55 protein-coding genes and 1 tRNA gene (1 of these 56 running past the window's edge) are annotated in these 56672 nt (G+C 65.7%); 26 read left to right on the forward strand and 30 right to left on the reverse strand.

Annotation, left to right across the window (positions count from 1 at the left end):
- Positions 1-216 precede the first annotated feature (216 nt).
- Entirely contained in the window at positions 217-2031 is a 1815-nt protein-coding gene (locus VHO04_RS07695) for an ABC transporter ATP-binding protein/permease (protein ID WP_329627773.1), read from the forward strand.
- Here the strand turns inward: VHO04_RS07695 and VHO04_RS07700 are convergent.
- The 4 genes from VHO04_RS07700 to VHO04_RS07715 form a co-directional block, all read right to left on the reverse strand.
- Entirely contained in the window at positions 2028-2726 is a 699-nt protein-coding gene (locus VHO04_RS07700) for a hypothetical protein (RefSeq protein WP_329627774.1), read from the reverse strand. The two genes, VHO04_RS07695 and VHO04_RS07700, sit on opposite strands and share 4 nt — an antisense overlap.
- A gap of 102 nt (positions 2727-2828) precedes the next feature.
- Entirely contained in the window at positions 2829-3446 is a 618-nt protein-coding gene (locus tag VHO04_RS07705; protein WP_329627775.1) for a cytochrome b, read from the reverse strand.
- A gap of 1 nt (position 3447) precedes the next feature.
- Positions 3448-4518, reverse strand: coding sequence for a catalase family peroxidase (locus VHO04_RS07710; RefSeq protein WP_329627776.1), 1071 nt, complete (start codon positions 4516-4518; stop codon positions 3448-3450).
- 120 nt (positions 4519-4638) lie between these two features.
- Complete coding sequence (locus VHO04_RS07715; protein WP_329627777.1) at positions 4639-5541, reverse strand: LysR family transcriptional regulator; 903 nt, start codon at positions 5539-5541, stop codon at positions 4639-4641.
- A gap of 117 nt (positions 5542-5658) precedes the next feature.
- Here VHO04_RS07715 and VHO04_RS07720 point away from each other — a divergent pair, with 117 nt between their 5' ends.
- The 7 genes from VHO04_RS07720 (at position 5659) to VHO04_RS07750 (ending at position 13917) form a co-directional block, all read left to right on the forward strand.
- Positions 5659-6423 carry an SDR family oxidoreductase gene (locus tag VHO04_RS07720; RefSeq protein ID WP_329627778.1) on the forward strand — a complete coding sequence of 255 codons (765 nt, stop codon included), beginning with the start codon at positions 5659-5661 and terminating at the stop codon, positions 6421-6423.
- A 102-nt stretch (positions 6424-6525) separates the two neighbouring features.
- Positions 6526-8163, forward strand: coding sequence for a YbaL family putative K(+) efflux transporter (ybaL, locus tag VHO04_RS07725; protein WP_329627779.1), 1638 nt, complete (start codon positions 6526-6528; stop codon positions 8161-8163).
- Positions 8164-8318: 155 nt separating this feature from the next.
- Complete coding sequence (recQ, locus tag VHO04_RS07730) at positions 8319-10109, forward strand: DNA helicase RecQ (protein WP_329627780.1); 1791 nt, start codon at positions 8319-8321, stop codon at positions 10107-10109.
- Between the two features lie 312 nt (positions 10110-10421).
- Positions 10422-10856 carry a TIGR01244 family sulfur transferase gene (locus tag VHO04_RS07735; RefSeq protein WP_329627781.1) on the forward strand — a complete coding sequence of 145 codons (435 nt, stop codon included), beginning with the start codon at positions 10422-10424 and terminating at the stop codon, positions 10854-10856.
- Positions 10853-11260 (forward strand): hypothetical protein, encoded by a 408-nt coding sequence (locus VHO04_RS07740; RefSeq protein WP_329627782.1) that lies wholly within the window; start codon positions 10853-10855, stop codon positions 11258-11260. Before VHO04_RS07735 ends, VHO04_RS07740 begins: the two co-directional genes overlap by 4 nt.
- Positions 11253-12167 (forward strand): sterol desaturase family protein, encoded by a 915-nt coding sequence (locus VHO04_RS07745; RefSeq protein WP_329627783.1) that lies wholly within the window; start codon positions 11253-11255, stop codon positions 12165-12167. Before VHO04_RS07740 ends, VHO04_RS07745 begins: the two co-directional genes overlap by 8 nt.
- A gap of 163 nt (positions 12168-12330) precedes the next feature.
- On the forward strand, positions 12331-13917 hold the full coding sequence (locus tag VHO04_RS07750) for a GMC family oxidoreductase (RefSeq protein WP_329627784.1): 1587 nt from the start codon (positions 12331-12333) through the stop codon (positions 13915-13917).
- A 600-nt stretch (positions 13918-14517) separates the two neighbouring features.
- Here VHO04_RS07750 and VHO04_RS07755 read toward each other — a convergent pair.
- The 12 genes from VHO04_RS07755 to VHO04_RS07810 form a co-directional block, all read right to left on the reverse strand.
- Complete coding sequence (locus VHO04_RS07755) at positions 14518-15879, reverse strand: ammonium transporter (protein WP_329627785.1); 1362 nt, start codon at positions 15877-15879, stop codon at positions 14518-14520.
- Between the two features lie 14 nt (positions 15880-15893).
- On the reverse strand, positions 15894-16232 hold the full coding sequence (locus VHO04_RS07760) for a P-II family nitrogen regulator (protein ID WP_257545498.1): 339 nt from the start codon (positions 16230-16232) through the stop codon (positions 15894-15896).
- A 278-nt stretch (positions 16233-16510) separates the two neighbouring features.
- Complete coding sequence (locus VHO04_RS07765; RefSeq protein ID WP_329627786.1) at positions 16511-17224, reverse strand: endonuclease/exonuclease/phosphatase family protein; 714 nt, start codon at positions 17222-17224, stop codon at positions 16511-16513.
- A 164-nt stretch (positions 17225-17388) separates the two neighbouring features.
- Positions 17389-17601, reverse strand: a complete 213-nt coding sequence (locus tag VHO04_RS07770) for a DUF2007 domain-containing protein (protein WP_257545494.1) — start codon at positions 17599-17601, stop codon at positions 17389-17391.
- Positions 17601-18161 (reverse strand): pyridoxamine 5'-phosphate oxidase family protein, encoded by a 561-nt coding sequence (locus tag VHO04_RS07775; RefSeq protein ID WP_329627787.1) that lies wholly within the window; start codon positions 18159-18161, stop codon positions 17601-17603. Before VHO04_RS07775 ends, VHO04_RS07770 begins: the two co-directional genes overlap by 1 nt.
- Positions 18162-18195: 34 nt before the next feature.
- Entirely contained in the window at positions 18196-18771 is a 576-nt protein-coding gene (locus VHO04_RS07780) for a DUF924 family protein (RefSeq protein WP_329627788.1), read from the reverse strand.
- Positions 18772-18776: 5 nt separating this feature from the next.
- Positions 18777-19184, reverse strand: a complete 408-nt coding sequence (locus VHO04_RS07785) for a hypothetical protein (RefSeq protein ID WP_329627789.1) — start codon at positions 19182-19184, stop codon at positions 18777-18779.
- Between the two features lie 115 nt (positions 19185-19299).
- Positions 19300-20505, reverse strand: coding sequence for a hypothetical protein (locus VHO04_RS07790; protein WP_329627790.1), 1206 nt, complete (start codon positions 20503-20505; stop codon positions 19300-19302).
- A gap of 235 nt (positions 20506-20740) precedes the next feature.
- Positions 20741-22183, reverse strand: a complete 1443-nt coding sequence (gene tldD / locus VHO04_RS07795; RefSeq protein WP_329627791.1) for a metalloprotease TldD — start codon at positions 22181-22183, stop codon at positions 20741-20743.
- A gap of 144 nt (positions 22184-22327) precedes the next feature.
- On the reverse strand, positions 22328-22882 hold the full coding sequence (locus VHO04_RS07800; protein WP_329627792.1) for a DUF4402 domain-containing protein: 555 nt from the start codon (positions 22880-22882) through the stop codon (positions 22328-22330).
- 103 nt (positions 22883-22985) lie between these two features.
- Entirely contained in the window at positions 22986-23183 is a 198-nt protein-coding gene (locus VHO04_RS07805) for a zinc-finger domain-containing protein (protein WP_329627793.1), read from the reverse strand.
- Between the two features lie 157 nt (positions 23184-23340).
- Positions 23341-23901, reverse strand: a complete 561-nt coding sequence (locus VHO04_RS07810) for a DUF4402 domain-containing protein (RefSeq protein ID WP_329627794.1) — start codon at positions 23899-23901, stop codon at positions 23341-23343.
- A 101-nt stretch (positions 23902-24002) separates the two neighbouring features.
- On the opposite strand from VHO04_RS07810, the gene VHO04_RS07815 reads away from it, so the two are divergent.
- The 3 genes from VHO04_RS07815 to VHO04_RS07825 all read left to right on the forward strand — a co-directional run bounded on the left by VHO04_RS07815 (position 24003) and on the right by VHO04_RS07825 (position 27043).
- On the forward strand, positions 24003-24926 hold the full coding sequence (locus VHO04_RS07815) for an ABC transporter ATP-binding protein (RefSeq protein WP_329627795.1): 924 nt from the start codon (positions 24003-24005) through the stop codon (positions 24924-24926).
- Positions 24927-25030: 104 nt separating this feature from the next.
- A complete protein-coding gene (gene nadB / locus VHO04_RS07820) occupies positions 25031-26617 on the forward strand; it encodes an L-aspartate oxidase (protein ID WP_329627796.1) in 1587 nt (528 codons plus the stop codon).
- Between the two features lie 33 nt (positions 26618-26650).
- Entirely contained in the window at positions 26651-27043 is a 393-nt protein-coding gene (locus VHO04_RS07825; RefSeq protein WP_329627797.1) for a GxxExxY protein, read from the forward strand.
- Positions 27044-27079: 36 nt separating this feature from the next.
- On the opposite strand, the gene VHO04_RS07830 is transcribed toward VHO04_RS07825, so the two are convergent.
- On the reverse strand, positions 27080-28300 hold the full coding sequence (locus tag VHO04_RS07830; RefSeq protein WP_414713093.1) for a M20 metallopeptidase family protein: 1221 nt from the start codon (positions 28298-28300) through the stop codon (positions 27080-27082).
- Between the two features lie 87 nt (positions 28301-28387).
- On the opposite strand from VHO04_RS07830, the gene VHO04_RS07835 reads away from it, so the two are divergent.
- Entirely contained in the window at positions 28388-29200 is an 813-nt protein-coding gene (locus tag VHO04_RS07835; protein WP_329627798.1) for a hypothetical protein, read from the forward strand.
- 3 nt (positions 29201-29203) lie between these two features.
- Here the strand turns inward: VHO04_RS07835 and VHO04_RS07840 are convergent, their stop codons facing one another.
- A complete protein-coding gene (locus tag VHO04_RS07840) occupies positions 29204-30379 on the reverse strand; it encodes an acyl-CoA dehydrogenase family protein (RefSeq protein WP_329627799.1) in 1176 nt (391 codons plus the stop codon).
- A gap of 214 nt (positions 30380-30593) precedes the next feature.
- On the opposite strand from VHO04_RS07840, the gene VHO04_RS07845 reads away from it, so the two are divergent.
- Complete coding sequence (locus tag VHO04_RS07845; RefSeq protein ID WP_329627800.1) at positions 30594-31865, forward strand: dipeptidase; 1272 nt, start codon at positions 30594-30596, stop codon at positions 31863-31865.
- 101 nt (positions 31866-31966) lie between these two features.
- Here the strand turns inward: VHO04_RS07845 and VHO04_RS07850 are convergent, their stop codons facing one another.
- Entirely contained in the window at positions 31967-32386 is a 420-nt protein-coding gene (locus tag VHO04_RS07850; RefSeq protein WP_329627801.1) for a DoxX family protein, read from the reverse strand.
- A complete protein-coding gene (locus tag VHO04_RS07855) occupies positions 32383-33687 on the reverse strand; it encodes an FAD-dependent oxidoreductase (RefSeq protein ID WP_329627802.1) in 1305 nt (434 codons plus the stop codon). Before VHO04_RS07855 ends, VHO04_RS07850 begins: the two co-directional genes overlap by 4 nt.
- A gap of 156 nt (positions 33688-33843) precedes the next feature.
- Between VHO04_RS07855 and VHO04_RS07860 the strand changes: the two genes are divergently transcribed.
- From VHO04_RS07860 to VHO04_RS07915, 12 genes are all read left to right on the forward strand, one after another.
- Positions 33844-33917 (forward strand) — tRNA-Gln (locus VHO04_RS07860).
- Positions 33918-34078: 161 nt separating this feature from the next.
- A complete protein-coding gene (locus VHO04_RS07865; protein ID WP_329627803.1) occupies positions 34079-35269 on the forward strand; it encodes a tyrosine-type recombinase/integrase in 1191 nt (396 codons plus the stop codon).
- Positions 35270-35826: 557 nt separating this feature from the next.
- Positions 35827-36741 (forward strand): MBL fold metallo-hydrolase, encoded by a 915-nt coding sequence (locus VHO04_RS07870; RefSeq protein ID WP_329627804.1) that lies wholly within the window; start codon positions 35827-35829, stop codon positions 36739-36741.
- A gap of 84 nt (positions 36742-36825) precedes the next feature.
- On the forward strand, positions 36826-37575 hold the full coding sequence (locus VHO04_RS07875) for an SDR family NAD(P)-dependent oxidoreductase (protein WP_329627805.1): 750 nt from the start codon (positions 36826-36828) through the stop codon (positions 37573-37575).
- Between the two features lie 29 nt (positions 37576-37604).
- Positions 37605-38030, forward strand: coding sequence for a hypothetical protein (locus VHO04_RS07880; RefSeq protein WP_329627806.1), 426 nt, complete (start codon positions 37605-37607; stop codon positions 38028-38030).
- A 76-nt stretch (positions 38031-38106) separates the two neighbouring features.
- Positions 38107-38718, forward strand: coding sequence for a porin family protein (locus VHO04_RS07885; RefSeq protein ID WP_329627807.1), 612 nt, complete (start codon positions 38107-38109; stop codon positions 38716-38718).
- A gap of 103 nt (positions 38719-38821) precedes the next feature.
- On the forward strand, positions 38822-39358 hold the full coding sequence (locus VHO04_RS07890) for an Rrf2 family transcriptional regulator (protein ID WP_329627808.1): 537 nt from the start codon (positions 38822-38824) through the stop codon (positions 39356-39358).
- Entirely contained in the window at positions 39355-40008 is a 654-nt protein-coding gene (locus VHO04_RS07895; RefSeq protein WP_414713094.1) for a response regulator transcription factor, read from the forward strand. Before VHO04_RS07890 ends, VHO04_RS07895 begins: the two co-directional genes overlap by 4 nt.
- Before the next feature lie 108 nt (positions 40009-40116).
- The gene (locus VHO04_RS07900; protein ID WP_329627809.1) at positions 40117-40497 is read left to right on the forward strand and encodes a response regulator transcription factor; all 381 of its coding nucleotides are present in this window, start codon (positions 40117-40119) and stop codon (positions 40495-40497) included.
- The gene (locus VHO04_RS07905; RefSeq protein WP_329627810.1) at positions 40494-42527 is read left to right on the forward strand and encodes an ATP-binding protein; all 2034 of its coding nucleotides are present in this window, start codon (positions 40494-40496) and stop codon (positions 42525-42527) included. The genes VHO04_RS07900 and VHO04_RS07905 overlap by 4 nt, the downstream gene beginning before the upstream one ends.
- The gene (locus tag VHO04_RS07910) at positions 42524-44404 is read left to right on the forward strand and encodes a PAS domain-containing sensor histidine kinase (protein WP_329627811.1); all 1881 of its coding nucleotides are present in this window, start codon (positions 42524-42526) and stop codon (positions 44402-44404) included. Before VHO04_RS07905 ends, VHO04_RS07910 begins: the two co-directional genes overlap by 4 nt.
- A gap of 222 nt (positions 44405-44626) precedes the next feature.
- Positions 44627-45457, forward strand: a complete 831-nt coding sequence (locus VHO04_RS07915; RefSeq protein WP_329627812.1) for an alpha/beta hydrolase — start codon at positions 44627-44629, stop codon at positions 45455-45457.
- Positions 45458-45528: 71 nt separating this feature from the next.
- Here the strand turns inward: VHO04_RS07915 and VHO04_RS07920 are convergent, their stop codons facing one another.
- The 5 genes from VHO04_RS07920 to VHO04_RS07940 all read right to left on the reverse strand — a co-directional run bounded on the left by VHO04_RS07920 (position 45529) and on the right by VHO04_RS07940 (position 49618).
- Complete coding sequence (locus VHO04_RS07920; protein WP_414713096.1) at positions 45529-46110, reverse strand: TIGR00730 family Rossman fold protein; 582 nt, start codon at positions 46108-46110, stop codon at positions 45529-45531.
- Between the two features lie 20 nt (positions 46111-46130).
- The gene (locus VHO04_RS07925; RefSeq protein ID WP_329627814.1) at positions 46131-47111 is read right to left on the reverse strand and encodes an SDR family NAD(P)-dependent oxidoreductase; all 981 of its coding nucleotides are present in this window, start codon (positions 47109-47111) and stop codon (positions 46131-46133) included.
- 113 nt (positions 47112-47224) lie between these two features.
- Positions 47225-48439, reverse strand: coding sequence for an NAD(P)/FAD-dependent oxidoreductase (locus VHO04_RS07930; RefSeq protein WP_329627815.1), 1215 nt, complete (start codon positions 48437-48439; stop codon positions 47225-47227).
- A 136-nt stretch (positions 48440-48575) separates the two neighbouring features.
- A complete protein-coding gene (locus VHO04_RS07935) occupies positions 48576-48872 on the reverse strand; it encodes a hypothetical protein (protein ID WP_329627816.1) in 297 nt (98 codons plus the stop codon).
- Between the two features lie 449 nt (positions 48873-49321).
- Complete coding sequence (locus VHO04_RS07940) at positions 49322-49618, reverse strand: DUF2285 domain-containing protein (RefSeq protein WP_329627817.1); 297 nt, start codon at positions 49616-49618, stop codon at positions 49322-49324.
- An 88-nt stretch (positions 49619-49706) separates the two neighbouring features.
- Between VHO04_RS07940 and VHO04_RS07945 the strand changes: the two genes are divergently transcribed.
- Positions 49707-49949, forward strand: a complete 243-nt coding sequence (locus VHO04_RS07945) for a helix-turn-helix transcriptional regulator (RefSeq protein WP_329627818.1) — start codon at positions 49707-49709, stop codon at positions 49947-49949.
- A 91-nt stretch (positions 49950-50040) separates the two neighbouring features.
- Here VHO04_RS07945 and VHO04_RS07950 read toward each other — a convergent pair whose 3' ends face one another.
- From VHO04_RS07950 to VHO04_RS07970, 5 genes are all read right to left on the reverse strand, one after another.
- A complete protein-coding gene (locus VHO04_RS07950; RefSeq protein WP_329627819.1) occupies positions 50041-50847 on the reverse strand; it encodes a LuxR family transcriptional regulator in 807 nt (268 codons plus the stop codon).
- Complete coding sequence (locus tag VHO04_RS07955) at positions 50796-51221, reverse strand: DUF2147 domain-containing protein (RefSeq protein ID WP_329627820.1); 426 nt, start codon at positions 51219-51221, stop codon at positions 50796-50798. The genes VHO04_RS07950 and VHO04_RS07955 overlap by 52 nt, the downstream gene beginning before the upstream one ends.
- Before the next feature lie 19 nt (positions 51222-51240).
- On the reverse strand, positions 51241-52095 hold the full coding sequence (locus VHO04_RS07960; RefSeq protein ID WP_329627821.1) for a metal-dependent hydrolase: 855 nt from the start codon (positions 52093-52095) through the stop codon (positions 51241-51243).
- A gap of 190 nt (positions 52096-52285) precedes the next feature.
- Positions 52286-55681 (reverse strand): TonB-dependent receptor, encoded by a 3396-nt coding sequence (locus tag VHO04_RS07965; protein ID WP_329627822.1) that lies wholly within the window; start codon positions 55679-55681, stop codon positions 52286-52288.
- Between the two features lie 78 nt (positions 55682-55759).
- A protein-coding gene (locus VHO04_RS07970; protein ID WP_329627823.1) for a FecR family protein crosses the window boundary here: on the reverse strand, positions 55760-56672 show its 3' portion. Its footprint extends 92 nt past the window's final position; only the last 913 of its 1005 coding nucleotides appear in the window; its start codon lies off the right edge, out of view — the gene reads right to left on this strand; it ends in the stop codon at positions 55760-55762.

Here is a 56672-nt window from a genome sequence, read left to right on the forward strand (position 1 = left end):
TTCGACTGCCTTGCAGGCGCTCAGGATAAACTGCGCCTTTGGCGCAGCGCTGACGGAGGGGCCCTTGGCGCAACCGTCGCGGCCCCTCCACCACCGCTTCGCGGCGGTCCCCCTCCCCACGGCTGCGCCGCAGGGAGGATCGGCATGGCCGCAATCGGTCGCTGGCAGACAAGGACCGCTTGGCCTCCGCACGCGCGCACCCTACATGGGCTCCTCATGCCGCCCGATACCGCCCTCTCCACCGACAAGCGCAGCGAACCGCCGATCCTGGCGACGCTGCGGCGTTTTCTGCCCTATTTGTGGCCCGCGGGACAGACGGGGCACAAGGCGCGGATCGTCCTCGCCGCGCTGATCGTACTCGCGTCGAAAGGCGTGCAGATCTCGATGGGCTTTCTCTATGGCGCCGCGATCGACCGGATGGCGCCGGGGATGGAGGCGGGGGTCGCGCTCGCGATCGGGCTGGTCGTCGCTTATGCCGGGGCGCGCTTTGCCGGGGTGTTGTTCGACAATCTCCGCAATGTGGTGTTCGAGCGGGTCGGGCAGGATGCGACGCGCGAACTCGCGATCGCGACTTTCGCGCACCTCCATGCGCTGAGCCTGCGTTTCCACCTCGCGCGGCGCACCGGCGAGGTCACCAAGGTGATCGAGCGCGGGACCAAGAGCATCGACACGATGCTCTATTTCCTGCTGTTCAACATCGCACCGACGCTGATCGAGCTGGTCGCGGTGCTCGCGATCTTCTGGACCAAATTCAGTTTCGGGCTGGCAGGCGCGACTGCGCTGATGGTCGTCGTCTATATCGGTTTCACGCGGCGAGTGACCGACTGGCGCACCGCGCTGCGCACCCGCATGAACGACCTCGACACGCTGACCGTCGGGCGCAGCGTCGACAGCCTGCTCAATTACGAGACGGTCAAATATTTCGGCGCCGAGGAGCGCGAGACGGCGCGTTACCGCGACGTCGCCGACCAATATGCGCGCGCCGCGGTGACGAGCGAGAACAGCCTCGCCTGGCTCAATGTCGGGCAGAGCCTGATCACCAACAGCGCGATGGCGGGGGCGATGGCCTATACGGTGTGGGGCTGGTCGAAGGGGCAGTTCGCGGTCGGCGACGTGGTGCTGGTGAACACGCTGCTTGCGCAGCTTTTCCGCCCGCTCGACCTGCTCGGCATGGTCTATCGCACCATCCGCCAGGGACTGATCGACATGGAGGCGATGTTCCGCCTGATCGACACGCCGCCGGAGATACGCGATGCGCCGGATGCCGGGCCGCTGATCGTGACCGGCGGCGCGGTGACGTTCGAGAATGTCGTCTTCGGTTACGAATCCGACCGGACGATCCTGAACGGCGTCAGCTTCGCGGTCGGCGCGGGCGAGACGCTGGCGATCGTCGGGCCGTCGGGCGCGGGCAAGTCGACGATCGCGCGGTTGCTCTATCGTTTCTATGACCCGCAGGGTGGGCGCGTGACGATCGACGGGCAGGACATCAAGGCGGTGACCCAGAAGAGCCTGCGCGCCGCGATCGGCATCGTTCCGCAGGACACGGTGCTTTTCAACGATTCGATCGGCTATAACATCGCCTATGGCCGCGCCGATGCGAGCGCCGCCGAAATCGCGGCGGCGGCGGAGGGCGCGGCGATCGACGGCTTCATCGCGATGCTGCCGCAAGGTTATGAGACCGAGGTCGGCGAGCGCGGACTGAAGCTGTCGGGCGGCGAGAAGCAGCGGGTGGCGATCGCGCGCACCTTGCTCAAGAATCCGCCGATCCTGATCCTCGACGAAGCGACGAGCGCGCTCGACAGCCGCACCGAGGCGGCGATCCAGGACACGCTCGACGGCATCGCGCGCCGCCGCACGACGCTGGTCATCGCGCACCGGCTGTCGACGGTGACGGGCGCCGACCGCATCGTCGTGCTTGATCGCGGGCGGGTGGCCGAGACGGGAACGCACGACCAGCTTCTGGCGATGCGCGGGCTCTACGCCGACATGTGGGCGCGGCAGCAGGCGGAGAAGGAAGAGGGGACGGTTTAGGGGGGACAGCTTTCGTCAGGCGTCGCGACGTGCCCGTTCGCATCCTCAGGGAGGCCGTGGAGATGCGGTCGCAGCAACGTCAATAGCCGAGCGGCGAGTTTGCCGTAATGGCTCGGGATGTTGCCGGCGCCGGACGTGGTTCGTGTTGCTTTGCGTCGCTCGAATGCGAGCACAGTTCCATCGAGCCAGCGTTCTTCGCTGCCGGCATAGGCATCGGTGGTCGCGTCGAACCAGTTGGCGAAGGAGCGATAGTCGGATTCGGGAAGAGTGAAGTTCTGCCGGTCTATCCGAAGCGGTGTGCGAACGTCGCAGGGATTTTCGGTTGCCATCACGAAATCGATGCCGACATGACCATCGGCAGCGGGCGTCATCGATATGGCATAGCTTCGGGTGGAAAGCGAAGGGAGGATAGCGATGCGAAGCGATTCGGGTGCGCTGGAGTCGTCCGGTGGAAGCGTTGCGAGCAACCCGGTTACCCACGGGGAAACTCGATCCGGCGGCTGTTCGGCCAGCGCGCCGATGCGGGTTCGCGTATTTTCACGCTGGGCGGCATCGATCTGGTGCTGCCGCCACCATTCCGAGCCGACCATATAGGCGATGAAGAGAAGCTGCGCCGCGACGATTGCGGTCGTGACGTAGCCGAGGCGGTGGAGATGGCGCAGCCAGCGATCAGAGGCGAGTTTTGTCTCTGTCATCTGTCCGCTCCGCTCCCCGATCCCAGCGCTCTTCCAGACTAGCGCATCGGGTTCGGTTAGGCAAAGGAGGGCGCCGCAGGCGAAGAAGGACGAAGGGACGGTTTAGGAGGGGGCTATTTCGGCCGGTTCCTCGCCGGAATCGGCGGGGAGAGCCTGTCCGGCTTCTTCCTCTGCATCCGGGAGCGCCGCGGGTGTCCGCGCGAAGAGCATCGTCTCCAACACCCCGTCGCGGCGGATGAAGCCGTGAACGAGCGCTATGGTCAGATGGCCGAGGATCAGGGCGAGGAAGGCGAAGGCGACGAGCGTGTGTGCGCGGCGAAGCAGGCCATAAGCAAACAGATTCTGCGGAACGATCGGCGGCAGGACAAGGCTCGCCGAAAGGCGCACCGGATAGCCGCCCGCCGAGAGCATCGCCCAGCCGATCAGCGGCATCCCGATCATCGCGAGATAGAGGAGGATATGCGCGCCGCGCGCGGTTCGTTGCTGCAGGCGCGGCAGATCGGCGGGGAGCGGCGGCGCGCCGGTGTGGAGTCGAATCGCGAGGCGGATGAGGGCGAGAAGCAGGATCGCAATCCCGATCGGACGATGAAGCGCGACGAGCGAGGCGTAAGCAGGTCCGGCGGTCGACACCATCGCGACGCCGATGAACAGCATCGCGAGGATCAGCAGCGCCATTGTCCAGTGAAGAGCGCGGATCGCGACATGAAAGCGGTCGGGCATGTCAGCGCCCCTTGCCCGCGAGAGCCTTGCCGGCGGCGCTGGGGCCGGGCGTCTCGAGCGCGCGGCGCTGGAAGGACGACGAATAGGCGGCCGAGCGGGCGGGCAGCAGCGGATCGTCGGAGAGAGCGACCCCGTCGGGCAACAGGGTAGGATCAAAGGTGATGTCGCGGCAGGCGCCCGTTTCCTCGGGCTCGGCGGCGGTCAGGGTGAGCGTTCCGGCCTCGACCTTCTGCCGGTCCGTGGGCCAAATCCGGGTCGCATCCCCGGTAACGTCGCCGGGCGCCGCGACCGTCACGGTCATGTGCCAGCGCAGCGGCCCCTTCGCGAGGCGCGCGCGCAGTTCGGCGAAGAGATAGTCGGTGGGGAGGCTGGCGAGCTTCGTCTTGTCGAGCGCGCCGAAGGCCGCGTCGGGCTCGAACGCCCAGCGAACCGCGTGCGCCGCCCCCGCGCGATCGATGAAACGAAAGGCGTTGATGCTGTAATAGGTGCCGCCCGCGAAGCTGTCGGGCAACGGAGCGGCGGCGATATAATCCTGATAGGCTTTCGTTTCCGGATGCCGCGCAAGATAGGCCTTCATTGCGGTCGGATCGGGCTTTCCCGTGGCGGGGTCGGGGCGCGAGGCGCGCTGGAGCGCGACAAAGGCGTCCGGCGTTGCGACGGGAAATATCGGAGTGTGATCCATCGCCATCCGCCAGATCTGGCCGCCGGGTCCGGTCAGTTGCAGCGCCAGCGCGTGAAAGACGTTGCGTCCGTCGGTCGCAAAGGGATTGCTGCCGCCGGTCGAAAAGCGGCCGAGCACCGGATAGCGGCCGGGAGCGAACAAACGCGCCCGCGACAGACCCGCCGCGCCGCCGCTCGCATCGAAGTATCCGGTGACGCAAATCCCCTTCGCGTGGGCGCGGCGGTAGCCGTCATGCTTGCCGGCGTTATGTTCGATCGCGTCCACGATCGTCCCGCCGCCGATGCGCGAGGGGCCAACCCAGCCGCTCGCCCAGGCGAAGCCCGAGAGGAGCAGGGCAGGGGCGGCGGCGATCGCCGTCAGTGTGGCAAGGGACGGGTGGGGCGTCGGCATGGGCAGTGCTATCCTGATCGATGGGGATGTTGTCGAAGGGCGTTCGGACGGCACGCGCCGAAGGTTACATCGAGCCGGATGGTAGGACCCGGATAGCGGCGGGGGGCAGCTCTCGCGGCGCTACACCGCATCCCAATAAGGCGGGTCGCCGAACGCCTCCTTGAGGCAATCCCTCAGCGCGCGTAGTTTCGCCGACGGGTCGCGGCCCTGGGCGTGCGCCATGTAGAGATATTCCTCGTCGGGCGCGACGTCGAGGGGGACGGCGGTGAGATCGCCGGCCTTGATCGCGGGGGCGGCGATGAAGGCGGGGAGCATGGCGAGGCCCAGGCCGGCGATCGCGGCGTCGCGCATCATGTCGCCATTGTTGACGCCGAACATCGAGCGCGCCTGCACCGATACCGGCCCCGCGGCAGTGCGGAAGCGCCAGTCGGCGGCGCCGCGGTTGGTGTAGAAGATGCCGCGGTGGCGACGCAGGTCGTCCAGCGTCCGCGGCGTGCCGTGCTCGGCCAGATAGGCCGCCGAGGCGGTGAGCAGGCGGCGGCTCTTCGCGAGTTTCCACGCGACGAGACGCGTGTCGTCGATCACCCCGTGCCGGATGATCGCGTCGTGCCCGCTCGACGCGACGTCGATCCGCCGGTCGTCGAGGTCGAGGGTCAGCGCGAGGTCGGGATGGGCTTTCAGAAAGGGGTAGAGCGCGGGGCCGAGGTGCAGGCGGCCGAACGTAACCGGCGCGGCGAGGCGCAGTGGGCCCGACAGCGTGCCGCGCCGCTCGGCGATCGCGGCCGCGGCCTCGGCGACGTCGCGGGTGATCCGCTGCGCGCGCGGCAGAAAGGCGGCGCCGTCCTCGGTCAGGCCGAGCTTGCGCGTGCTGCGATGGAGGAGCGCGCCGCCGAGCGAGCGTTCGAGTTCGGCGAGGCGCTCGCTCACCACCGACTTCGACAGGCGAAGCTGGCGCGCGGCGCCGCTGATCGAGCCGTTCTCGACCGTCGCGACGAATGCGGCTATCCCTTCGATACGGATCATCGTTCGGTTATTCCGAATTATAGAACCAATATATGCCGTCTATTCCGAACGGGCGGTTGCGTCCATCTCTTCGTCATCGCCGCGGGCAGCAGGCTCGCGACAGACAGGAGATGAACCATGAACCGTTTGCAGAACAAGGTCGCGATCGTCACCGGCGCCAGCGCGGGCATCGGCCGCGAAACCGCGAAACTCTTTGCCGCCGAAGGCGCGCAGGTCGTCGTCGGCGCCCGCCGTCAGGCCGAACTCGACTCGCTCGTGGCCGAGATCGCCGCCGCGGGCGGGAAGGCCGTTGCCGTTGCCGGCGACGTCCGGGACGAGGCCTTTCACGAAGCGCTCGTCCGCGCCGCGGTCGATCATTTCGGCCGGCTCGACGTCGCCTTCAACAATGCCGGGGTCTTCGGCGAGGCCGGGCCGAGCACCGACGTCTCCAAGGCGGGCTTCGAGGATGCGCTCGCGGTCAACCTCACCGCCTCGTTCCTCGCCGCCAAGCACCAGATCGCCGAAATGGTGAAGCACGGCGGTGGGTCGGTGATCTTCACCTCGACCTTTATCGGCTACAGCTTCGCCTTCCCCGGCAGCGCCGCTTACTCGGCGAGCAAGTCGGGGCTGATCGGACTGACGCAGGCGCTCGCCGCCGAATATGGGCCGCAGGCGGTGCGCGTCAACGCCGTGCTCCCCGGCGCGGTCGCGACCGACATGTTCGAGGCGGTCAACGACAGCGCCGAGAAGCAGGATTTCGTGACCAACCTGCACGCGCTGAAGCGCGTCGCGCAGCCGATCGAGATTGCGAAGTCGGTGCTCTATCTCGCCTCGGACGACGCGAGCTTCGTCACCGGCACCGCGTCGCTGCTCGACGGCGGGGCGTCGATCACGCGGAGCTGAAGGGACCATTTCTGCCGGGATGCGGGGCGCTCGTGCGGGCGCCCTGCATTTTTTTGCGCCGCACAACTTGACCCCGCGGCGCGCCGCCCTTTACGCTGCCCTATGCCGCACGACACCACCCTGATCGGCACCCTGGTTGCCGGGCTTGGCGTTGCCTTTCTGATGGGGGCGCTCGCGCATAAGCTGCGCATTTCGCCGATCGCGGGCTATCTGCTCGCGGGGGTGATGGTCGGGCCGTTCACGCCGGGGATCGTCGCCGATACCGGGCTCGCGCTCCAGCTCGCCGAGATCGGCGTGATCCTGCTGATGTTCGGGGTCGGGCTGCATTTTTCCTTGAAGGACCTCTTGTCGGTGCGGCGGATCGCGGTGCCGGGGGCGATCGTGCAGATCGCGGTGGCGAGTGCGCTTGGCGTCATGCTGGGGCTTTGGCTCGGCTGGCCCTTCGCGGGCAGCCTGATCTTCGGGCTCGCGCTGTCGGTCGCGAGCACGGTGGTGCTGCTGCGCGCGTTGCAGGCGCGCGACATGGTCGAGACCGAGAAGGGGCGCATCGCGGTCGGTTGGCTGATCGTCGAGGATCTGGCGATGGTGCTCGCGCTCGTGCTGCTGCCCGCGATGTTCGGGGCGCGCGGCGATGAGAGCGGTGGCGCCGGACTGCTCCAGTCGGCGGGGATCGTGCTGGTCAAGGTCGTCGGCTTCGTCGCCTTCATGCTCGTCGTCGCGCGGCGGATCTTGCCCGCGGTGCTGCACTGGGTCGCGCATTCGGGGTCGCGCGAGCTGTTCCGCCTCGCGGTGCTGGCGATCGCATTGGGGGTCGCGTTCGGCGCCGCGGTGGTGTTCGACGTGAGCTTCGCGCTCGGCGCCTTCTTCGCCGGGATGATCCTGGGAGAGACGCAACTCAGCCGCCGCGCGGCGGAGGAGACGCTGCCGCTGCGCGACGCCTTCGCGGTGCTGTTCTTCGTCTCGGTGGGGATGTTGTTCGATCCGAAAGTGCTGGTCGAGCAACCGCTGCCGCTGATCGCGACGGTGGCGATCATCGTCTTCGGCAAATCCTTCGCCGCTTATGCGATCGTCCGTGCCTTCGGCCATCCGAACCAGACCGCGATGACGATCGCGGTCAGCCTGGCGCAGATCGGCGAATTCTCGTTCATCCTCGCGGGGCTCGGCGTCGGGTTGAAGGTGATGCCGCCCGAGGCGCGCGACCTGATCCTGGCGGGATCGATCCTGTCGATCCTGTTCAACCCGATCCTCTTCACGCTGATGGTCCGGCGCATCCGGGCAGAGGAAGACGCGCCCGAGGCCGAAGCTGAGCCCGTGAGCGAAGCGCCGACGGGTGCCGGGATGGTGCTGATCGGATATGGCCGCGTCGGCAGTCATATCGGCAGTCTGATCTGCGGGCGCGGCGCGGGGCTGGTGGTGATCGAGGACCAGAAGGACATGGCCGCGGCCGCCGAGGCGGCCGGAGCGACGGTGATCGTCGGCGACGCGACCAAGGAAAGCGTGCTGCGCAAGGCGGGGCTCGACACGGCGCGGACCTTGCTCGTCGCGATTCCCGAGGGCGCCGAAGCGGGCGCGATCGTGCGGCGGGCGCGGGCGATCAACCCGAAGCTCGTCATCGTCGCGCGCGCGCATTCGGACGAGGAGGTCGACGATCTGGTGCGGCGCGGCGCCGACCATGTCGTGATGGCCGAGCGCGAGACCGCGGCGCGGATGGCGGAAAGGGCGATGCTGGCGGGGGTTTAACGCTGTCATTGCGAGGAGCGAAGCGACGAAGCAATCTCCAGCTATCGGCGCGGAGCAAGATCGAGAGCTGGAGATTGCTTCGCTGCGCTCGCAATGACGAAATTGGAGGCGTAGGGCTTCCCTCTCCTGGCCATCCGCCCTATCGCCACCGCACAATGTCCGCCGACGCGCTCCTCCCGCTGCTCAAGTCCACTTTCGGTTTCGACGCCTTCCGCGGCCGCCAGGCCGAGGTCGTCGCGCGGGTGATGGCGGGCGAGCGGACGCTGGCGGTGATGCCGACCGGGGCGGGCAAGTCGCTGACCTATCAGCTTCCCGCCGTGGCATTGGACGGCTGCGTCGTCGTCGTGTCGCCGCTGATCGCGCTGATGCACGACCAGCTTCGCGGCGCGCGCGCGGCGGGGATACGCGCCGCCAGCCTGACCAGTGTCGATGCCGATTTCGCCGACACGCGGCAGGCCTATCGCGACGGCGCGCTCGACCTGCTCTATATCGCGCCTGAACGCGCGACGGGCGAGGGGTTCCGGTCGCTGGTGGAGGCGCGCGCGCCGGCGCTGTTCGCGATCGACGAGGCGCATTGCGTCAGCGAATGGGGGCATGATTTTCGCCCCGATTACCGCCTGCTGCGGCCGCTGCTCGATGCCTTTCCAGAGGTGCCGCGGCTCGCGCTGACGGCGACCGCCGACAAGCATACGCGCGAAGACATATTGCTCCAGCTCGGCATTCCGGCCGAGGGGCTGGTGCTCGCGGGGTTCGACCGGCCGAACATCCGCTATCGCGTGAGCCCGCGCGTCAGCCCGGCGAAGCAGCTCACCGATTTCATTACCGCCAATCCGGGGCCGGGGATCGTCTATTGCCCGACGCGCGACGGGACCGAGCGGATGGCGGCGAAGCTGGCGGCGGCGACGGGGCGGCCGGTCGCGGCCTATCACGCCGGGCTAGACCCCGAACGGCGCGCGCGGGTGCAGCATGACTTCGTCGCGTCGGAGGACGGGATCGTCACCGCGACGGTCGCCTTCGGCATGGGGATCGACAAGCCCGACGTGCGCTTCGTCGCCCACGCCGGGCTGCCGAAATCGATCGAGAGCTATTATCAGGAGACGGGGCGCGCGGGGCGCGACGGCGATCCCGCCGAGGCGCTGATGCTGTGGGGCGCCGATGATTTCGCGCGCGCGCGGATGCGGCTCGGCGAACTGCCGGAGGCGCGTATTTCGGGCGAGCGGGCGCGGCTCAATGCGCTGGCGGCGCTGGTCGAGACGGTCGAATGCCGCCGCGCGCTGCTGCTGCGCCATTTCGGCGAGACTCCGCCCGAGCGCTGCGGCAATTGCGACACCTGCCTCGATCCGCCGCGCCAGATCGACGCGACGGTGCTCGCGCAGAAATTGCTGAGCGCGGTCTATCGCACCGGGCAGAGCTATGGCGCCGGGCATGTCGAGGCGGTGCTGACGGGGAAAAGCGACGAGCGCATCGTGGGGCGCGGGCACGACAAATTATCGGTGTTCGGGATCGTCGCGGGCGAGGAGGCGCGGCTGATCAAGCCGCTCGTCCGCACCCTCGTCGCGCGCGAGGCGCTGGAGACGACCGAGCATGGCGGGTTGATGTTCGGCCCCGCCGGGCGCGCGATGATGAAGGGTGAGACGCCGGTGCTGATGGCCGAGCCGCCGGTGAAGCGGACGCAGCGCGATGGCGGGCGTTCGGCGCGGCGCGGCGACGGCGCGGCGGCGAACCCGGTCGGCGATCCGCTGTTCGAGGCGCTGCGCGCGATGCGGCGCGAGCTTGCCGCCGAGGCGCAGGTGCCGCCCTATGTGATCTTCCACGACGCGGCACTGCGCGCGATGGCGAGCGAACGGCCGGCGACGCGCGCCGACCTCGCGACGATTCCGGGTGTCGGGGCCAAGAAGCTGGAGGCGTGGGGCGATGCGTTTCTGGACGTGATCCGGCAGTTTTAGGGAAAGAAATCTCACGCAAAGGCGCGAAGGCGTGAAGAAGAAGGAAAAAAGAGGACCTCACACAAAGACACAAAGAGGGCGGCGCGCGCCATGGGCGCTGCGAAGAACCGCGCGAAGCGCATTCGATATAGTCGCCTGCGGCGACGGGCCGACGCCGCAGGCCGGGCGCGCCCTCTTTGTGTCTTTGTGTGAGATATTCTTTCTTCTTCGCGCCTTCGCGCCTTTGCGTGAGACAAATCGAAAACCGCGCCATCGTAATATTGGCGGCTTTCACGCTTGTCAGCACGCGGGCGGCGGGAGTAGATCGCTGGCATGAGCGATTTTCGAGCCCTGTCCGCCCAGTTCAGCGTCGCGCCGCAGATCGGCATCGAGGATGTCGCCGAGGCCAAGGCGCAAGGCTTTGCCATGGTCGTCAACAACCGCCCCGACGGCGAGGAGCCCGCGGCGCCGCAGGGCGAGCATATCTCCATCGCCTGCGCGGCCGAGGGGCTGGCCTATGCGGCGATCCCGATCGGCCATGCGGGGTTCAGCCATGCGCAGATCGACGCGCTCGACAAATTGCTCGCCGCGGCGACGGGGCCGATCCTCGCCTATTGCCGCTCGGGGACGCGCTCGACGCACCTCTGGGCCTTGGCGCGCGCGCGGGCGGGCGATGATGTCGAGGGCATCGTCGAAGCGGCGGCGAAGGCGGGCTATGACCTGACCGGCCTCCGGCCGATGCTGGACGCGCTCGCGGGGGAAAAATGAATCAGGCGGCGTTGATCCAGCTCGGCGTATCGCTGATCGCGGTGCTGTTCGTCGCCTGGCTGGTCAAGCGGATCGGGCTCGGCGCCGACCCGCGTATCGCGGATGCGGACCATGCGATCCGGCTGGCTGAAGAGGCCGAGGCGGGGTTCAAGGGAATCGAGGTCGCGCGCGACCGCGCGGGCTTTGCGGCGATCGTGCGCAATGCCGAGGGGCGGATGATGCTGGTGCGCGCGCACGGCAATCATTTCGCAGCGCGGCCGGTCGATGCGGCGACGGTGGGGCGGCTCGACAAGGAGTTTCTGACGCTGACCAGCCCCGAGCGCACCTTCGGCGCGGTGACGTTGCAATTGGGGAAGGAAGCGGGGATGTGGGCGAGCCGGATGCGGGATCTCAACTGTGGATAAGCTGCCCGATCCCGTTGTTTACGCCGTTCCCGGCTTCATCTTGCTGCTGATCATCGAGATGTTGATCGCGCTGCGCCGCGACCGGAGCCGCTACGAAGCGCGCGACACGCTGACCTCGCTGATGCTCGGCACGATCAGTCAGGTCGCGGGCGCGGCGGTCGGCGCGGCGGTGATCGGCATGGCGGTGTGGGTCTATCAATTCCACCTGTTCGACATCGGGCTCGACTTTCGCAGCTGGTGGTGGGCGTGGATCCTCTGCTTCTTCCTCGACGACCTGGCCTATTATGCCTTTCACCGGAGCGCGCACCGCGTGCGCTGGTTCTGGGCGAGCCATGTCATCCATCATTCGAGCCAGCATTATAATCTGTCGACCGCCCTCAGGCAGACGTGGACGGGCTTTTTCAGCCTGACCTTCCTGTTCCGCCTGCCCTTATTCCTGATCGGCTTTCCGCCCGCGATGGTCTTTTTCTGCGCCGGGCTGAACCTCATCTATCAATTCTGGATCCATACCGAGGCGATCGGGCGGATGCCGAAATGGTTCGAGGCGGTGATGAACACGCCGTCGCACCACCGCGTCCATCACGGCGTCAATCCGCGCTATCTCGACGCCAATTATGCGGGGGTGTTCATCATCTGGGACCGGATGTTCGGCAGCTTCGTCGCCGAGCGCGACGACGAGCCGGTGCGCTACGGCATCGTCAAGCAGCTCGGCAGCTTCAATATCCTCTGGGCCGCGTTTCACGAATGGGTCGGGATCGCGAAGGATGTCTGGCACGCGCCGTGGCGGCACAAGCTTTCCTATATGTGGCGCGAGCCCGGCTGGAGCCACGACGGCAGCCGTGCGACGAGCGCGACGATCAAGGAGCGCTGGGCGGCGGGGCGAACGGCGGAAGAGGCGGCGGAGTAAACACCTCGTCACCCCGGACTTGATCCGGGGTCCCGCTCGATACTGTCTGAAAGCGGGACCCCGGATCAAGTCCGGGGTGACGGGAATGGGTCTTGCCTCGCTCCCTAATGACATTCATGTAAGTCTCGAATGACCACCGGACGGGTGGCGAGGGGAGCGGTATATGGATCAGTTCGACATCATCGTCATCGGCGGCGGCAGCGCGGGGAGCGCGGCGGCGGGGCGGCTCGCCGAGGATGGGACGCGCACGGTCTGCCTGGTCGAGGCGGGCGGGCGCAACGATACGGTCCGGGTCAAGACGCCGGGCTTCATGCCCTTCATCCCCAAGACCTCGAACTATCAATATGAGACGGTGCCGCAAAAGGGGCTGAACGGCCGCGCCGGCTACCAGCCGCGCGGGCGCGGGCTCGGCGGGTCGAGCGCGATCAACGCGATGGTCTATATCCGGGGTCACGCCTTCGACTACGACCAATGGGCGGCGCTCGGTGCGACGGGGTGGAGCTATGCCGACGTGCTGCCCTACTTCAAGCGCAGCGAGGGCAATGAGCGCGGCGCGGATGCGTTTCACGGCGGCGACGGGCCGCTGAACGTCATGGACCAGCGCTGGCCCAATGTGACGAGCCGGCGCTTCGTCGAGAGCGCGGCGGCGCTGCAACTGCCGCGCACGGCCGATTTCAACGGCGCGCAGCAGGAGGGTTTCGGCCTCTATCAGGTGACGCAGAAGGCGGGCGAGCGCTGGTCGGCGGCGCGTGCCTATGTCGAGCCGCTGCGCGAGCGCGCGAACTTCGACATTCGCACCGGCGCGCTGGTCGAGAAGATCGTCGTCGAGGACGGGCGCGCGACCGGCGTCGTGATCCGGCGCGGGTCGAGGCGCGAGACGTTGCGCGCGCGCGGCGGGGTGATCCTGTCGGCGGGGGCGTTCGGCAGCCCGCAGATATTGATGCTGTCGGGCATCGGCCCTGCGGCGCATCTGAAGGACAAGGGCATCGATGTCGCCGCCGACCGCGCGGGCGTCGGCGCGAATCTGCAGGACCATATCGACTATGTGTCGAGCTGGGAGACGCGATCGGTCGATCCGTTCGGCGACAGCCTGGGCGGCACGTGGCGGATGGTGAAGGCGATCCTCGAGCATCGCACCCGCCGCACCGGGATCATGACGACCTGTTTCGCCGAGGCGGGGGGCTTCTGGAAATCGCGGCCCGACCTGCCCGCGCCCGACGTGCAATATCATTTCGTACCCGCGATGCTCGAGGATCATGGGCGGACCAAGGTGAAGGGGCATGGCTTTTCGTGCCACGCCTGCGTGCTCAGGCCCGAGAGCCGGGGGAGCGTGACGCTGGCGTCGGGCGATGCGGCGGCGGCGCCGCTGATCGATCCGGGCTTCCTCACCGACGATCGCGACATGGCGACCCTGCGCGCGGGGGTGCGGATGATGCACCGCATCGTCGCCGCGCCGCCTTTGTCGGATTATGCCGGCGCCGACCGGCATCCGGTCGACTTGGGCGACGATGCGGCGCTCGACGCGCTGATCCGCAGCCGCGCCGACACCGTCTATCACCCCGTGGGCTCGTGCCGGATGGGCAGCGACGCCGACGCGGTGGTCGATCCGGCGCTGAAGCTGAACGGGATCGATGCGCTGTGGGTCGCCGACGCGAGCGTCATGCCGCGCCTCGTCAGCGGCAATACCAATGCGCCGAGCATCATGATCGGCGAGCGTGCCGCTGATTTCGTGAAGGCGGCGCTGGGGTGATTCGGCGCGCGCCTCCTCCGGAGGAAGGGCAGCGAGACCCAAGCATATTGCATTGAGGCCGTAATTCGCGCGAAAGCGGGAATCCCGCTGTCTTGAACCTCTATCTTCTTCGTGCCTTTGTGCGAGATTTTTTGGGACTCGCACAAAGCCACGAAGCCACAAAGAGGAGCGGGATTCCCGCTTTCGCGGGAATGACGAAAGAAGGAAGAGCCGATCAGGATTTTACAGGGTTCGACCCCAAGCCGATTTGCTGAAAAATCGCGGATTTCCAGGGCCGATGCGCTCAAGGCAAAAAAAGAGGGCCGGGACTTTCGTCCCGGCCCAGCCTTTCAGGCTCTCCCCTCCTGAAACTCATGGCAGACTGAATGCCATATTAATGTCATGTTGCAAAGACTAAATTTGCGGCACCCAAGCTGAAATTTTGTGCAGTCATTCGCGGGGCTTGGAAAGGCCCGGCAAAGCGCGCTCCAACACCTATGCTGCGCACAAAAAAGTGGCCGGGAGCCAAAGCGCCCGGCCAGTGGTTCGCAGGAGGAACCTGGGTAGGACCCCGCCGCCCTTTGAAAGAGGAGAGAGTGCGGCGGCGGGTATCCTGTCTCGTCAATTATTGTAGGCGCGCTCCCCATGCTCGCCGAGGTCGAGGCCTTCGCGTTCGACCTCTTCGCTGACACGGAGGCCGGTGAGCGCCTTGGCGATGGTGGTGGCGATGGTGGTGCCGATGACGGCCCAGACGATCGCGACGAGCACTGCGACGACCTGCGTCGCGACCTGCGGGCCGATGGCGAAATCCGCGCCGCCGGGGCCGCCGAGGCTCGGCGCATAGACGATGCCGGTGCCGATCGCGCCGACGATGCCGCCGATGCCGTGGATGCCGAAGGCGTCGAGCGCGTCGTCATAGCCGAGCTTCGGCTTGAGGACGGTCACGGCGTAGAAGCAGATCACCGAGGCGACGGCGCCGAGGATGATCGCGCCGAACGGGCCCGAATTGCCCGCCGCCGGGGTCACGGCGACGAGCCCCGCGATGACGCCCGAGCAGAAGCCCAGCGCCGAGGGCTTGTGGCCCGCGACCTTTTCGGCGAGCATCCAGAACAGCGCGGCGGAGGCGGTGGCGACGAAGGTGTTGATCATCGCGAGCGCCGCCGAACCATTGGCCTCGAGCGCCGAGCCGGCGTTGAAGCCGAACCAGCCCACCCAGAGCAGGCCGGTGCCGACCATCGTCAGGGTCAGCGAGTGCGGCGCCATGATTTCCTTCTGATAGCCGATCCGCTTGCCGAGGATCAGCGAAGCGACGAGCGCCGATACGCCGGCGTTGATGTGGACCACGGTGCCGCCCGCGAAGTCGAGCGCGGCGGGGAGCGAAGTGCCGAACATGCCGCCCTCGAACAGGAAGCCGCCGGCCGCCCACACCATGTGCGCGATCGGGAAATAGACGATCGTCAGCCAGATGATGCCGAAGACGAGCGCCGCCGAGAATTTCATGCGCTCGACCGTCGCGCCGAGGACCAGCGCCAGCGTGATCGCGGCGAAGGTCATCTGGAAGCTGATGAACACATATTCGGGCAGCTTGAAGCCGTCCGAGAAGGTGTCGGCGAGGCTGTCGGGGGTCACGCCGGCGAGGAAGAACTTACCCCAGGAGATGAAGGCGTTGCCTTCAGGCCCGAAGGCGAGGCCATAGCCGTAGCAGACCCAGACGATCATCGCGAGGCAGGCGAGCGCGCCGATCTGCGTCATCGTCGAGAGCATGTTCTTGGTGCGGGTGAGGCCGCCGTAGAAGAGCGCGAGGCCCGGCAGGATCATCGCGAGCACGAGCACGGTCGAGGTCATCATCCAGGCGGTGTCGCCCTTGTCGACGACCGGTGCGGGCGCCGCGGCGGCGGCGTCCTGCGCCCAGGCGGGCAGCGCCGCGAACAGCGCGAGGCCCGCGGCCCCGGCGCTCGCCGCGATCTTGTTTGCGAAATTCATAGGTTCCCCCTTCATTAGAGCGCCGCCTCGCCGGTCTCGCCGGTGCGGATGCGCACCGCCTGACCCACGTCGAGGACGAAAATCTTGCCGTCGCCGATCGAGCCGGTGCCGGCGCTTTGCTGGAGCGTCTCGACGACCCGCGGTGCGAGCGCGTCGTCGCAGACGAGCTCGATCTTCACCTTCGGGACCATGTTCGTGGCATATTCGGCGCCGCGGTAGATTTCGGTCTGCCCCTTCTGGCGGCCGAAACCCTTGACCTCGGTCACGGTCATGCCGGCAATGCCGAGCGCGGTGAGCGCTTCGCGCACCTCGTCGAGCTTGAACGGTTTGATGATAGCCAGGATCAGCTTCATGATGCCCCCTTCTGCTTGTGGCATCATGTTGCGGTGCAACAGCCGTGCCAAATTGCGCGGGTGCGGTGGAAGGCGACATTTTGTGGCGGTCTTTGAGTCGAGGACAGGCTCAATCGTTCGTTAGGTGGGCAGGCGAGGCAGGGGCTTGCCTATATTTTGGGCAGAGTCGGATGGACGATGCTTCGTCACCCCGGACTTGATCCGGGGTCCCGCTCAGCAACGGTGACAAGCGGGACCCCGGATCAAGTCCGGAGTGACGAGTGGAAGCAAGCCGATGTCTATTCGCTTCGGACTGACTCCGCCGCTTTGAACCGCGCCCAGATCGGCAGATGATCCGAGGCGCGCGCGGCGAGGGGGCTGCGGTGGACGCCGGCGTCGACGGGTTCGAGGTCGGGCGAGGCGAAGATGCGGTCGAGCTTGGCGACCGGACGGCGGCTGTGGAAGCTGTGGCCGGTGTCGACGGGCCGGTGATGCTCGCCGAAATCGGCGAGGCAACCGCCCGCGGCGCGCCATTCGTTGCAGTCGCCCATCAGGATCGTCGGCAAGTCCTCCCCCTCGGCGACATGGTGGAGGATCGCGCGCGCCTGCTGGCGGCGGCGCAGCCCCGAAATGTCGAGGTGCATGCCGACGACACGCAGCCGGTCGTCGCCGATGCGCAGGGTCGCGGCGACCGCGCCGCGCGGTTCGAGCGTCGGCAGGTGAAGCGCATGGCTTTCCTCGACCGCGATCCCCTTGCGGACGAGCAGCGCATTGCCGTGCCAGCCGATCGCATAGGGGCGGCCATCGAGCAGATCGACCGGCACATAGTCGCTATGCTCCTCGAACATGTGCGGCGGGATGGCGCTGGCGCGGGTGCCGAAGCGGCGGTCGGCCTCCTGCAGCGCGACGACGTCGGCGTCGAGCTCGCGCAGCACCGAGAGCACCCGACCCGGATCGCGGCGCCGGTCGAGCCCGATGCCCTTGCGCATATTATAGCTGGCGACCTTGATCATGGGCGGGATGGGCCGTTGTCTTTCATTGCTCATTATATGACGAATGGAGAGCGATCGGGTTGCCCGCCATATCATCGTCATCGCGAGCGGAGCGAAGCAATCCAGAGCGGTTTACGCAACCCTGGATTGCTTCGTCGCTACGCTCCTCGAATGACGACTGATTTTCAGCCGACGCCGAACTCTTGCATCAGCGCGCGGGCTTCCTCCAGATCCTCGTCGAGCACCATGACGCGCACCGGGATGAGCAGCCCGACGCTTTCGGCGATGTTCATGCCCGCGTCGAAGCAGACGGCGTGGACGCCGGCGCTTTCGAGGCGGCCGCGCAGCAATTCGGCCTCGACGCCGTTCGGCAGGCGGATCAGTTCGACGAGCGCCATCAGGCGTCGCCCGCGATATAGCGGTCGGTGGGGCGGGTCGGCAGTCCGTCGATGCTTTGCGTGCGGCCCTGGACCTTTTCGACCCAGGCGACGGGGTCGGCCTGACGGTGATATTTTCGCAGCGTCTCGCGCTCCTGACTCAATTCCATCATCGGCACGCCCCAGCCGCAGCTCGTCTGGACGCTTTCGATGTCGATCACGAAAATCTGGCGCGTGCCGGGGAGCAAAGTGAAATGCGCGGCAAGCGCGTCCCAATCGGCATCCTGCGGCAGCACCGCGCGGCCGCGGCCATAGATGCGCAGGATCCAGGCGGTGCGGTCGAAGGCGCAGAACATCAGCGTGATCCGTCCGTCGGCCGCGAGATGCGCGTGCGTCTCGTTCCCCGAGCCGCCGAGATCGAGCCACGCGACCCGGCTTTCGGACAATATGCGGAAACAGTCATAGCCCTTGGGCGACAGGTTGATGCGGCCCTCCGCGGCCGCGGTGGCGGTGAAGAAGAGCGGCTGCCGTTCGATGAAGGCGATATGCCTGTCGGTCAGCGTGTCGGTGAATTCGGCCATGGGTCCTGTCCGCGCTGCGAAGGCCTGCGCCCTATCACCAATTGCCGCCTTCTTCTATCGCCGCCTCCTCGCCCGGGCGATTGGCGCGGCCGAGCGCCATGTTGCGGTGCGGGAAGCGGCCGAAGCGGTCGATCATGTCGAAATGCTTCTTCGCATAATCGTGGAAGACCGGATCGGCTAGCTCGTTCATCAGCCGCAGCGATTCGCGCTGGTCGGCGATCTCCTCGCTATGCTCGAAGGGCAGATAGGCGAATTGGCGCCGCTCGTCGGGCCAGCTTTGGTCCCAACCCTTTGCGACGATGCCGCGCGCGACCGCGCGGGCGAGGTCGTCGGTCGCGAAAGCCTCGGCCTGGCGGCGGTGGATGTTGCGCGGCACCTGGTCGAACAGGATCACCGCGGCGAGCGCGGTGTCGGGGTCGGTCAGAAAAGCCTCGGCCGGCTGCGCGCGCAGCACCTCGCGCCAGTCGCCCGCCAGCGCGCGCACCTCCGCGTCGAAGCCGGGCCCGCCGCCGTACCAGTCGTCCATGCCGTGGCCGTCGAACCAGAAGGCGAGGAGCCGTGCGGCCCAGTCGGGGGGCGGTGCGGCCCGCGGGGTCTCGTCGTCCTGCACGCCGGTTATTGCGCCGCCGCCTTGACCTTCCGATACGGCACAAACTCGCCGAGCGAGACGAAGCCGCTGTACATGTGGCTCGTGCGGTCGTGCAGTTCGACGGTGTCGATGCTGCACAGCCGCGACGATGTCGTCTTGGTGACGAGAATATCGTCCTCGCCGAGCTGATCGGCGCCGCCGCGCGGGCGGTTGACCCACAGCGTATTGCCGACGCGATAGACGATCGCGGTCTTGTCGATCACCTGACTGCTGTTGGTCGCGGCGAGGTTGATGCAATCCTGCGGCGTGCCGGCGACGCGGCCTTCGAGCAGCTTTTCGAGCTGCTGTTCGGGCGTGCGCGTGTCCTTCGCGAAGGCGGCGGGCGCGGCGAGCATCGCGGCGGCGGCGAGGATGGCGGGGATCAGCGTACGCATGATATGACTCCTGTCTTCAACATACCCTACCCGTCGGGCATCCTACGCCGCCGCGCGTTAACCGGGGATGACTCGCCGCGCCCCCGGCACGCTTCGCCGGATCAGCAGGGCCGGATCAGCAGGTCGGCAGCGGAATGCCGAGCGGCCCCTTGCACTTCTTCTTTTTCGCGGGCTCGGCGGGCGTGCTCCCGCTGCCGCCGCTTGCTCCGCCCATGCCGCCGAAATCGGCGCCGACGAGCAGCATCGTCTGCGAGCGGAAACGCACCTTCGCGGTCCAGTCGATGTTCCAGACCGCATTGCCCGCGGGTTTGGGCGGATAGGAGAAGTTGGCCTCCGGGCCGAAAGCGTTGAGGTTGCCGACCATCATTTCGCCCGACGCCTTCTTGACCTCGGCGGGAATCTGGCAGCTCGTCTGCGACGGCGGCATGACGATCTTCTTCGTGATCAGGTTCGCGACCACCGACGGCGGCAGCCAGTCCCACAGGCCGCCGCCGAACTCCTTCGTCGCGCTGCTCGTCCACCAGACGACGTCGCCGCCGCTGCCCGCACGATCCATCCCACCGAACGCCCAGGCGGCATAGCCGGTCGCGGGCTGAAGCGAGCCCCAGCGGATCATCACCGACCCGTCGGGCTGGATCGCGGTCGAGGCCTGGAGCCCCGGCATATAATCCTGCGCGAGGGTGAAGTTGATTTCAGGCCCGAAATTGCTCGTCACCTTGTGCGCGCCGAGTAGCGACGAGCCCGACGGGGGCTGCTTGCCGCCCTTGCCGTTGGGCCAATGGGCATAGGAGCGGCTGTTCGCCGCCGACACCTCGCGGATGATCGGCACCGCGCTCGACATCAGGCCCGGCGGCATCTGGCCCGCGGCGACCTTCGCGAAATCGATGACAACGGGCTGGCCCGGACCGGCTTTCGCACCGCACCCCCAATAGAGGAGCAGACGCCCCTTCGGCCGCTCGAACGTCTGCGGCACCTCTTCCTTGCCGCGTTCGGGCGCGATCAGCGGCAGCGATTTGCCGACCTTTGCCTGTGGTAGGAAGAAATGGTCGCCCTTCGGCGGCGGCGCGCTGGCGTCCTGATTCGAGCCGAGGCGGAGGTCGAGCAGATAGGCGACCTTGGTCGACGGATCGCCGCCAAACATCATCCCCATCGCGCCGCCGATGCCGCCGCGCCCGCCCGCCATCGCGGCGAAGCCCGACATCGTCGCAACGTCCATTTCATAGCGTTCCTTGGGACCGCTGGTCTTTTGCGCCGACCCCGGAACGGCGGCAAGCATCGCCGCGATCGCGGCGACGGAGATGAAACGCAGACTCGAACGCATGAAATCCTCCCTTTTCCGGGAGAGCAACTCTCCCGCGGATAACGATGCGGCCCAAGACTTTTTATGTTTGAAGCGCTTATAGGCGCGGGAAGGGCGTCCGCCAAGTGAGCGGAGTCACACTATGCTGTCATTGCGAGGAGCGTAGCGACGAAGCAATCTCCAGCCATCGGGTCTCGTTCAAGGACGATGGCTGGAGATTGCTTCGCTTCGCTCGCAATGACGTCGGATATTGTGGCTACGCCGTGCCGCCCACCGTCAGCCCGCTGACCAGCAGGGTCGGCTGACCCACCCCGGCGGGCACGCTCTGGCCGCCCTTGCCGCAGATGCCGATGCCTTCGTCGAGCGCCATGTCGTTGCCGATGCCGGTGACCTTGGTCAGCACGCTCGGGCCGTCGCCGATCAGCGTCGCGCCCTTGATCGAGTCGCCGAGCTTGCCGTTTTCGATCTTGTACGCCTCGGTGCAGGAGAAGACGAACTTGCCCGACACGATATCGACCTGTCCGCCGCCGAAGCTCTTGGCGAAGATGCCGGTCTTGACGCGGCTCAGCAGTTCGGCGGGATCGTCGTTGCCGCCACGCATGAAGGTGTTGGTCATCCGCGGCATCGGCGCGTGGGCGAAACTCTCGCGGCGGCCGTTGCCGGTCGGCTCGACCCCCATCAGCCGCGCGTTGAGGCGGTCCTGCATATAGCCTTTAAGGATGCCGTCCTCGATCAGCACGGTCTCGCCGGTGGGGGTGCCCTCGTCGTCGATGCTGAGCGAGCCGCGGCGGCCGCCGCCGACCGGGCTCTCCATCGCGCCGTCGTCGATCACGGTGACGCCCGGCGCCGCGACGCGTTCGCCGATGCGGCCCGAAAAGGCGCTGGTGCCCTTGCGGTTGAAATCGCCCTCGAGCCCGTGGCCGACCGCCTCATGCAGCAGCACGCCGGGCCAGCCGGGGCCGAGCAGCACGGTGAACTCGCCCGCGGGGGCGTCGACCGCGCGCAGATTGACGAGCGCCTGATCGAGCGCCGCGTCGATTGCGCGGTTCCACTGCGCCTCCTCGAACAGATGATCGTACATATAGCGGCCGCCGAGGCCGAAATAGCCGCTCTCGCGCCGCCCATTCTCCTCGACGACGATCGAGACGTTGAGGCGGACGAGCGGGCGGATGTCGGTGGCGAGGAAACCGTCGGCGCGGACGATCTCGACCACCGACCAGCTTCCCGCGAGCGCGACCGACACCTGCACGACGCGCGGATCGCGTGCGCGCGCGGCGGCGTCGACCTTCTGGCAGAGCTCGACCTTCTTCGCGAAGGGGACGAGGTCGAGCGGGTTCGCCTCGTCATAAAGGTGGCGGTTGGTGCGCGGCGGCGGGCCGGCGGGGGCTTGGCTAGCCGGGTCGAGCAGCGCAAGCGTTTCGGCGGCGCGGCGGATCGCCCCGGCGCTGACGTCGCTGGCGTGGGCGAACCCCGTCATCTCGCCCGAAACGGCGCGCAGGCCGAACCCGGCATCGGTCGAATAGTCGGCGGTCTTGAGGCGCCCGTCGTCGAAGCCGAAGCTCTCGGTCGCGCGATATTGCAGGTAGAGCTCGCCGTCGTCGGCCTTTGCCAAGGCTTCGCGCGCGAGTTTCTGCGCGAGATCGGGGTCGAGCGCGTCGGCGCGATAGAGGAAGCGGCGGGGGTCGGTCGGGCTTGTCATTCCCGTGATATAGGGACAGCTACGGCCCAGCGCAAAGGGGGCTTCGTCATTGCGAGGAGCATCGCGACGAAGCAATCTCCAGCCATCGAATTTGCGCGACGCCGATGGCTGGAGATTGCTTCGCTTCGCTCGCAATGACGGCTATCAGAAATAATTGACGGTGAGCGTGAAGGTGCCGCTGTAGTCGCCCGGCGTCTGGTTCGCCGGGACGGTCAGCGTGCCGCCGACATAATAGGTTTGCACCCCGCTAGGCAGCAGCGTCGTCGAGGAACCGAGAAGCGTGACACCGCCGCCGCTCGTCGTGATCGCGCGCGCCAGGCTGGCGGTCATGGTGCCGCCGCCGGCACGGGTCAGGGTGACGCTGTCGTCGCCGGTAACCGTGATCAGCAGGAAGCCGCCGGTGCCCTGAAACACCGCGCGCTCGGCCGTCGCGCCGACCGCGGTCACGCCGCCGGTGGTGGTGCGTGCGCCGGTGGTCGGGCTGATCGTCGCGGTGCCCGCGGTGGGACCGCTGATCAGCGTGCCGAAATCGAGATCGTTGCTTTTGACGAGCGTATTCGGGCGCACGACGACACTGGTCGCGGTACCCGTCTGGTTGGCGGCATAGGCCGGATGGCCCGCGAACGCGCTGGCCGCCGCGGCGGCGAAAGCGAGGCGGCGGAGCGCCGCTCGCTTGTAGTTGGTCCCTCGAATCCCCACGATTCTGCTCCTGTCTGGAACAGACTTATAGAATCAGGGCATGAATCGATGATGCGCGGGGATGGTGAAGCCGGGTTTAACCTTTGGCGGTGGTCGGCCGCGCTTAACCGTGGTCGGCTACGCCGCCGGTCAGGACGAAGCGCCGGTCGCAATAGCCGCAGTCGACGAAGCCTTCGTCGGGGTCGATCTCCAGCCACACGCGCGGATGGCCGAGCGCGGCATTGGCGAGCCCGTCGCCGGTGCCGTCACAGGCGATGCGGGTCTTGGGCGTGCGGATCGTCTCGGGTGCGGGCTGGGTCATCGCTGCGCCTTTAGCAAGGGTCGCGAGGCTGGGCAATCGGTCTCCCGCTTCGTCATGCTGAACGTGATTCAGCATCCATTCCTCCCCCGCCTGCGAGAAAACGCCGAATGGACCCCGGATCAAGTCCGGGGTGACGAAGGAAAAGGGCAATCGCCTGTCAGAGATAGTTCAGCGTGATCGTGAAGGTGCCGGCATAATCGCCCGGGGCCTGATTCGCGCCGACCTCGAGCGTCGCGCCGACGGGGAAATTATAATTGCCGAGCGCGCTCGCGATGACGAAGCGCGTCGGGGCGGTCGAGAGGATCGCGGTCGGGGTCGAGCCAATCTCGAAATCGCGCACGCGCATCCGCTGTCCGGGGCCGGTGATCCAGATCGTGTTCGATCCGAGCGAGATATTGACCTGGCGATTCGGGGTGCCGAGCCCGGCGAAGCGCGCGGGTTCGCCGTCATTGCCGACGAGCGTTGCGCCGCCGGTGCGCGTGCGCGTCCCGTCGGGGGCGAGCCGTACCGTGCCCGCACTTCCCGAGGCGATGATGCTGCCGAAATCGAGATCGCCCACCCGAAAGAAGGAAAGCGGCCGCAGCACGATGGCGTCGGCCTGGCCCTGCGCGCCGGTCTGCGCCAGCGCCGGCGATGCGGCGGCGGGCGCGAGCAGAAGCGCAAAAGCGGCGAAGCCGCGCTGCACGGGCAGCGGGCGAAAGATGTGGCTGGTCCTCACGCCCTTGCTGTTAGCGGCGACTTTCCAATTTAGCGTTAACGCGGCGCTCACCCATCAATCGCGCCTTTCGCCCGTCGAGCCGCGCGGCTATGGAAGCCGCCATGAGTGAAGCCGCCATCCGCATCGACGCCGTTTCCAAACTTTATGCCGGGGGCAAGCAGGCGCTCGACAAGGTCAGCTTCGAGGTGCCGCGAGGGACAATCTTCGGGCTGCTCGGGCCGAACGGCGCGGGCAAGTCGACGCTGATCAACATCCTCGCGGGACTCGTCAACAAGACGAGCGGATCGGCGAGCATCTGGGGCTTCGACATCGACGCCGACCCGCGCAACGCCAAATATTCGATCGGCATCGTGCCGCAGGAAATCGTCTTCGATCCCTTTTTCACGCCCTTCGAGACGCTGGAGAATCAGGCCGGGCTTTATGGCGTGCCCAAGGACCGGCGCATTTCGGACGACCTGCTCGCCGCGGTGCATCTTGCCGACAAGCGCGATGCCTATGCCCGCACCTTGTCGGGGGGGATGAAGCGCCGCCTGCTCGTCGCCAAGGCGATGGTGCATTCGCCGCCGATCATCGTCCTCGACGAGCCGACAGCGGGCGTCGACATCGAGCTTCGCCAGCAGCTTTGGGAATATGTGCAGTCGCTCAACGATCGCGGCGTTACCGTGGTGCTGACGACGCATTATCTGGAAGAGGCCGAGGAGCTGTGCGACCGCATCGCGATCATCAACCACGGCCGGCTGATCGCGAACAAGCCGACGCGCGAACTGGTCGACATGGCGCGCGAGAAGGTGGTGCTGGTGACGCTCGACGCCGACGTGACGGTGCTGCCCTCGCACCCCGCCTTCGACAAGGTCGAGCGCGAGGGCGAGCGCGGCCTTGCGATCAGCTATAACAAGGACCGGGTGAACGCGGGTGAAGTGCTCGCGGCAGTGAACGCGATGGGGCACGGCATCGTCGACGTCTCGACGCGCGAAGCCGATCTGGAGGATGTGTTCCTGAATTTGACGCGGGCGGCGAATGGATAGCCTCCATTTTCCGTTCGTGTCGAGCGAAGTCGAGACACCTTTCGGGACAGGTCGGGGGGTGTCTCGACTTCGCTCGACACGAACGGACATAGAGGTTTGATCTGATGGCAGCAGAAGTTTCCCACGACGTCATCATCGTCGGTTCCGGCGCCGCGGGGCTGACCGCCGCCATCGCGCTCGCCGATCATTGCCGCGTGCTCGTGCTCGCGAAGGGCGAACTGACCGGCGGGTCGACCGCGTGGGCGCAGGGCGGGATCGCGGCGGTGCTCGACGCGGGCGACACGTTCGAGAATCATATCGAGGACACGATGGTCGCGGGCGCGGGGCTCAACCGGCGCGAGACCGTCGAGTTCGTGGTCGAGAATGCCCCGCACGCGATCGAGCGGCTGATCGAGATGGGGGTCGCCTTCAACAAGGAGGAAGGCGCGCTCCACCTGACGCGCGAAGGCGGGCATTCGCACCGCCGCATCGTCCATGTCGACGATGCGACCGGCTGGGCGGTGCAGGCGGCGCTGCTGCGGACCGCAGAGGCGCATCCGAACATCACCTTGCTGCCGGGGCAGGCGTGCATCGACCTAATCACCGGGCGGCACGAGGAACGCTATTCGGGCTCGGGGCGCGTCTGGGGCGTCTATGCGCTCGATGAAAAGAGCGGCGAGGTTCACGCGCATGTCGGGCGCGCGACGATTCTCGCGAGCGGCGGGGCGGGGCGCGTCTATCAATTCTCGACCGCCCCCAGGGGCGCGACCGGCGACGGCATTGCGATGGCGTGGCGCGCGGGCTGCCGCGTCTCCAACATGGAGATGATGCAGTTCCACCCGACCTGCCTCTACAATCTGGAGGTCAAGAATTTCCTGATCACCGAGGCGGTGCGCGGCGAGGGCGGCATCTTGAAGCATCCGGTTACCGGGCATCGCTACATGCCCGACTACGACCCGCGCGCGGAGCTCGCGCCGCGCGATATCGTCGCGCGCGCCAACGACGATCAGATCAAGCGCTTCGGGCTCGATTACGTCCACCTCGACATCAGCGACAAGGACCCCGATTTCGTCGCCGGGCATTTCCCAAACATCTATGAAAAGCTGCTGACGCTCGGCATCGACATGACGAAGCAGCCGATCCCGGTGGTGCCCGCGCAGCATTATACCTGCGGCGGCGTGCTGATCGACCTCGACGGGCGCACCGACCTTCCGGGGCTCTATGCGGCGGGCGAAGTGACCGAGAGCGGGCTGCACGGCGCGAACCGCCTCGCGTCGAACAGCCTGCTCGAATGCTTCGTCTTTGGCGAGGCGGCGGCGAAGCATATCGCCCGCCACTGGGACGAACTGGGCGCCCCGCCCGCGATCCGGCCGTGGGACGAAAGCCGCGTCACCGATTCGGACGAAGAGGTCGTCATCAAGCAGAACTGGACCGAAATCCGCCGCTTCATGTGGAACTATGTCGGCATCGTGCGCACGACCAAGCGGCTCGAACGCGCGCAGCACCGCATCAACATGCTGTCGGGCGAAGTCGGCGAATATTACGGCCATTTCCGCGTCACGACCGACCTGATCGAGCTGCGCAACCTGCTCCAGTGCGCCGAACTGATCGTGCGGAGCGCGCTTCATCGCAAGGAAAGCCGGGGGCTGCACTATACGCTCGACTATCCCGACCTCGCGGCGGAAGCGGTCGATACGGTGCTGGTGCCGTAATAATCTCACACAAAGACACAAAGAGGGCTGCTCATGCGATCGAATGTCGAGGAGATAGCCCGCATCGTGGTCGACTGCGGATATCGCCTTCATCAAAATCTGGGGCCGGGGTTGCTGGAATCGGCCTATGAAGCGATTCTGGCAGATCAGCTGGCGCGCCGCGGCATCCATGTCGAACGACAGAAGCCCATTCCCATTCGATACGACGGCCTCGAACTGGCCGAAGGTTTTCGGGCCGATCTGATGCTCGAAGGCAGGCTGCTGATCGAATTGAAATCGGTGGAGCGGCTATCGCCGCTCCACAGCAAACAGGTTCTGACCTATTTGCGCCTGCTCGACCTGCCGCTCGGCTTATTGATCAATTTTGGCGGAGCCACGTTCAAGGAAGGGGTTCGTCGGATCGCAAATGGGGACCTTACGCGATAAAGCCGTCCTCTTTGTGTCTTTGTGTGAGATTTTCTTTTAACCGAATCCCTCGTTCAAGAACCGTTCCGCCAGCGCTGCGTGCAGGGCGGCGCCGCGGGCCATGGCGCTTTCGTCGAGGACCATGCGATTGCTGTGCAGGCCGCAGCATTGGCGCCAGTCGCTGCCTTGCTCGCTGGCGCCGAGCCAGAACATCGCGCCGGGGACTTTTTCGAGGACGTAGGAGAAATCCTCGGCGCCCATCACGGGGTTGTCCATGGTCAGCCATGCCTCCTCGCCGAACGTCTCCTCGACCACCGACTGGCCGAAGGCGACGGCGCGGCTGTCGCAGATGGTGACGGGGAAGCCTTCCTCGATATGCACCTCGGCGGTGCAGCCATGCGCTTCGGCGATCGCGGGGGCGAGGCGCTTCAGTTCCGCTGCGACCATCGCGCGGCGGTGCGGCGACAGGGTGCGGATCGTGCCGAGCATCTCGGCGGTTTCGGGGATGATGTTGTTCGTCGTGCCCGCCGCGATCTTTGCGATCGTGATCACCGCGGGGTCGAAGACCGAGATGCGCCGCGTGACCATCGTCTGGATCGCCGAGACGATCTCGCAGGCGACGGGAATCGGGTCGATGCCGTCTTGCGGCATCGAGGCGTGGCCGCCCGCGCCCTTGACTATGATCGACAGCACGTCGGACGAGGCGAGCAGCGGCCCGGCGCGCCCCGCGAAGACGCCGTGCGGCGCATTGGGCATGATGTGGAGCGCGAAGGCGGCGTCGGGGAGCGGGTCGATCAGCCCGTCGTCGAGCATGAAGCGCGCGCCGTGATGCCCCTCCTCGCCCGGCTGGAACATGAACATCACCGTGCCCGCGAGCCGCTCGCGCGCCGCGCAGAGCAGCTTCGCGGCGCCGACGAGCATCGCGACATGGGTGTCATGCCCGCAGGCATGCATCGCGCCGCTGGTTTCGGAGGTGAAGTCGAGCCCCGTATCCTCGACCAGCGGCAACGCGTCCATGTCGCCGCGCAGCAGCACGGTGCGCCCGTTCGCGGGCCCGCGCAGGATCGCGATCAGCCCCGTGGTCGACGACCCTTCGCGAAATTCGAGCGGCAGCCCGGCGAGCGCCTCCTTGATCTTTGCGAGCGTCCTGGGATTCTGGAGGCCCAGTTCGGGTTCGCGGTGAATCGCGCGGCGAAGATCGATCATCGCATCGAGTTCGCCGGCTGCCGCATCGGCCCAGCCGCCCTGACCATCCCCCACCGTGTCGAATATTTCCATCGTCTGTTTCCTGATTACCTGCCGCGCGTCACGTCGCACCGAACATCGCCCATGCCATCCCCTTTTGGCAAGCGGGAGGATCAAAGGATGCTGTTTGTGCCAAAACACCGACGGTTGGTCGCCTGTTGCTTTCGCAAGATCAATGGATTGACTATCGCTTTCGGCATGTACCAGACCTTGCAATCATCATCCCCGGACCGCGGCTCCGGACGCTTTATGCTTTGGGTAGGCCTCTTCGGAAGCTTCACCTATCTCGTGCTTTCGGCGTGGGCGCAGACCGTGTTCGGCGAGCGCTATTTATGGATGAGCGATGTTCGCCTGGTGTCGATCGCGGGGGGCACGCTGCTGTACGCGCAAGTGCTGCGGGCGGCGATGCGGTCGCGGGCCGAGGCCGGTGGTCCGGCGATGCTGGCGCTCTATGTCGCCGGGGCCTCGCTGATCATGCTGGTGCTACGTTATGTTACCAATCGGGCCTTGTCCGATACGCCATTGCCAATCGGCGAACATATCGTGTGGGTGCTCGTCTGGGGGGGCTATTTCGGGCTCTGGGTCAGCGCGTTTTTGCAGATGGAATGGCGAAAGACCTGTGCAGTGCCCGTCATATGGACCCCTGTCGCAGCAGCCGGGGAGGCCGCAAGCGCCGAAACACCGGCGCATCCGCATCGGCTGGACGACAGCGAAGCCGAGGCCTGGTCATGGATCATCGACGCGCTGGCCGACGAGATGTCGCGCCACCCGCCGGAAGCGCGGGCGGAGTTGCTGAGCCATCTGCAGCGCCGCGCCGGCTATGAACTTGCCGACGAGCTGGATGGTGCGGCTGCTGCGCATAATCGGCGCGTGGCGCTTGTGGAACGCCTGGCACGGACAGGCGGCGAACGGAGTTTGCGTTCCTCGCGCTGAGGTTCAGCGTCCGCCCCCGAACAATTGCCGGCCCGCGAGGTCGAGCATGATTTCCTCGCTGCCGCCGCCGATCGCGTTGACGCGGACCTCGCGGTAGATGCGCTCGACCTTGCTGCCGGTGATATAGGAGGCGCCGCCGAGGATTTGCGCCGCCTCGCGTGCGACGGCTTCCAGCATCCGCGTTGCCTGCACTTTCAGCATCGCAAAGTCGGCGGGACGGGCCTTGTTCTCGCGGACCTGCCAGGCGGCGAGGTCGACCCACGCCTGCGTCGCCTCGATCTGGCGCTCCATGTCGGCGAGCTTGATCCGGATCGACTGGTGGCCGACGAGCGGCTTGCCGAAGGTTTCGCGGCTCTGCGCCCATTCGGCGGCTTCGGCGAGCGCGACGCGGGCGTAGGCGCAGCAGCCCATCGCCATGCCGAGCCGCTCGCTGTTGAAATTGCGCATGATGCCGATGAAGCCGCCGTTTTCGGAGCCGATCAGATTTGATGCGGGGACGCGGACGTCGCCGAAGTGAATCGCGGCGGTGTCGCTGCAGCGCCAGCCCATCTTGTCAAGCCGGGTCCGCTCGACCCCCGGCGAATTCATGTCGATCAGGAGGAGCGAGATGCCCGCGGCCCCGGGCCCGCCGGTGCGTACCGCGCAGGTCAGCCAGTCGGCGCGCATCCCCGACGTGATGAACATCTTGCCGCCGTTGACGACATAATCGTCGCCGTCCCTGACCGCGGTGGTCTTGAGGTTGGCGACGTCGCTGCCGCCGCCCGCCTCGGTGATGCCGAGCGCGATGATCTTTTCGCCCGCGAGCACCGGCGGCGCGACGCGCTGTTTGAGTTCCTCGGAGCCGAGCGCGAGGATCGGGGGCAGGCCGATGCCGTGGGTCATCAGCGAGGCGCCGAGGCCGCCGGCGCCGACCGCGGCGAGTTCCTCGGTCAGGACGAGGCTGTGGAAATTGTCGAAGCCTTCCGAATGCCCGCCATATTGTTCGGGGTAGCGCAGGCCGAGAATGCCGGCCTCGGCGGCTTTCCTGTGCAACTCGCGCGGCAGTTCGCCCTCGGCCTCCCAGCGGTCGATGTGCGGCGCGATCTCGCGCGCGACGAAGCGGCGGACGCTTTGCGCGAGCGCCTCGTGGGTTTCGTCATAATAGGGCGAACGGGCGCGCCAGTCGTCGAAAGCTGTCATGCGGGGATGCTGCGCCGGGTTGACGCTAACGTCAAGTTGGACCGCGCCGAAGGCGCCTTTAAAATATTCTCACACAAAGACACAAAGAGGGCGGCGCGCGTCTGCACCGCACTCTTTGTGTCTTTGTGTGAGTATCATAAGCGCGACCTTGCGGTCGCGTGCAGACGACAAATTTCGGCTCGATTTCTGCGCCTTGTTCCTTAAGGTCGCACCCATGATAAAATCGATCCTGCTCGCTGGCCTCGCCGCTTTCGCTCTTGTTTCCGTTCCTGCGCTGGCGCAGCAATCGCCCGAGGCGGTCGCCGAAGCCGCGCTCAAAAAGGCGCCGGTGTTCGACGGGCATAACGACGTGCCCGAACAATTGCGCGAGCGCTTGCGCGACATGATCAACAATTTCGATTTCCGCGACACGACCGGCACCGCCCGGCCCGACGCCGATCCGCCGGTGATTGCGATGCACACCGATCTTCAGCGGCTGCGCAAGGGCCATGTCGGGGCGCAATTCTGGTCGGTCTATGTGCCCGCCAACCCCGACGAGCCGCAGGCGATCCAGCAGACGCTCGAGCAGATCGACGTGACCAAGCGGCTGGTGGCACGCTATCCGAACGACATGATGCTCGCGACGAACAGCGCCGAGCTGGAAAAGGCGATGAAGGCGGGGAAGATCGCCGGGATGATCGGCATGGAAGGCGGGCATTCGATCGGCGGATCGCTGGCGGTGCTGCGCCAGATGTACGACCTCGGCGCGCGCTACATGACGCTGACCCATTCGCGGAACATCGCCTGGGCCGACAGCGCGACCGACGCGCCTGCCCACGACGGGCTCACCGATTTCGGGGTACAGGTGGTGCGCGAGATGAACCGCATCGGGATGATCGTCGATTTGAGCCACACGAGCGAGGCGACGATGAAGGACGCGATCGCCGCGTCGAAGGCGCCGGTGATGTTCAGCCATTCGGGCGTCCGCGCGATCAACCCGCACCCGCGCAACGTCCCCGACAGCGTGCTGCCGCTCGTCAAGGCGAACGGCGGCGTCATCATGGTCGTGCTGCTGCCGAGCTTCCTCGACGCCGATGTCCGCGCGCAGGGGCTTGCGCGCACCGCCGAGCAGGCGCGGCTGAAGGCGATGTATCCGGGCGATCCCGCCGGGGCCGCGGCCGGGCTCAAGGCGTGGGACGCGGGTCATCCGGCGCCGACGACCGATGTCGCGAAGGTCGCGGACCATATCGACCATATCCGGAAGACGATCGGGGTCGACCATATCGGGCTTGGCGGCGATTATGACGGGATGGATTCGGCGCCCGTGGGGATGGAGGACGTATCGGGCTATCCCGCGCTGTTCGTCGAACTGGCGCGGCGCGGTTACAGCCAGGCGGACCTCGAAAAGATCGCCAGCGGCAACATGCTGCGCGTGCTCAAGGCGGTCGAGGCCTATGCCGCGAGCCAGAAGGGCCAGCCGCCGATCGAGACGCCGGTGGCGGAATAAGGTCGCGTCAGCAGGTTCGTCATTGCGAGCGGAGCGAAGCAATCCAGAGCAGACGTAAACCGCCCTGGATTGCTTCGCTCCGCTCGCAATGACGATGATACCTAAGTTTTTTCTTTCGTTCGGAACGGCCAATCCACCGCGCCGCTCGCCCATAGCGCCCACCAGATGATCAGCGGCTGCGCGGCGAGGCGCGGGGCGTGATATCCCCAGCCGAGCGTCGTGCCGCCGATCGCGACATGCGCGAAGGCGTGGTGGAAATTCGCGGGCCAGACGCAGAGCGCATAGAGCGCGAGGCCCCAGCCCGCCGCCTTGCGCGTCCGCGGGATCGCCAGCCCCAGCGCGCCCGCCAGTTCGGCGATCCCGGTCGCGGCGACGACGAGTGCGGGCTGCGGCACCCACGGCGGGGTGATCGCGACGAACGGCGCGGGGGTGGTCAGATGGCGATAGCCCGCATAGGCGTAAGCAAGCGTGAGCAGCCAGCGCAGCGCGCTGCGCCAAAAGCCGGCGGCGCGCGGCGTCACCGCCCGATCGCGGCGAGCATCGCCTCGACGCTGGTGAATTTCTCGCGCGGGTTGCCGTCGATCGCGGCGGCGACCTCGGCCGCCTCGATCCGGCGCCAGTCGCGGAAGGTGACCGGCGCGACGCCGCGGCTCGCGAGCAGCGCGTCGAGCCCCGCACGTCCCGCCTTGCCGGCGCCGCGGCCGATATCCTCCAGCACCAGCTCGGCGATCCGCGCGCCGTCGGGCTTGTTGGTGCCGATCGTCCCCGACGGCCCGCGCCGCGCCCAGCCGACCGCGTAGAGGCCGGGCAGGATGCGCCCCTCGTCGCTCGCGAAGCGGCCGCGGCCATGCTCATAGGGGACGCCGGGGATCGGCGGGGTCTGATAGCCGATGCAGCTCACGACCAGCCCCGCCTCGATCGCATAGGTTTCGCCGGTGCCGTGGCTGCGGAGGTCCGCGTCGAGCTCGGTCTTTTCGACGATGACGCGCTGGACGCGGCCGTCCCCGCTTGCGGCACCCTCGATCGCGACCGGCATGGCGAAGAAGTCGAAGTCGATCGTCACCGGCTTGGCGACCGGATTGGCGGCGAAGCTGCGCAGATGCGTCACCGACTTGCGCATCCCCGGCTCGAGCATCGCGTCGTCGCCTTCGGGCGGCAGGTCGGCGGGGTCGACGCGCGGGGCGGCGCGTTCGAGATGGCCGAGCTCGCCGAGTTCCTTGGGGGTCATCGCGATCTGGTGCGGGCCGCGGCGGCCGAGAATGTGGATCTCGCGCACCGCGCTCGCCGACAGCGCGTCGCGCGCGTGGGCGACGATGTCGCTGCCCGCGAATTCGGCCGGGGTCTTGGCGAGGATGCGCGCGACGTCGAGCGCGACATTGCCGTTGCCGATCACCACCACGCCCGGCGCGTCGAGCGGCGGGTCGAGCGCCGCAAAATCGGGATGGCCGTTGTACCAGCCGACGAAGGCGGCGCTGCCGATCACCCCCGGCCGGTCGGCGCCGGGGATGTCGAGCGGCCGGTCGTGTGGCGCGCCGGTTGCAAGCACGACCGCGTCGTACAGCTCGGTGAGTTCGTCGATGCCGACGTCGCCGCCGACCGAGACATGGCCGACGAAGCGGACATTGTCGGTGAGCGCGACCCCCTCGTAACGGCGCGACACCGCCTTGATCGACTGATGGTCGGGGGCGACCCCGGTGCGGATCAGCCCATAGGGAACGGGCAGCCGGTCGATGACGTCGATCGCGATATCCTCGGCCTTTTGCAAGGCTTCGGCGGTATAATAGCCCGCCGGACCCGACCCGACGATCGCGACATGACGCATCAGTCCACCTCCATGATCGGGCGCCTGCGCCGGGACGCGGCCCCTTTTCCTTGAGGATGATGCTAGCGGCGAAATGCGCCAGAGCAAGCGGGCTGTTGCATGGGGGCGCAGCGGCCTTGACAGGCGCGCCGCGCAATCATATTGCGCCCGCCTCATTGCCCCGTCGTCTAATGGTAAGACTACGGATTCTGATTCCGTCTATCGAGGTTCGAATCCTCGCGGGGCATCCAAGACCATGTTCGGGGGCGTCCGCCGTCGTCCAAAAAATCCCTGAAATAACTGATAAATAAGGCCCTTCTTGTCCGAGGGCGTTTGTTGCCATCCGCCTCTATCCGTGCTATTGTGTGGGTAATAAAGTGGTGAATATACATTCTCGAACTGGAGTAAGGGAATGGGCAGACTCACGCAGGCGCACATCAAGTCCGCGCTCTCAAAGCCGGGGCGTCACCATGACGGCAACGGATTGTTCCTTTCCGTGCGCGATTCGGGGCAAGCGAGTTGGATCGCCCGTGTTCAGCAGAATGGAAAGCGCCGCGATATTGGACTTGGCAGCTTGCGCGCGGTGTCGCTGGCGGAGGCAAGGGGCAAGGCCCAGATGGTCAAGGCCGCGATGGTGGCGGGGCACGATCCGATCCTCGCGATCAATGCGCCAACGGAACTGACTCGCACGTTCCGCGAAGCCGCAATGGCCTTCCTCGAAATGCGGGCGGATAACGCCAAACTCGCCGACGTCAGCCAGCGTCAGCAACTCGCACACCTGCGGACCTACGCCTTTCCCACGCTGGGCCGGTTGCAGGTGCAGAGCATCGACGCCGACAGGATCGCGAACTGCTTGAAACCCATCTGGCTGGGCAAGCCGGTGACGGCGAAAAAGGTCCGCACCCTGATAATCCGCATCCTGCGTTTCGCTCGCCCCGATGGCGCCTTGTTCGCTGGGACGCTGGCCCCCGCTGTCAGCGACCGTCTGCCCAAGCAGCCGGAGCGCGGCAATTTTCAGGCGATGCCTTATCGCGACGTGCCTGCGTTCTGGACCCGGCTGGGCGAAAAGGGCGGCATGGGAGCGCTGGCCTTGCGCTTGGTAATCCTTACCGCCGTTCGCAGCGGCGAAGCGCGGGGCGCGACATGGGCCGAAATGGATTTGGAAGCCGCTGAATGGCGCATCCCCGCCGCAAGGATGAAGGCGCGCAAGGGCCATCGCGTTCCGCTGTCGCCCGCCGCCGTTGCGCTCCTGAGGGATGTGGCGCCGTTCAAAGGCAAGAACAGCGATCTTGTATTCCCTTCGCGAAATGGCGGTCCGTTATCGGACATGACGCTGACCAAGGCGATACGCGATATGGGCGCGCCCTTTACCGTGCATGGCTTTCGCTCCGCGTTCCGCGATTGGGCCGCCGATGAAACCGACTTTCCGCGCGAGGTGCCGGAGGCTGCGCTGGCCCATGCCGTGCCCAACGAGGTGGAAGCCGCATACCGTCGCACCGATTTTTTCGACAAGCGCCGCGCGTTGATGAACGCTTGGGCTGGTTTCGTCATTGGTGACAGGGGGAGCAAGATCGTGCGGTTGGCGCGGCCAGGGCCAAAATGAACGGCTGAATCGGCCGCTCGAAGGGATGGCGGGGCTTGTATCGAATCCACGCCCCTTATCGAAACCGGCACTGCCAGATATGCTGGAAAACCGCCGATTTTCGGCGCACCGGCACCGCCTCCAGCAGCGCGGCACTCCTTAAAATCTCATAAAAAGGATGTGCAGACAATGGCTTACGGCAACAGGGGTGCCGTAGCTTTATCTTGCCATCCCGACGAAGCCCCCTGAATCCCCGATTTCGCTAGAAATTCTCCATTCCCTGATGAATCGCCTAAACAGAACAGCCGCTGCCATCAGGTCAAACTGGCCGATCCCGGTCAGGCTGCTTCAGAAAGATTTTAGGACAGAGCCGCCGTACAGCAAATACCGAGCACTTCCGATTTCCAGCGGCTCCAAACCTCATGGCAGACCTGTAGCAGGTCAGACCTCCCGATCCCGGCAGCAAGACCTATCCGATGGTATATTCCGACCGATCCTTCGATCCAATCGACCGGAAGCGGTCCTCCCCATAGCCTCCAGGGTGTCGTGATTGAGACGGCGCTTTGGAGGATCGAGACATGAAACCGGACATTATTGCAACGCCCGAGGCATCGGGCTTCGAGGAACTGGTCCCGTCGCGCTATGCGCTGCGGGTCGGCGAGATCGACGTTCTCGTGGTCAGCGACGGCGTGCTACCGCTGCCGACAGAAACGATGGCCACCAACGTGGACCCTGCGGTTCGCGCCGAATGGTTCAAGGATATGTTCGTCGGACCCGACATGTTTGACTGGGCGCTGAACGTTCTCGTGCTACGCAGCGGCGACAAGACCATTCTCGTCGATGCGGGGCTTGGCGGGCAATTCCCCGGCTTCCCGCGCGCCGGTCAGTTCCCCAAACGGCTGGAGGCGGCCGGGATCGACCTTGCGTCGGTCACCGACATCGTCATCACCCATATGCATATGGACCATGTCGGCGGGCTGCTGGTCGAGGATGTGAAGAAGCGCCTGCGCCCCGATGTGCGAATCCATGTCACGGCGACCGAAGTCGCCTTCTGGCGCACCCCCGATTTCGAGCAGACCGCGATGCCGAACCCGGTACCGGAGGTCCTGCGAAAAACCGCCGTGCAGTTCATCGAGGCGTACAGCCCCAACATCCGGACCTTCGACGACGAGCGCGAGGTGGCGCCGGGCGTCGTCGCCAAACTCACCGGCGGCCATACGCCGGGACATTGCGTCGTCCATGTGGCATCGGGCGGCGAACGGCTGACCTTCGCGGGCGATGCGCTGTTCCCCGTCGGCTTCGACCATCCCGACTGGCACAACGGCTTCGAGCACGACCCCGAGGAATCGGTCCGCGTCCGCGTCCGCCTGTTGCAGGACGCCGCGGCGAGCGGCGAATATCTGGTGGCGACGCACCTGCCCTTCCCCTCGGTCGGCCGCGTCGCCGTCGATGGCGATGCCTTTCGCTGGGTGGCGTCCTTCTGGGACTTCTGATCGCTCGCCCCAGAGAGGCGCGCGCATTCGCGCAAAGTCCGCGAATGCGCGCGCCTCTGCCCCCACCCGCAACAGAGGTGAGACATGACGAGTTTGAATGGAAAGGTCGCCGTGATTACCGGCGGCAACAGCGGCATCGGGTTCGCGAGCGCGAAACTCTTTGCCGAGCAGGGCGCGCAGGTGGTGATCACCGGCCGGCGGCAGGATGCCCTTAACGATGCCGTCGAGGCGATCGGCCCCGCCGCTATGGCGATCCGGGGCGATGTCGCGGACCCCGCGCATCACCGCGAGGTCGCGGACCTCGTCCGCGAGCGTTTCGGCGGCGCCGACATCTATATGGCGAACGCCGGCGTCAACACGATCACGCCTTCGGGAGCCGTCTCCGAAGCCGAATATGACGCCCAGTTCGGTATCAACGCACGCGGCGCCTTCTTCGGGGTGCAGGCCATCGGTCCGGCGCTGCGCGACGGCGGTTCGATCATTCTTGTCGGTTCGCTCGCGAGCGACAAGGTTCTGGAGGGCCATGCGGTCTACGCCGGCACCAAGGCGGCGATCGGCGCCTTCGCGCGGAGTTGGGCGATCGAGTTCAGGGATCGTCGCATCCGGGTCAATATGCTGAGCCCCGGGCCGACCGAGACCGAAATCCTCGGCAAGCTCGGCGTGGCGCCCGAAGAACGCGGCGCCTTCGCCGAGATGATGGCGGGCGCGATTCCGCTCGGGCGGCTGGGCCGGCCCGAGGAACTCGCGCACGCCGCCCTCTTCCTCGCCTCGAGCGCGGGCAGCTTTGTCACCGGCATCAATCTGCGCGTCGACGGGGGCATGGCCCTGCTCTGATCGTCCGATCGCACCCAAAGGAATTTGCAATGACTAAACCCCCGATCGATCCCGCGATCAGCAGGCTGATCCACGATGTCGTCCATGTCGGCAGTGCCTACGACATCGACGGCATGGAGAAGCTATACACGCCCGACCAGATCTTCCTCATTCTGGGCAGCGACGGACATGTGACGCGGGTGCGGCGCGACGATTCCATCGCTGAATTCCGCTCGCGCCGCGACGGCGGCGAGGAGCCGCTATCGACCGAACATCGCGTGCTGCACGTCGAGCAGCAGGGCGATCACGCGACGGCGATCCTCTATCGCCGCATGAGCCGCGAGGCGCCGCCGGCGATGTACGAGCTTCGCCTGCGCAAGGATTCCGGCACCTGGATGGTCGCCGGCGAAACGGTGACGCCCTGGCCGGGCGGCATCGATGGCAACTTTCTGCCTCCACGGCGGAAAGCGGCCTGACCGAGGGCGCGCGCGGCCTCCCCCTCCCCCGTCCGCGCGCGCCCATTTTTCTCAAAGAACAAAAAGGAATAAGCCTGTGAAATATCTCGCTCTCCCTCTCTCCATCGGCGCGGCCCTAGCCGCCGGATTCTCGACGCCCGCTGCCGCGCAAACGTTTGACGGCCCCTATGTCGGCGCACAGGCTGGCTGGAGCCAGAACGAGCTCGGTTCCATCGAGACCGACCTTGGCACCGCCGTGATCGACGACAAGCGCGATGCGGCAACCGCCAGTATCTTCTTCGGCTATAACATCCAGCCGACCGCCGGCGTGGTGCTGTCTGCCGAAGGCGCGGTGAATTTTGGGTTCGACGACGGACTGGCGCGGTCGCAAAAGGATGCGTCCGCCGGGATCAATCCCGAATATGGCTTCGATCTCGGCGTTCGCGCGGGGTATCTCGTCACCGACAAGACGCTCGTCTATGCGCGCGGCGGCTATGAGAATATCCGCACCGCGGTGCGCATCCTCGACCTTGAAGGTCCGCGCCGCGGCAAGGACAATCTCGACGGCTGGTCGGTCGGCGGCGGCGTCGAGCGCGCGGTCACCGACCATGTCTCGGCGCGTGTCGAATATCGCTACAGCGATCTCGGCGGCAGCGGCACCAAATGGGACCGGCATCAGGTCCTCGCGGGAATCGCCTGGCATTTCTGACGCCGGGCCTTCCCCGCGTTCCATGGGAAAGGGACGCAACGCATTGACAGGGCGGGAAAGGATTTTCTTGCCCTGTCAAACACGGATAAATATACTCCGCGTTATGGCACACCTGACCGCAAGCGTGGAATATGGGCTGCATTGCCTGCTGGGCCTGATCGACGCGGGTGAGGCGCCGCGCAGCGCGCGCGACCTTGCGGAATTCCAGGGGGTCTCGCCAAGCTTTGCCGCCAAGATCTTCGCGAAGTTGGAGAAGGCCGGAATCGTCGTGGCGGCCGAAGGCGTGCGCGGCGGCTACCGGCTCGCACGGCCGGCCGAGGCGATCAGCGTGCTCGAACTGGTCGATGCGATCGAAGGCCGCAAACCGCTGTTCGAGTGCCAGGAAGTTCGCTCGCGCTGCCCGCTTTTCGACGGAGGCGCGCCCGAATGGGCGTCGCGCGGCGTCTGCTCGATCCACGCCGTCATGCTCAAGGCAGAAAAGGCGATGCGCGATGCGCTGGCGAGCGAGACACTCGCGGATATCGGCGGACGACTCGATCACAAGGCGCCACCGGATTTCGGAGAAGAGAGCAGAATCTGGTTTGACCGGCGGATCGCGGCGCGGCAGGCGCGGCCGGCGCAAGCGAAGGACATGCGATGATGATCAGTCCCGCCGCCGAGGAGGAATCTCCGCTCGTGTTCATCGTCGATGACGACGAGGAGGTTCGCACCGCGATCAGCGAGCTGATGCTGTCGGTCGGGATCGAGGCCGAATGCTGCGCCTCGACCCGCGACCTGATGGACTCGCCGTTGCTCGATCGCGCGGGTTGCCTGGTCCTCGACGTGCGCATGCCGGGATCGAGCGGGCTCGACCTTCAGCAGCATCTTGTCTCGGCCGGCATTGCGAAGCCGATCGTCTTCCTGACCGGGCATGGGGATATTCCGATGTCGGTCCAGGCGATGAAGGCGGGGGCGGTCGATTTTCTGACCAAGCCCGTGCGCGACCAGACGTTGCTCGACGCGGTCACGGCAGGCATCGAACGCGATATCGCCGACCGGGCGAACGCGCGGGTCGTCCGGCAACATGCCGAGCGCTATGCGACGCTGACGCCGCGCGAAAGCCAGGTCATGCGCGAGGTCGCGATGGGCCGGCTGAACAAGCAGATCGCCTATGACCTGGGTATCACCGAGATCACCGTGAAGCTGCATCGCAGCAATGTGATGCGCAAGATGCAGGCCGCATCGGTCGGCGAACTGATCCGCGCCTGGGAAAAACTGCCCGCGGAGGTGCGCGAATCCGCCGCGGCCTAAGTGTCGGGACCTAGCCCTTGGTATGGTTACAATGGCTTACAAGCTGCGCGACATTGGCGGCATCGGCCCCGGAGGCCGCGTGAAAGAGGAAGTCGCCCTTTGCCCCCTGTGCCGACCGTCGCGATCGTGGATGATGACGAGGCTGTTCGCGAAGCCCTGGGCGACCTGCTGATGGTCTCGGGGCTCGCCTGCCAATGCTTCGAGGGTGCCGCAGATTTTCTGGCGGCGCGCCGATCCCGCCGTTTCGATTGTCTCGTGACCGATATCCGTATGCCGGGAATGACCGGCATCGAGCTGATCGCGTGCCTCTGCAACGAGCGCAGCCGCTTGCCGGTGGTGGTCCTGTCCTCGGTGCTCGACGAGGCCACGCGCGCGCAGGCTCTCGCGCTCGGCGCCAGCGCCTGGCTTGCAAAGCCCGTCACCGATGAGCATCTGCTCGGCGCGCTGGCGGCGGCGATGGGGAGTGCGGGTCCGGACGCGGCACGATGAGCGCGGCCTTGCTCGATTCCGATGCACGGCATGAAGGCGGAATCGCCGAGCTCGCTTCGGAAAGCATCGTCATCCTCGATCCACAGGGGGTCGTGGGATATTGGAATCCGGCGGCCGAGCGGCTGTTCGGATGGCCCGCGCTGGCGGTTCGAGGCGCCGATGTCACCCATCTCTCTCCCGCGCCCGACGACGAGGCGCGCGCCTGGTCGCAACTGCTGCAGGAAGGGGCGTGGGAGGGCCGTATCCAGCGGCTCACGCGCGACGGCGACGTGCGGATCGCGGAAACACGGCGGCACCTGCGCTACGACGCGGCCGGGGCGGTGCGCGATGTCGTCGAATATGCCCGCGCGGCCCATGACGCACGCGACGCGAATCTATCGGATGGCCCGGTCCCCGACCACTTGATGGCCGCGAGCTGGGAAATCGACGTCACGCCCGCCACCGATATCCTCGGCCGTATCGCAGAGCAGGCGCAGGACATGCGGGAAGACGAACGCGACGATCTTTACCGCCGTCTCGTCGAAGCCGCGCGGATCGTCGATGTCAACGAGCGAACCGCGCGGCTGGTCGGCGGCAACCGCGGCCGCGCGCTGATGGCGGGCCAGTCGGTTGCGGTCTTTTGGCCGGTGGCAAGCCGGACCATCCTTGCCGATCTCATCGTCGAGGCGTTCGGCGATGGCGAAGGAAAGCGTTTCCATCGCCGCCTTGCCTCCGACGGCATCCTGCGCGATCCCCTCGTCACCGCGTGGCGCGCGGGCGCCGAACGGCCGGGGCGCCTGTTCGTCACCGTGAACGGCGCGGCCGACGATGACCGCTCCTATCTGTTCCTGCGCGCGAGCGAGGCGCGCTATCGCAAGCTCGTCCATTATATGCCGATCGCGCTCTGGCAGGTCGATGCCAGCCACATGGGGAAAATATATGCCGAGCTGCGTTCGCGTGGCGTCACCGACTTCGGGCGATATCTCGACGATCATCCCGAACTCGTCGAGCTTGCCGCGACCAGCGTTCCCGTCACCGACGTCAATCGCAGCGCGATCGAACTCGTCGGCGGAAAGGACGTGCAGGACCTGATCCGTCCGGTCGGCTATCTGTTCGGCGAAAGCCCGGCCTCGCTGCGCCGCGTGATGATCGGCCGGTTCAGTGGACGCAAGAATTACAACGAGCTCATGAAGATCCGCACGCTCGACGGACGCCTGCTCGACGTGCGCTTCTCGGTCACCTATCCCGAACCGCTGATCGAACTCGACACCACCATCTTCAGCCTCGAGGATGTGACCGAGCGGCTGCAGATGGAGACGCAGCTACGGCAGATCCAGGCCGATTTCAGCCATGCGGCGCGCATCTCGACGCTCGGCGAACTCACGAGTTCGATCGCGCACGAGGTCAACCAGCCGCTCGCCGCGATCATGACCAACGCCGAGACCAGCCTGCGCTGGCTTGCGCGCGCCGAGCCCGATATCGGCAAGGTCCGGCAGCTCACGGCGCGCATCGCGGCCAGCGCGCGGCGCGCCGACGATATCGTCCGGCGCATCCGCGGCATGGCGGTCAAGCAGGCGCCCGAGTCCGTGCCGATCGCGCTCAACGAGGTCGTTCAGGAAAGCCTTTTGTTCGTCCACCACGAGATCGAGACGCGCGCCATCCGCGTCACGACCGCCTATGCCCGCGGGCTTCCCCCGGTCGTGGGCGATCGCATCCAGCTTCAACAGGTGATCGTCAATCTGCTGATCAATGCGGTCCAGGCGGTCGAAGGGCTGGACGAGACCGCGCGCGAAATCCTGGTCGCGACCGGGACCGACGCAGCGGGCAGCGTGACCTTCACGCTGCGCGACAGCGGACCAGGGATCGCGCCCGAGCATCTCGACCGCATCTTCGACGGCTTCTTCACGACGAAGGCGCAGGGCATGGGCATCGGGCTCGCCATCTGCCAATCGATCGTGGCCGCCCATGGCGGCGCGGTATCCGCCTCCAATCGAACCGGCGGGGGCGCCGAGTTCCGCGTCGCGCTGCCGCGCCCCCGCGCTTCGGCATGATCGATCCGATCGGCCTTTTCGCCGGCCTCGGTATCGGCGTTGCGATCGGCGTGCTTATCCAACGGCGGCGCATCAACGCCGCCGGCTCAGTGCACGCCGTTCACCCCGACGACCGCGAAGCCATCGCGCAGGCCGAAGCGCGCGCATTCTGTAGCGGCGTGCCGCAGGTCGTCAGCTATCGCCGGCGCGAGCCGGGGGGCGGATGGCGGCGGCGCGAATATCGCGCCGAGCCCGCCTACCCCTCCAGCGTCTCCGTCGCGCCGCTGGTGCACCGGCCGGACGACATCTGGACGCTGGCCGCGTCGCTGGGGGAAACCGGAAATGCCGTGCGAGCGGCGAGGATCATCGAGGATGTTTACGGCTCTGCCTTCGCCTTCGACGCCGAGGGACAGTTCACCTATGCCACTCCGATGGCACAGACATCGCTCGCGATGACGCTCGATGATTTCAATGCGCCGCTCAACGGCAAATCCTTCCTCGATGGCGGCGACCTTGGCTGGAAGAACGGGGTGCATCCCGAGGATTATGAGGGAGCCGCCGCCGAACTGCGGCGCTGCATGTGCGCCGGCGAACCCTTCAACTACGAGTATCGCGTCCTGCGCGCGAGCGGCGACTATGTCTGGCATCGCTTCGCGATCCGCCCGGCGTGGGCCGAGGACGGCCGCGTCATCGGCTGGTACGGCACCGGCTTCGACATCGACGTCTTCCGCAAGACCGACGACGCCCTGCGCGAGAGCGAACGCTCGCTGCGCGAACTGGTCGAGACTGCGCCGGCGCTCATCTGGTGCATGGACCCGGCGGGCGAGCCGATCTATTTCAGCCGCCGCCTGCGGGAATTTTTCGGCTTCGACGTCGCCGGGAAGGACACCCCCGGCGTATCGCGGCTGCGAAGCATCCTCGACGCGGTGATTCACCCCGACGACCTCGACCGCGTGAACGAACGCTTCGCGCACTCGCTCAGGACCGGAAGCGCCTATGCTCTGACCCATCGGCAGCGCCGTTTCGACGGGGCCTATCGCTGGGTCGAAACCCGTATCGCCGCGATGCGGGGCGAAGACGGCGCGATCGTGCAATGGAACGGCGTGTGCCTCGATATCGAGGATCAGGTCCGCGCGCAGGACGAATTGCGGCAGGCACAGGACAAGCTGGCGAGAGCCAGCGAGGCGGCGAGCCTCGCCGAACTCTCGGCATCGATCGCGCACGAGGTCAACCAGCCGCTCGCGGCCATCATGACCAACGCCCAGGCCTGCCGGCGCTGGCTCGCCGCGGACCCGCCGAATGTGGAGCGCGCCCGGACGATCGTCGAGCGGGTGGAGCGAAACGCCCAGTCCGCCGCCGATATCGTCAGCCATATCCGCGCCCTCTTCAGCCGAACCACCGGCCCGCGAACGCCGTCGGCGCTCGGCCCGCTGGTGGAGGAGGTTCGCGAGCTTCTCGCCGAGGAACTCGCGCGCGGCCGGATACCGCTCGACATCCGGCTCGCGCGGGACCTGCCGCCGGTCCCGATCGACCCGGTCCAGATCCAGCAGGTTCTCGTGAACATCGTTCGCAATGCGATCGAAGCGATGGCCGATGTGCCGGCCTATCGGCGAAGGCTGCGCCTCGAAGCCGCCCTTGCACAGGATGCGGTGCGCATCGACATCAGCGACACCGGCCCCGGGCTGGCCGAACCCGGGCGCGCTTTCGAGGCCTTCTTCACCACGAAGGCGCAGGGCATGGGCATGGGGCTCGCAATCTGCCGCTCGATCGTCGAAGCGCACGGCGGTCGCCTTCAGGCCGAAAACGGCGCCCCGGTGGGCGCACGCTTCATCTTCACCCTGCCCTTGGTCGGCGGCCACCCCCAACCTTCGCATAGCGCGGACGCATCCCCCGTATAATCGCGAATCCGCAGGGTTTCCTTATCGCAGGCAGGGCCGGCTACGCAGACACGCAGCCGGCCCGATGCGAAGGATCACAACATGTCCCTGTTTCACGATTTCATGGTCGATCGCCGGGCCTTCGTCGCCACCGGCGGCGCTGCGGCCTTGGCGAGTAGCCTCGGTTGGCCGACAGTGAGCCTTGGCGCAACTCCACCCACCGCAAACCAAGGAGCCGATTCGATGAATTTCATCACCGCCGCCGACGGCGCACAGATTTTCTACAAGGACTGGGGACCGCGCGACGCGCGGCCGCTCGTCTTCCATCACGGCTGGCCGCTGACCGCCGACGAATGGGACAACCAGCTGCTCTTCTTCCTCGCGCAGGGCTACCGCGTCATCGCCCACGACCGGCGCGGGCATGGGCGATCGACCCAGACCGACAACGGCAACGAGATGGACACCTATGCCGCCGACGTCGCGGCGCTGGTCGCCGCGCTCGATCTGAAAGGCGCGGTGCATATCGGCCATTCGACCGGCGGCGGCGAGGCCGCGCATTATGCCGCGCGCGCCAGGCCCGATACGATCGCCAAGCTGATCCTCGTTGGAGCGGTGCCCCCGGTGATGGTCCGGAAGGCGAGCAACCCCGGCGGGCTTCCGATCGAGGTGTTCGACGGGTTTCGCAAGGCGCTCGCCGAGGACCGCTCGCAATTCTACCTCGATGTCGCCTCGGGTCCCTTCTACGGCTTCAACCGCGACGGAGCGAAGGTCAGCCAGGGCCTGATCCAGAACTGGTGGCGCCAGGGCATGGTCGGCAGCGCCAAGGCGCATTACGACTGCATCAAGCCCTTCTCCGAAACCGACTTCACTGAAGACCTGAAGAAGATCATGGTGCCGACGCTCGTCATGCACGGAACCGACGACCAGGTCGTGCCCTTCGCGGATTCCGCGCCGCTGTCGGCCAAGCTGCTCGCGAAGGGCGTGCTGAAGGCTTATGACGGCTATCCGCACGGCATGGCGGCGACCCATGGGGACGTGATCAACACGGATATGCTGACCTTTATCCGAAGCTGACAGGAAAAGGCCGGGACGAACGGTCGCGTTCGTCTCGGCCACAGCCGATGCCGCATCGGTGGATGAGCCGATCAATGTTCAGCCCGCTTGATCCACTTTGCATCGATGGGTGCGCGATAGCGCTGCATGGCGCGGAGGATCGCCGCCGGATACTCCTCCACAAGCAGCATGTCGCGATGAACGGGCTTCAGAAAGCCTTGTCCTGCCACATGGTCGAGAAAAGCCAGCATCCCGTCATAAAAGCCGAGGACATTCAGCAAGGCACAAGGCTTGGTGTGACTTCCAAGCTGCGCCCAGGTCCAGACCTCGAATATTTCCTCAAGCGTGCCGATCCCTCCCGGCAGCGCAATGAAGCCGTCGGAGAGATTTGCCATGAGCGCCTTGCGCTCGTGCATCGAATTCACGATGCGCAGACCGGTCAGGCCGAGGTGCGCAACCTCCTTGTCGACCAGCGCCTGCGGAATGACCCCCGTGACCTGGCCGCCCGCCTCCAGCACGGCATCGGCGACTGCGCCCATCAACCCGACCGACGCACCGCCATAGACAAGATCGATGCCGCTTCGCGCGAGCTGTTCGCCAAGTGTCCGCGCGGCCCTGTCATAGGCCGGCGCCACGCCCGCGCTCGATCCGGAAAACACGCAGATCCGCTCTATTGCCGATGCCCGGGACGTCATCAGCAATATCCGGGTTGGCGAATGCCGAGGAGGCGCGCGCTTTCCAGCCACAGCGCTTCCGCCGCTTCGGGGTCGATCGCGAACGGACGCACGCCGGGTCCGCCCAGCTCGCCGTTCGCCTCGACAGGCGCGATATCGCAATCCTCGCAATAGATCCCGCCGATGCCGTCGAGCGCGGACGAGACGGCGCACCAGATCGACGTCGCGGCGCCTTGCTGTGCATTCTTGAGATCGCGGCCTGGATCGACGACAGCCGAACCGTCTGCGTTCAGCGCCCCGAACTGCGCGATCTCTTCGCGGGTCAGATGTTTCGCGAGCGGGCCGAGAATCGAGCCCGGATGGACCGAATAGGCCCGCACGCCATGGTCGGCCCCGCGCGCGTCGAGTGCTACGGCGAAAAGCGCGTTCGCCGTCTTCGCCTGGCCATAGGCCAGCCATTTGTCGTAGCGCCGGCGCCTGAAATCGAGATCGGAGAGGTCAAGCCCGCCAAGCTGATGCGCACGCGATGACAGGACAATCACGCGCGCGTCCTTGGCGCGAAGAAGCGCCGGCCAAAGACGTGTGGTCAGGCCGAAATGCCCGAGATGATTGGTCGCGAACTGCCCTTCATGCCCGCCCGCATTGCGAAACAGCGGGGTCGCCATCACCCCGGCGCTGAGGATCAGCAGATCGAGCGATCGTCCACTGTCCAGAAAGCCGGTCGCGAAATTGTCGATCGAGGACGGATCGAGCAAATCCATCGCCACCACTTTGACATTCGGAATGCCGGACAGCGCCCGTCGCGCTGCGCTTGCATCGCGGGCCGGCACGACGATCGAAGCTCCCTTCGATGCGAGTATCCGGACCGTTTCACGACCCAGGTTCGATGCGCCGCCCGTTACGATGGCGGTCTTTCCCGAGAGATCGACGCCGTTCGCGGCCTCTTCGGCGGTAGTGAACGGCCCAAAGGCGGTGCCGAACGGCTTCTGAAAACCGGTCATATCGATATCCTTTTCGATCAAAGGGCGGCGGGCCGCTTGATGGCCCGCCGCGAAACTTTCCGTCGATGAGTGTGGCGCCGCCGGTCTTTTCCGCAGGACCGGCCGAGACGCCTTCAAAAGTCGACCGTGCGCGCCTCGAACGCATTCCGGAAAGCCGCTTCCCGCTCCGCCGCAGGCGGATAAATCCACACGCTGTTGACCTCCATCTTGACCTCCTTCGCTTCAACACCGGTCAGTTCGACAGCCCGAGGCGACCATCCGCGCGTGAAGATCGCGGCATCGGGACCGAGGTCGAGACACACGACATAGGACGGCTGGTCATAGGCAAGCGTCGCTTCGCCCAACAGATCGGCGGCGGCATTGTGTCCGGCGAATGCACCCAGCCGGCGCGCATGCTGGCATGACATCAGCGAGAAATTGCCCTTGTCGTCGGTCGCCGCCCTGGCGGTATCGCCGGTGGCGAAGACATGCGGCGCGCCGGGAACGCGCAGGTTGGGATCGACGAGGATCCGACCGAGATTGTCGTGCTCGCCGGGCAGTTGAGCGGTCAAGGGGGACGCACGCATGCCCGCCGACCAGATCACGGTATCGGTTTCGATCCGTTCGCCATTGTCGAGCGTGACGCCGCCCTCGTCGAGCCCCGCGACGCCCGAACCAACGATCGTTTCGATTCCCAGTTCTCGCAGCCGTGCCTCGATATAAGGGCGCGGCTCGTCACCCATGTCGCGACCGACGCACGGTCCATGCTCCACGATGATCACCCGCACCGGCGCGTCCTGCCCCAGAATCTCGCGCAGCCGGCCCGGCATCTCGGTCGCAACTTCGATCCCCGTGAAACCGCCGCCGCCGACCACGACCGTGTTGCGCGCCGGGGAGTCAGGCCTTTCGGCAAGACCGCGAAGATGTTCGTCGAGCGCAACCGCGCCGTCGCGGTCGGTCACGCTGTGGCCGAATTCCGAAAGACCGGGGATCGGCGGCTGAAAGCCCTGGCTTCCCGCCGCGACGATCAGGCGATCATAAGAGAGGATATCGCTACGCCCATCGGTGCCTTTGATGCCGATCCTTCCGTTGTCGGCGTCGATCGTGTCGACCCAGCCCGCGCGGAAATCGATAGCGGTCGCCGCGAACAACTCATCTAACGGCGCAACCATCGATGCCGGATTCCGTTCGTAAAGCCGCGGCCGGACAATCAGCGCAGGCTCGGGCGCGACAACGGTGATTTTCAGGTCTGCGGGCGAAGCGCCTTTCTCGTCGCGCAGGCGCGCGGCCGAAAGAGCGGCCAGCAGCCCGGCAAAGCCGGCCCCGATAATGACGATTTCCTTAGCCATGCGATGTCTCCTCGGTGGATAGGGCCTCCGCACGACCGTTTGCCGGGCGTGGAGGATATGCCCGATCATCGCGAACGGCGCGGCGATCGCCTATCGTGCGAGGGGCTAGCCGCGGTACACCGATGGCAAGGCCGATCTATTCCTTGGAACAGGACAGGCCGGCGGGACTGCGCTTCCACTGAAATGGGCGCGCCTTCCGTGCCAAGTGCCAGAATCGGCACGACAGCGTAAACAGGCTGGCAGTGACAAGGTCGCGTTCGACCGGCGACAGGCGCATCGAAAGGGCCACGAGCGTGGCCATAGTTTCAAATGCCAGAAACGGCACCTTTACGAGCAGCCCGCATCTCCGCAATTCCTTCCTTTCGCTGACCTCGCCCGGCGCCAGCTCGAAAGCCGCAAAAATGGCGATGGCAACAACAAGGAAGCGCGGCATGGCCTCAGGCGAGTTGAATGCCCAGCACCCGAGTGCAAATGCCAGAGGAAAGAGCCCCTTATCTTCCCTCGATAATCCGAACGCATATCTCCAGCCATGTATTTGGCTTGGGTTTGCATCTCTTTGACGTTCGGCTCGCATGAAATTTGTCCCGGTGATCCGGTGACAAAATGCGTGCCAGAAGGATTCTCAGCCATTCTACCAGAAGCATAGCGCCGCAATCCAAAGGTATGGAGCCGGTATCGCCGGCCAATGCATGCTATGGTCCGGCCGGGTAGGCCTGAGCGACGTCCACTTTCTGGCACACGGTCGGCACTCACCGATTAGGATAGGTGTACGGCTACGAGTGGACTGACGGGAGGTTCATATCCGCTTTCAGATGCTGTTCAATGGCGCCTCAAGGTCTCATGTCGGGCGCTAACCCGACGAAGATCGCCGCACCTTTTCGCTCAACGACCGCTACGTCCCCTATCGCTCGCAAGGAACACCGGCAGCCCTTCGCCAATGATCCAGCACGCCCGTGCGACGTGGGCGTCCCAACAACGGCGAGCGGCGGACTCGTCCTTGTCAGGGTCGCATCCCAGAATGATAATGCTCGCTTCGCGCCAATCGCGACCGTCGATGATGTCCCTTCCCTCGGCAACATCGAGAACGCGCGCATAGGTCAGAATATTGGCCCGATCATAGGGTATGATGGCATCCGGAAAGTCCAGGTTTTCCGGGCGTGGTGGCGGTGTCACGGTCATATCCATCGCTCCCGGCCATTCTTCTAATCCCAATATGGGATAATCCCAAAACCGACGCAAGGAAAGACCTCCTCTTGTCGGTTTTTTCATGGCTCGGTCGCTTCGCACTCCCAAACATCGCCAGCTCCAATCCGGTCTTGCCGATGCGCGTAAGGCGGCAGGACTGACGCAGGTGCAATTGGCCGAGAGATTGGGCCGCCCGCAATCCTTCGTCGCCAAATATGAAGTCGGCGAGCGGCGCATCGATGTCGTCGAGTTCTGCGAGATCGCCGATGCGCTGAAGCTGGATGCCAGCGCCCTGCTCTCGTCTATTTTTATGGATCGACGCTAAGCCATTTCTTCAACGCCGACGGCCTGCCGCCGCACGCCCCTCCAAAGGCTGGGGCGGCGGCAGGCCGTTGCTCGTTCATGAACGGAAATGTCTAGGTCGCCAGGTGGCGATATTGACGCGGGGAGATTTCGTGGAGGCCGATTTCTCCGTCAAGGATGGCGGCGATGACTAACTGGGTGCGGTTGTGGACCTCGTAACGGCCGCAGGCGGCTTCGATGTAGGATTTGATCGTCGCGGGGGTCAGGCCGAGGATCGTCGCGATGTCGGTGTTGCTCTTGCCCTGGGCGGCGAGGATCGCGCATTCACGTTGGCGCTGTTGGAGACCAACGGCGCGGATCGGGCGCGGGCGGCGGCCGATGATGCGGCGGGCTTTCTGGAAGGCGAAGCTGCCCACGATCTGGGCGGCGGCGATGTGATGCTGCGGCAGGTCGGGTGTGCGCGGGCTACAGAAATTGCAGGAACCGCTGCGCTCGCCAAGAACGGAGGCGGGGACGGTGATGCCGTTGGTGACGTCGTGCCGCGCGCCGCGTTCGAGGAACGCGTGGTGGCGCGGGGCCAGTTCGATCAGGTCGGCCAGTTCGCACCATGCGAAACAGGCGTTGGCGGCGATGCAGGCGTGAACGACCGGATCGTCGCGATGATAGAGGCCGCCGAAATAGGCCGCGGCATAGTCGGCGGGGTAATTATTCATGTTGATGAGGCCGGGCGATGCGGCGCGGTGATCGTCGTGATGGATCATCGCATAGTGGCGGAAACCCAGTTCGCGTGCCGCGGCTTCGAGCAGCCGTTCGACATGGGCGAGGTCGGCCGCCCGCTGGATTTCGGTCAGGAACGCCGTGCCGAAATTTAGCGCGCCCGCGTCCAGACCTTGGTTCGGCAGAAGATGGCCACCTTGCATCCTTTCACCTCCAGCTTGCCGTCGGGGCGAAGCGTCATGGTGCCAGTCGCCGCGCCTTCGCCGGTTTCGGGATCGTAGAGCGGGCCGCCCTTCCATTCGCGCGGGCCGCCCGAAAAGCCCCGCAACACGACCAGCCCTTTCAGCCGCCGGTCGCGCAGCTTGCGGTCTGGGTTCTTCACGTCGCGCTGGTCGGGGTTGGCCCGCAGGGGAGCGGCGTCGTCCACCTTGCCGCAGATGGCCGTGCCGCAGCGATATAGCTCGACCCGTCCCCCCTGGCTGCCGGTCGACCACAGACCAGTGATGGCGCCGTTCCCCTGCGATGCGGCGGCCGCTCCCCCTCCCGAAGCGGCCGCGATCGCTATCGCTGTAAGCATGATCTTCCTCATGCCGTGCTCACTTCGGCATCGGCGCGACGAGCGGCGGCGACAGGGATGCGAGAGCGCGTGCTGCCAGCGCGCGGTCGTCGTGCTGCCACGGATGGAAGTTCGGTCGGAAATAGGCGAACAAGTCGCGCAGTAGCAGCCGCATCAGGCCGGGCCTGCCGTAAAGGTAGGAAAGTAGCCGTGCCCACGTCCGCAGGTTGTTCTTTCCATCCTGCCGCAACAGATCGGCGGTGCGAAAGACGACATAGTGAAAACGCACCCCCGCCGCGAGCATCGTGAAGGATCGCAGCGTCCAGCGCCGAAAGGGCGAACGGCTCCGCATCGCAAGCAGCAAGGTGTCGTAGGCGACAGCCTTATGCTCGATCTCCTCGATCGCGTGCCAGTGCCACATCCTTTCGGCCTCGGCATCCGCCCCGGCCAGATGCGCGGGGTCCGCGAGGATCGCGTTGGCAAGCGTCGCGGTGAAATGTTCGAGCGCGCAGGTTCCGGCGAGTTGCATGATCGGCGGACGGCGCTTCGCCCATGCGATCGTCCGTGCGGCCCGATCTTCCGATGAGGTCAGGTCATACCCTGCATCACGCGCCTGCCGATTGAAAAAGACATGCTCGCGCGAGTGCGTCGATTCCTGAAAGACGAAATCGTCGATTTGCTGCTGGAGCGCTTCTGGCGCTTCGTCGCGGTAGTGACGCACCGCCGACATGAAGAATTTTTCGCCAACCGGGAAGGTTGACGACAGAGCATTGTAGAACGCGGTGCGTCCGGCATCTCCGCCGTGCCACCAACGGCGCGCGGTCGTGCCGCGTCCGAATTTCCAGTTGCGCCGTTCGATCACCGGCCCCGCCGGGTGTTCGGTCTGGAGTGTCATATCTGCCTCCGTCGTTGCCGGACAAATAGGCCGCCGCCCCGTTGCCGGGATATTGGGCGAGGCGGCGGCCCAGTTATCCCTCAGGGGAGAGGGAGTGCGAGAGACTGTTGTCCAGTCCAAAAAACCGGGCCGATGCTTGCCCGGGAGCAAGCGAGGCATCGACCCGAGTAGTTCCCCCAGTGGAGAGGACTCAGAATTTCTTGGCGATGCTGAACCCGATGATCCGCGGATCGAGGGTGAAAACGTTGGTCGTCAGGCCCGAGTCATCCGAGTTCAAGAAGGCGCCGGTGATCGGGGTCGAGTTGAAGACGTTCTTCACATAGGCCTCGATCGTCAGGTTCTCCGGACCGTTGACGCGCAGGGACAGGTTGAAGTTTGTCCAGCTCCTGAGCCGGTCATAGGGATTGAGGTTGTAGACGCGCGCCCAGCTCTTGCCCTGCCAATAAGCATCGCCGCGGATCGTCGCGCTCCAGTCCTGACCGAACGGGATTTCATATTCCGCCCCGAAATTGACCGTCCAGTGCGGCGAGTTGGGGATCTCGTTGCCGCCGAGGTCGGCTTTGATGCCAGCGCCACCATTGATCTCGGGATAGTCGAGCGGATCATAGCCTTCACCCGTGGCCGGATCCTTGATGGGGTTGATCGTGGGGCTGAGATACCCACCGCAGAATCGGAAGAAATTCTGTATCAGAACGGGGTCTTTGGCATATTCCGACTCCACGACGGCAGTTGGGACTACGCAGTTCGATGGATTCTGCACCCACGGCTTCACGAGCGTATAGTTGGGATTGCCTTGCGTGCGGTTCATCGTGTCGATCGACGTCTCGCCCTTGGCGATGCGCGTCTTCAGATAGCCGATGTTGGCATTGAAACGCAGTCGCTCGGTCGGCGCGAACAGGGTTTCGAGTTCCAGACCCCACATTTTGGTATCGAAATTCTCGTTGACCGCTGTGCGGTCCTTGATTTGCGAGACCTGATAGTTGGTATAATCATAATAGAAAGCGGTGGCGTTCAGCATCAGTGCGCCGCCTAAGAGCGTATTCTTCATGCCAATTTCAAAGGAATTGACGAATTCGGGCTCAAAGGTTGGGCCATAATCGACCGCCGTCAGATAGATGGTCGGGATATTCCCGAGGGCAAGCTGTTGATCCAAAAAGTCGCCGTCAGAACCCCCAACACCGGAATCGATTGCCTGCTGAACCTGCTCGTCATAGGTAGCAAAACCGGGCGTCGGCGGGTTAGCGCCGCCCGCCTTGTAGCCGCGCGAGTAGAAACCATAGAGTAAGGTTTCGTCGGTGAAGGACAGGTCGGGTTTCCAGTCCAGACCCAGACGCCCGGTAAACTCACCCCAATGCTGCTTGATATCCGGCTTTGCGGGATAGCCGATGGCGGTCGTGCCGCCGAGGGTATAACCATAGCCGAGCAGCAATTGGCTGGGCACCGGCGTGAAGGTCTTGCGGTCGTCGGTATAGCGCAAGCCGGCGGTTAGTTTCAGGTCATCATTGATATTCCAATAGAACTCGCCGAACGCGGCCCAGGATTTGAGACGATAGGGGTTGCTCGACCGGAAATAATTGTGACCTTGGCCATTGATGCTCTCGATCGGATTGGGATCGATATAGGGGCAAATGGCCTTCGGGTCGGTAGCATCGACGGGACCATCGCCCGGCAGACCGCCGAGGAATCCGCCGAGAAAGCCCGATGCCCAACAGCGCGTGGTATCCAATGGGCCGCCGCCTTCCCGGATCGTCGGCGCCTTGTTGAAGGGACGCGTCATCCCGAGCAAGGTTATCATATTGTAGAAGACGTAATAATCGTCCTGCGTTTTGAAGCGGGTGTAATTGCCGCCGACGCTGAAATTCACCGGCCCATCGAAATGCGATTGCAGGCGGATTTCCTGGCTGAACTGTTTGGAATAGGCAGAGGATAAATCGGCGCCCGCGATCTTATCCGAGCAGCCGAGTTGCGGATCGCAGAAGATGCCGCCAGGAATCAGGGTGGAAGAGTCGGCTTGGTTCTTAGCGTAAGTCAACTTTGTCGTATCGACGAAGGTCGGATCGGTGTTGAAGCGATTATAATCCTGAATGGAATAAACAGAATCGCTGTTCCATGCCGACTGCGACGCAAAGGTCAGCGACTCACCAAGGTCGAATTCCAGATTGATCTGATAGATGTCGGCCTTGGCGCGATAGAGGGGATCGCGAATGGACTCGATCTCGCGCAGGTTCCGCGATTGCATCCGACCGCCATAAGGGTCTTGTTCCTTGATGAAAGTCGCGAAGTTGCCATCTTGATCGCGCCCGAGCGGGCCCGCAGCACTATAGCCCGGCCCGAAATTACCCCCGAACAGGATCGGGAAGCTGATGAAGGGAAGTGCAAGACCGTTGACCGTTCCGAAGGCGCCATCGTCATAAAGGCTGCCCGGCTTACAGCCTTGCGACAGGAAAGCCTGCCGCATTACGCTGCCGGGGCTTCCCGGAACCGCAGCGGTCGATTGATTGCCTACCATCTCCGGCCCGGCATCGCGGTGGCAGAGCTGTTTGCCGGTGCGGGAGCGATCGTCGTTCTCGTTGAAATGCTCCCACACGAAATTGGCGCGCAGCCACGACGCCGGCTCGAAACCGACCGTGGTCCGCAGCGAATAGAGGTCGCGGCCGTTGATCCGGTGCTTGGTGGTCAGGTTGTAATCGTATCCGTCGCGGCTGGTCATCGACCCCGCGACGCGAACGCCCAGTACATCGTCGATGATCGGAACGTTGAGCATCCCGACCATGCGGCGGCTCTTGTAATTGCCGACTTCGCCCTTGATATCGCCCTCGAACCTGCCCAGCTTCGGCTTCGCGGTAATCAGGTTGACGACGCCGCCGGTCGCGTTGCGACCATAAAGCGTGCCCTGAGGTCCGCGCAGCACCTCGATCCGGTCGATGTCGAAGAATTCCTGCTCGAACAGGCGATTATGAATGAGGCCGGTGTTATTGTAGCTGACCGCGACGGCGGGGTCGGTCGTCGCCGAAATCGCCTTGGTGCCGATACCGCGGATCGAAATGTCGTAGCCCGAGAAATTGGTCTTGGTGAAGGTCATGTTCGGAACGGCGCGCATGATGTCCGACCCGGTTTCGATCTTCTGCGCTTGCAGCGACTTGCTGTCGATCGCGGTGATCGCCATTGGCACGTCCTGAATCCGCTGCTCGAATTTCTGCGCGGTCACGACGATCTCGTTGGCGCGGGAGCCGGCGTCCTCCGACGCTTCGCTGGCGCGTGGCGGGTGGATCAGGAACAGGCCCGACTGTCCGCGTTCGACGACCAGCCCCGAGCCCCGCAGCAGCAGATCGAGCGCAGCCCGCGCCGAATAGCTGCCTTTCAGGGCCGGCGCGGTCTTGCCGCGCGCGTCGCGCGAATTGAACACGACCTGCTGGCCCGACACGCGAGCGAATGTCTTGAGCGCGGAGTCGAGATCCTGTGCCGGAATGTCGAAGCTGTAAGTCTGTTCCTGTGCGTAGGCCGGCTGAACCGCCGCGACCGTCGCCAGCGAAACCGCGAGCGCGCGCAGCGCAAGCGAATGCGTATAGAAACCCCGTCGTGCCAATGCTGTCCTCCCCCATTTTCGGCTTTGCGCCGTCTCAGGGTAAAACGTGCCGCCTCACCGCAGGGATAGCGCGTGCCCTCACTTTTTTTCTGGCAAGCTTTTCAGGGTGATTTGGCCGGGCGAATATTCGGCGCGCACCGGGTTCATCCCCGTCACGCCTTCGACAAAGGCCGCGGTGTCGCCCGCCGTGAACACGCCGTTGACCCGAACCTGCGCCACTTTCGCATCGCCGAGCACCAGCTTGCGGTTGGAATAGCGGTTCATCCGCACCGTGGCGAGCGCCAGCGGCTCATCGCCAAAACTCAACTGCCCCGATTCCCATGATGTCGATCGTTCCGGATCGAAGGAAACCAGCGTCGGCGGCCCGCCCGCACCGACCGGAGCGATCATCTCCTGACCCGGCCTGAGTTGCAGTTCCTTTCCGGCGGGCGCCGGCGCGGTGCGATCCAGAACCGATACCCGTCCATGATAGAGCAGAACGCGCACTTCCTTGCCGATCATCTCGACACTGAACGAGGTTCCGGTCGCCACCACCATCTTGTCGCCCGCGACGACGGTGAAGGGCCGCAAGGGGTCTTTCGCCACATCGAATTTCGCGCGGCCGCGAACCAGGGTCAGTTCGCGCTGCTTATCGCCCATGCCGACTTCGACCAGGCTGTCGGCATCGAGCGATAGTCTGGATTGATCGCTCAGAAGCGCAACGCGGCGTTCGCCGACCTCGGTCTGATAGGGCCGGGTGGAATCGCCCAGCATGAACAGGGTCGTCACCGCCAGCACCAGCGCGGCGGCGATCCCGCCGGCCCACCAGGATCGGGCACCAAGGCGCCGCGTCCAGCGCCGGCGATTGGCATTGCGATAGCTTTCGAGGGCGGCGCTGCGCATCCCGATCGCCTCGGGAAGGCGGCCCGCGCTGTCGGCCGTTTTCCATGTGCGAACGACGGCCTGAAATGCGGCGGCATTCCGGTCGTCCCCCAGCCAGCGATCGAAGGCT

This window comes from Sphingopyxis sp., assembly GCF_036261875.1.
Classification (GTDB): Bacteria; Pseudomonadota; Alphaproteobacteria; order Sphingomonadales; family Sphingomonadaceae; genus Sphingopyxis.

Coding starts and splice junctions, on each gene's coding strand:
- VHO04_RS07945 (WP_329627818.1), top strand. CDS start 49,707: ATGGCTCGGTCGCTTCGCACTCCCAAACATCGCCAGCTCCAATCCGGT.
- VHO04_RS07890 (WP_329627808.1), top strand. CDS start 38,822: ATGGCACACCTGACCGCAAGCGTGGAATATGGGCTGCATTGCCTGCTG.
- VHO04_RS07830 (WP_414713093.1), bottom strand. CDS start 28,300: ATGGAAATATTCGACACGGTGGGGGATGGTCAGGGCGGCTGGGCCGAT.
- VHO04_RS07805 (WP_329627793.1), bottom strand. CDS start 23,183: ATGACCCAGCCCGCACCCGAGACGATCCGCACGCCCAAGACCCGCATC.
- VHO04_RS07935 (WP_329627816.1), bottom strand. CDS start 48,872: ATGCCGCGCTTCCTTGTTGTTGCCATCGCCATTTTTGCGGCTTTCGAG.
- VHO04_RS07840 (WP_329627799.1), bottom strand. CDS start 30,379: ATGACAGCTTTCGACGACTGGCGCGCCCGTTCGCCCTATTATGACGAA.
- VHO04_RS07845 (WP_329627800.1), top strand. CDS start 30,594: ATGATAAAATCGATCCTGCTCGCTGGCCTCGCCGCTTTCGCTCTTGTT.
- VHO04_RS07825 (WP_329627797.1), top strand. CDS start 26,651: ATGCGATCGAATGTCGAGGAGATAGCCCGCATCGTGGTCGACTGCGGA.
- VHO04_RS07910 (WP_329627811.1), top strand. CDS start 42,524: ATGATCGATCCGATCGGCCTTTTCGCCGGCCTCGGTATCGGCGTTGCG.
- VHO04_RS07695 (WP_329627773.1), top strand. CDS start 217: ATGCCGCCCGATACCGCCCTCTCCACCGACAAGCGCAGCGAACCGCCG.
- VHO04_RS07905 (WP_329627810.1), top strand. CDS start 40,494: ATGAGCGCGGCCTTGCTCGATTCCGATGCACGGCATGAAGGCGGAATC.
- VHO04_RS07815 (WP_329627795.1), top strand. CDS start 24,003: ATGAGTGAAGCCGCCATCCGCATCGACGCCGTTTCCAAACTTTATGCC.
- VHO04_RS07895 (WP_414713094.1), top strand. CDS start 39,355: ATGATGATCAGTCCCGCCGCCGAGGAGGAATCTCCGCTCGTGTTCATC.
- VHO04_RS07705 (WP_329627775.1), bottom strand. CDS start 3,446: ATGCCCGACCGCTTTCATGTCGCGATCCGCGCTCTTCACTGGACAATG.
- VHO04_RS07915 (WP_329627812.1), top strand. CDS start 44,627: ATGAATTTCATCACCGCCGCCGACGGCGCACAGATTTTCTACAAGGAC.
- VHO04_RS07930 (WP_329627815.1), bottom strand. CDS start 48,439: ATGGCTAAGGAAATCGTCATTATCGGGGCCGGCTTTGCCGGGCTGCTG.
- VHO04_RS07960 (WP_329627821.1), bottom strand. CDS start 52,095: ATGACACTCCAGACCGAACACCCGGCGGGGCCGGTGATCGAACGGCGC.
- VHO04_RS07865 (WP_329627803.1), top strand. CDS start 34,079: ATGGGCAGACTCACGCAGGCGCACATCAAGTCCGCGCTCTCAAAGCCG.
- VHO04_RS07715 (WP_329627777.1), bottom strand. CDS start 5,541: ATGATCCGTATCGAAGGGATAGCCGCATTCGTCGCGACGGTCGAGAAC.
- VHO04_RS07855 (WP_329627802.1), bottom strand. CDS start 33,687: ATGCGTCATGTCGCGATCGTCGGGTCGGGTCCGGCGGGCTATTATACC.
- VHO04_RS07950 (WP_329627819.1), bottom strand. CDS start 50,847: ATGCAAGGTGGCCATCTTCTGCCGAACCAAGGTCTGGACGCGGGCGCG.
- VHO04_RS07710 (WP_329627776.1), bottom strand. CDS start 4,518: ATGCCGACGCCCCACCCGTCCCTTGCCACACTGACGGCGATCGCCGCC.
- VHO04_RS07740 (WP_329627782.1), top strand. CDS start 10,853: ATGAATCAGGCGGCGTTGATCCAGCTCGGCGTATCGCTGATCGCGGTG.
- VHO04_RS07785 (WP_329627789.1), bottom strand. CDS start 19,184: ATGCGTACGCTGATCCCCGCCATCCTCGCCGCCGCCGCGATGCTCGCC.
- VHO04_RS07880 (WP_329627806.1), top strand. CDS start 37,605: ATGACTAAACCCCCGATCGATCCCGCGATCAGCAGGCTGATCCACGAT.
- VHO04_RS07750 (WP_329627784.1), top strand. CDS start 12,331: ATGGATCAGTTCGACATCATCGTCATCGGCGGCGGCAGCGCGGGGAGC.
- VHO04_RS07955 (WP_329627820.1), bottom strand. CDS start 51,221: ATGCTTACAGCGATAGCGATCGCGGCCGCTTCGGGAGGGGGAGCGGCC.
- VHO04_RS07790 (WP_329627790.1), bottom strand. CDS start 20,505: ATGCGTTCGAGTCTGCGTTTCATCTCCGTCGCCGCGATCGCGGCGATG.
- VHO04_RS07835 (WP_329627798.1), top strand. CDS start 28,388: ATGCTGTTTGTGCCAAAACACCGACGGTTGGTCGCCTGTTGCTTTCGC.
- ybaL (WP_329627779.1), top strand. CDS start 6,526: ATGCCGCACGACACCACCCTGATCGGCACCCTGGTTGCCGGGCTTGGC.
- recQ (WP_329627780.1), top strand. CDS start 8,319: ATGTCCGCCGACGCGCTCCTCCCGCTGCTCAAGTCCACTTTCGGTTTC.
- VHO04_RS07875 (WP_329627805.1), top strand. CDS start 36,826: ATGACGAGTTTGAATGGAAAGGTCGCCGTGATTACCGGCGGCAACAGC.
- VHO04_RS07720 (WP_329627778.1), top strand. CDS start 5,659: ATGAACCGTTTGCAGAACAAGGTCGCGATCGTCACCGGCGCCAGCGCG.
- VHO04_RS07700 (WP_329627774.1), bottom strand. CDS start 2,726: ATGACAGAGACAAAACTCGCCTCTGATCGCTGGCTGCGCCATCTCCAC.
- VHO04_RS07925 (WP_329627814.1), bottom strand. CDS start 47,111: ATGACCGGTTTTCAGAAGCCGTTCGGCACCGCCTTTGGGCCGTTCACT.
- VHO04_RS07775 (WP_329627787.1), bottom strand. CDS start 18,161: ATGGCCGAATTCACCGACACGCTGACCGACAGGCATATCGCCTTCATC.
- VHO04_RS07940 (WP_329627817.1), bottom strand. CDS start 49,618: ATGACCGTGACACCGCCACCACGCCCGGAAAACCTGGACTTTCCGGAT.
- nadB (WP_329627796.1), top strand. CDS start 25,031: ATGGCAGCAGAAGTTTCCCACGACGTCATCATCGTCGGTTCCGGCGCC.
- VHO04_RS07770 (WP_257545494.1), bottom strand. CDS start 17,601: ATGGCGCTCGTCGAACTGATCCGCCTGCCGAACGGCGTCGAGGCCGAA.
- VHO04_RS07735 (WP_329627781.1), top strand. CDS start 10,422: ATGAGCGATTTTCGAGCCCTGTCCGCCCAGTTCAGCGTCGCGCCGCAG.
- VHO04_RS07760 (WP_257545498.1), bottom strand. CDS start 16,232: ATGAAGCTGATCCTGGCTATCATCAAACCGTTCAAGCTCGACGAGGTG.
- VHO04_RS07765 (WP_329627786.1), bottom strand. CDS start 17,224: ATGATCAAGGTCGCCAGCTATAATATGCGCAAGGGCATCGGGCTCGAC.
- VHO04_RS07755 (WP_329627785.1), bottom strand. CDS start 15,879: ATGAATTTCGCAAACAAGATCGCGGCGAGCGCCGGGGCCGCGGGCCTC.
- VHO04_RS07870 (WP_329627804.1), top strand. CDS start 35,827: ATGAAACCGGACATTATTGCAACGCCCGAGGCATCGGGCTTCGAGGAA.
- tldD (WP_329627791.1), bottom strand. CDS start 22,183: ATGACAAGCCCGACCGACCCCCGCCGCTTCCTCTATCGCGCCGACGCG.